A 56636-nucleotide genomic window follows, 5' to 3' on the forward strand; every position below is an offset into this window, starting at 1 on the left:
TGCTCTTGCTGCTCTCGGCGCTCCTGCTCGGCACCGGCATGCCGGCCGCGCAGGCGCAGCCACTGGTGGCCTCGGCCGCCAGCGCCGCCTCCGCCGCGCCGGCGATCTCCTACGCCGACGCGATCGCCTCGCTCAAGCAGTTGCAGGCCGAGCAGGACCGCATCAAGCAGCAGACCTCGACGGCCACCAGCAACACCCAGATCGACACCGCCGATACCGCCACCGAGGCGCTCAGCGGCGACGTCGACAAGCTGATCGACGCGCTCAAGCCGCAGCGCGCGCAGATCCAGGCCCAGCTCGACGTGCTCGGGCCGCCGCCGGCGGCCGGCGCGCCGCCCGAGACGCCGGCGGTGGCGCACCAGCGCAGCGATCTCGACGCGCGCCGCGACCAGTTCGACGCGGCGCTGAAACAGGCCGTGGCCCAGAAGGACGACCTCGCCAACCTGGACCAGCAGTACGCGAAACTGCGCCGCGGATTGTTGCGCAACCAGCTCGCGCTGCGCTCGGGCAGCCTGCTCGGCCCGAGCTTCTGGGCGCCGTTCCACTCGCCGCAGCAGGAGGATATCGACCGGCTGCACAAGTTCTTCGGCCAGATCGCCGCGCAGTTCTCGTTCGCCTGGGAGGATGGCCGGCGCCTGGGCACGGTGCTGCTGCTCGGCCTGGCGATCGCGGTCTGGAGCGGCGGGCGGCGCATGCTGGAACGCGGCTTCGCCTGGTTCTGCCTGAACCGCCTGCCGGCCACGCGGCTGCGCCGCAGCGCGCTGGCGCTGAGCACCGCGCTGGCCACCGTGATCTCGACCGGCATCGCGGTGCAACTGCTCTATCTCGCGGTGACGCGCGGCGAGGCGCTCACGCCCGCGCTCGACGATTTCGCCGCCAAGTTCAGCGAACTGGCGATGACCTGCGCGCTGATCGCGGGCCTCGGCCGCGCCCTGCTCTGCACCCGCCATCCGAGCTGGCGGCTGCCGGCGATCGCCGATCCGGTGGCGCTCGCGATGCGCCGCTTCCCCACCATCCTGGCCGCGCTGCTGCTGGTCTCGGGCACGCTCGAGCAACTGAACCGGATCGCCGACACCAGCCTGCAGGTGACCATCTTCGGACGCGGCCTCGTGGCCCTGGTGGTGGCGCTGACGATCGGCGCCACCCTGCTGCGCGCCAACCGCGCGCGTGCCGAGCTGGCCGCGGCCGGCGAGCAGCCCGAGGCGCGCTCGACCCTGGCCGGGCTGATCCACGCCGGCGTGTCGCTGGCGGTGATCGCCTCGCTGGCCGCGCTGCTGATCGGCTACATCACGGTGGCGCGCTTCATCACCTACGAGCTGGTCTGGTTCGAGATCGTGCTGTGCAGCTTCTACATGCTCACGCAGATCACGCGCGACGCCTTCGCCAGCCTGTTCTCGACGCAGTACCGCAGCGGCAACACCATCAAGCACCTGTTCGGGCTGGACGACAGCCATCTGGAGCAGGCCTCGACCCTGCTGTCGGGCGTCGGCGTCGCGGTGCTGGTGCTGCTGGCCGCGCTGTCGCTGCTGACCGGCGGTTTCGGCACCACCCCGAGCGACCTGTTCGACAGCCTGCTGACCATGCTCGGCGGCACCAAGCTGCGCAGCCTCAACATCGTGCCGGACCGCATCGTCAACGCGGTGCTGGCGCTGGCGGTGGGCTTCTGGCTGCTGCGTTCGGTGCGCCGCTGGCTCGACAACGAATTCCTGCCGACCCTGGGCATGGACCCCGGCATGCGCGCCTCGCTGGTCACGCTGTTCAGCAACCTCGGCTACGTGCTGCTGGTGCTGATGACGCTGTCCCTGCTCGGCGTGCAGTGGAGCAGCCTGGCCTGGATCGTCAGCGCGCTGTCGGTGGGGATCGGCTTCGGCCTGCAGGAGATCGTCAAGAACTTCGTGTCGGGCCTGATCCTGCTGACCGAGCGGCCGGTGAAGGTGGGCGACATGGTCAGCATCAGCGGCGTGGAGGGCGACATCCGCCGCATCAACGTGCGCGCCACCGAGATCCAGCTGAGTGACCGCTCGACCGTGATCGTGCCGAACTCGCAGCTGATCTCGCAGAACCTGCGCAACGTCACGATGGGCAACAGCACCCAGGGCGTGGCCACCCTGATGCTGACCTTCCCGCTCAACACCGACCCGGAACAGGTGCGCGACCTGCTGCTGAACGCCTACCAGGCGCATCCGGCGATCCTGGAGAAGCCCGCGCCCTCGGTCACCTTCAGCCAGCTCACGCCGGACGGCATCACGCTGAGCGTGACCGGCTACGTGAGCAGCCCGCGCATCACCGCCACGACCAAGAGCGACCTGCTGTTCGAGATCCTGAAACAACTGCGCGCGGCCTCGATCACGCTGGCCAGCCCGCAGATGCTGATGATCCAGAACGCGCCCGAGGCGGGCGCCGCGGCCCTGCCCGCCGTGACGGGGACGAAACCCGCCGGCTGAGGCGGCCGGCGCGGTATTTCGGGTTCGTCATCAACGGTTGCAATCCTTTACCGCATGTGACGATCGCTCCCCCTATGCTTCCCCTCATCACACCAACCGCTTGGGGGAAAGACATGAAGAACATCAAGACGATCGCCTTGCTGGCGCCGGCCCTGCTGGCCGGCTCGCTGCTCACGGGCTGCGTGGCCTACCCGGCCAATCCGGGCTACGGCGGTGGGTATGGTGGGGGATATGGCGGCGGCTACGCCGCGCAGCCGGCCTATGCGCAGCCGGGCGTGGCGGTCGACGTCAGCATCGGCTGGCACGGCGACCGCTACTGGGACGGCCGCCGCTACTGGGCACGCGACGACTGGAACCGCGCCCACCCGCCGGGCGATCGCCGCTACGACGATCGCGACCACCGCGGCGACGACCATCGCGACGACCACCGCTGGTAAGCCGGCTCGCGGCACACCGGCGAGCGATTGCCGGGGTGCCGAACGCGGCGCGGCATGAAGAAAGGGCGGCGCGGGTCATCAGGTCCGCGCCGCCCTTTCCGTTTCATCCGTCCTCAGGCGCGACTGACGCGCCGCCTCATTGCTGCTGAGCCGTCGAAGCGGCACTGCCCGGCAGCGCGCGGCGGATATCGTCGACCATCGAATGCGCGGCGCCGGTCACCAGCGCCGCGTCCACGCCATAGGTGCGCCACTGGTCCTGCCCGTCGCGCGAGAACACCAGCGAGGCGCGCGAGGAAGACGCATCCTCCGACTTGCCCGAATGCCAGGCGATCACCACGTCGCAGGTATAGGCATGCTCGGCCGTCTTGCGGCACGGGCCCTCCTCGCGGATCGAGGCGACATCGGCCGCCACCGGCAAGGGCTGGCCGAGGAAGCTGTTGAGCGCGCCGTGGTTCTCGTCGTCCAGCGCCTGCCGCACGGCGGCATCGATCTCGGCCGGCGCGGGGCCGTCGTGGAACCACCCGCAGGCGGCCAGCACCGGCGCGAGCGCGCCGGCAAGCAACAAGGTTCGAAACGTCATCCGGATTTCCTTCTCGCCCCGCCCGCGCGTCGCCCCTCGCGACGCGCCCGGGCAGGCGCGCGCGCAGTGTGCCGCGAAGCACGCGGCGCGACCGTATCGAATCGTAAGCATTTGTTCGCGCGGCCCGGGGCCGCGCCTATACTGGACCTTTCGCGCCGCGTCCGAGCCGGCGCCCGAGCCCGAACGGAGGAGACACGATGTACTACCTGCTGACCTACGACCTGGTCGACAACTACCTCGAGCGGCGCGGCCAGTATCGCGACGAACACCTGGCGCTGGCCCAGGCCGCCACCGAGCGCGGCGAGCTGCTGCTGGCCGGCGCGCTGGCCGATCCGGCCGACTGCGCGGTGCTGGTGTTCACCGGCGCCTCGCCGGCCGCGGCCGAGGCCTTCGCGAATGCCGATCCCTATGTGAAGAACAAGCTGGTGCGCCACTGGCAGGTGCGCCAGTGGAACGTCGCCGCCGGCCACTACGCGAAGACCTGACACGCGCCGCGCGCCGCCGCGCTCAGAGCCAGCCGGCGCGCTTGAAGCGCCACCAGAGCGCGAAATCCCCGATCGCCATCACGCCCAGGCAGACATAGAAGCCGAAGCGCCAGTGCAGCTCGGGGATGTTGTTGAAGTTCATGCCGTAGATCCCGGCGATCATGGTCGGGATCGCGAACAAGGCGGCGAAGGAGCCGAGCCGCTTGGTCACCTCGCTCTCGGCCAGCGAGATCATGCCGAGGTCGACCTGCACCGCGGTCACCACCATTTCGCGGCGCGCCTCCAGGGTCTTGGTGATGCGCAGCAGGTGGTCGTAGACATCGCGGAAGTAATGCTCCATGCCGCTGCAGACCTGCGGCGTGCGCCCGCCGACCAGCTTCGAGAGCGGTTCGAGCAGCGGCGCCGTGTGCTGGTAGACGATCATCAGCCGGCGCTTGAGCGAATAGAGATCCTGGATGATCGCGCGCGCGGTGGCCGGTGTCGATTTCTCGAAGATGCGGTCCTCGAGTGCCTCCAGCTCGGCGCCCAGCGCCTCCACGGTCGGGAAGTAGCGATCGACGATCTGGTCCATCAGCGCGTAGAACACGAAGGCCGCGCCTTCCTTGAGCAGGTGCGGCTCGCGCTCGCAGCGCACGCGCACGTCCTGGAAGCCGTGCGAGGTGTGGTTGCGGATCGACAGGATGTAGTTGGGGCCGACGAACACGTTCAGCTCGCCGATCTCGAACTCGTCGTCGGCATCGAGCTCGACCGTGTGCATCACCGCGAACAGCGAGTCGCCGTATTCCTCGATCTTCGGCCGCTGGTGGCCGTTGCGCGCATCCTCGAGCGCCAGCTCGTGCAGGCCGAACTCCTCGCCCATGCGCTCCAGCTCCGCGGGCTCGGGTTCCTTCAGCGCGACCCAGACGAAGCATTCGGGGCGGGCCACGTAGTCGCTGATGTCGTCGATGTCGATGTCGGCCAGCTTCTGGCCGTTCTGGTAGGCAACGCAGTTGATCAACATTGTGTCGGGGGGAAACGTCCGTTTCTGTCGATGAGTCGATCCGCTAGTGTAGCCGTTCCGCCCCGCTCCACGCAGCAGTTCGCCCGGCCTCGCCGGCCTTGCGCGGCCGGGGCTTCGCGGTCATCATCGTGCAGTCGCGCGCGGCCGACGATCGCCTTTCCGGCGGCCTTCCGCCGGCTTGCGACGGCTTCCCCGCCGCGCGCCCGGCATCGTCCCCTCACCCCGCCCCGGAGGCTCACGCCCGTGAAGTACCTGGTGTTTTTCTGCGGTCATGCCGGCACCGGCAAGACCACCCTCGCCAAGCAGTTGATCGGCCCGCTGATGCGCAGCACCGGCGAGGCCTTCTGCCTGCTCGACAAGGACACGCTCTACGGCCGCTACAGCGCCGCCGCGATGGGCGCGCTCACGCAGGACCCGAACGATCGCGACAGCCCGCTCTACCTGCAGCACCTGCGCGATCCGGAATACCAGGGCCTGCTCGACACCGCGCGCGAGAACCTGGAGCTGGGCATCAGCGTGCTGGTGGTCGGCCCGCTGTCGCGCGAGATCCGCGACGGGCGGCTGTTCAACCGGCAGTGGCTGGGCATCGGCCACGACGTGGAGTTGCGCGTGGTCTGGGTGCATACCTCGGAGGAGATGGCGCGCGAGCGCATCGTCGCGCGCGGCAATCCCAACGACGCCTACAAGCTCGCGCACTGGGACGAGTATCGCGCGCGCCGTTTCGTGCCGAGCGGCGAGGCCTGCGAAGGACTGCTGAGGTTCGACAACACCGCGCCGGGCGCGGCCGACGTGGAGGCGCTGCTGCACGCCATCGTGCCGCCCGCGCCGAGCGCGATGGTGCCGCCGCTGCCGGCCTGAGCCGCGGCGGGCGGCGCGCGAAGGCGCCTGAAATACAAACGGCCGACGCGGGTGGAAACCACCCGCGTCGGCCGTTTTTCCTATCCGGGCCTGCTGCCCGGCCCGCTCATGCCATGGCGTGCGAGGGCACCGTCATCGCGCCTTCGTAGAGCCGGCCGAAGCGGTTCTTCAGGAAGGCCTCGAGGGGCACCTGCTCCTGGCGCACGAAGCCGCGTTGCGGCAGCCGGCCTTCTCGGAACAGGTCGAGCACCGCGCACATCGCGCCGGCCGTGGTGATCTGGATCGCGCTCATCGGCATGCCGCCGATCTCGTTGGCGAAGATCTTGCGCGTGAACACGTCCTGCACCAGCTGGCCGTTCTTCACGCCCGTCACGGTCACGAACACCAGCACCACGTCCTGCTTGGTGGAGGGCACCGCGCGCCGCATCATCGCCTTGAGCGCGTCGCGGTCGCTGGCCAGGCGCATGTCTTCCAGCAGGAACTGCATCAGGTCGCGGTGGCCCGGGTAGCGCACCGACTTGTAGTCGAGCGTGCCGACCTTGTCGGCCAGCGTCTCGCACAGCGTGCCGAGGCCGCCCGAGGTGTTGAAGGCCTCGTATTCGATGCCGTCCAGCGAGAAGTGCTCGAGGCCTTCGAGCGGCTGCACCCATTGGCGCTGGCCGTCACGGATCGCCTCGCAGGGCTGGCAGTATTCGTTGATCAGGCCGTCCACGCTCCAGGTCAGGTTGTACTTCAGCGCGTTGGTCGGGTACTCGGGCAGCGCGCCGACCCGCATCTTGACGTCGCGGATCTCGCTGAAGCCCTCCACCAGCGAATGCGCGGCGATGCCGATGAAGCCCGGCGCGAGCCCGCATTGCGGCATGAAGGCATGCTCGGCGCCCTCGGCCAGGCTGCGGATCGCATGGGTGGCGCGCACGTCCTCGGTCAGGTCGAAGTAGTGGACGCCGGCCGCCTTGGCCGCCGCGGCCACGTTCACGGCCAGGTAGTACGGCAGCGCGTTGACCAGCGCGTCGAAGCCCTTGAGCGCGTCGCGAATCGCGTTGGCGTCGGCCGAATCGACTCGGCGCGTCTCGATGCCGGCCTCGGCGAGCTTGGCCAGCGCCTCGGCGTCACGGTCGAAGGCGACCACCTGGTAGTCGCCCGTTTCGCGCAGCAGGTGGGCAATGGTGTGGCCGATCAGGCCGGCGCCGACGATGGCGATCTTCATGATGACTCTCCTGACGTGTGTTTGTTGTGTTCGAAGGCGATTCGACTGCCTGCAGGAGAGTGTACGAACGAGCAAAAACAGTTGATAGACGGAAAGTGATGCGATCCGACACCGATTTTCGTCGATATGACGAAGCGTTTCGACTTTATGTCGGAATCGGCCCCGCAACGCGGCGCGGGATCCAGGGCAGCAGGCCCCGGCGGCACCGCGCGATCGCCGGCGTTTTCGCGGATCGATTTTCGCGCGGATCGAGTCGACGAGTCCAGGCGAGTCGGGCATGCTAGCGGCTGCGCCCCCACCCGTCTTTTCGGCCGAGACTCCGGGAGATACCGGGTTCGGCGGCGCCCCCCGTACTTCCGACAAGCCCGGTTCCGGAGCGACCCGTGAAATATCCGCTGATTGTGGCCTCGAGCATCGTCGCGGCCGATATCCTCGTGTGGCGCGCCCGGCTTCCCCCCTACGAACGCACTCGCCTGTTCATCCGGCTCGCGCTGTTCGCGGCCCTGAGCTGGCTGCTGTTCAGCGCGGACATGAGCCCGTTCGGCGAGCCGCCGTATCGCGACGCCGCGGGGCTGCACTGGCTCGCGCAGATCCTCGAAATCATCTGGTGGCTGATGGGCGCGCGCCTGCTGACGCTCTCGCTCGACCTGCTCCTGCTGCCGCGCAGCTGGCGCAAGCAGCGGCTGTTCTCGGACGTGTTCGGCGCCATCGTGTTTCTCGCCGCGGCGGTGGCGGCGCTGGCCTTCGTGCTGGAGCTGCCGGTGCGCGGCCTGGTCGCCACCTCGGGCGCGCTGGCCATCGTGCTCGGCCTGGCGATCCAGAGCACGCTCAGCGACGTGTTCGCGGGCATCGTGCTCAGCACCACCGAGCCCTATTCGGTGGGCGACTGGGTCGTCATCGACGACGTGGAGGGCATGGTCGTCGAGATGAACTGGCGCGCCACGCACCTGCTCACCGGCCAGGGCAATACCCTGGTCGTGCCGAACGCGCTGACCGCCAAGGCGAAGATCTCGAACAACAGCCGCCCGGCCAAGGTCCATGGTCTCTCGCTGGTGCTCGAGATCGACCCCGAGGCGCGCCCCAGGACCGTGCTGGACGCGCTGGAACGGGCGCTGACCGGCTGCCACGCGATACTGCGCTCGCCCGCCGCCTATGCGCGCGTGCAGCGCGCGACGCTCAACTCGATCCATTACGAGGTGGTGGGCTTCGTCGACGACATGGCGCTCAAGCGCGCCGCCTCCAACGAGCTGTTCGACCTGTGCTACCGGCACCTGGCCGCCGCCGGGGTGCCCTTGCGCGCGCTGGGCGTGCCGGCGCCGGCGGCCGAGGCCGGCGATGCCAGGCAAGCGCTGCTCAAGCGCGTGTCGTTGTTCGAAAGCCTCGACGCCGCCGAGGTGGCCCAGCTCGCGAAGCGTCTTTCGCGGCACGAATACCGGGCCAACCAGGAAATCCTCGCGCCGGACACGGTGCCGGACAGCCTGGCGATCGTCTATACCGGGGTGTTGTCGGTGGTGTTCCGCGAAGCCTCGGGAGAACGCGAGCTGGCCCGGGTCGGCCCGGGCGAGGCCTTCGGGGAGGCGGGCTTGCTGGCCGGCCTGCCGATGCGGGTGTCGATCACCACGCTAACGCCCGCGGTCCTGTTCCAGCTCGGCAAGGACGACATGAGCGCGTTCCTGAAGGCGCATCCGGAAGTGGCCGAGAAGCTGTGCCAGTTGCTGGCCTACCGGCAGGACAAGCTCGGCAAGCTGACCGCGGCGCTGCCCGCCGAGCAGGAACACGGCCATTCCCTGTTCGACTGGTTGTTCGGCAAGATGCGGCACGTGCACTCGCTGCACGATTGAGACGCCCGCCCGCGAAGCGGCTCGCGGGTCGTTGCGCGCGCAAGCTTCGTCGCGCCGCCGGGCCTCAGGAGGCCGCCGGCGGCTCCTCGCGCTGCACCGCCGCCCCGCAGCCGCTGCAGAACGGGAAGAAGGCGAAATTGCGCGTGCCGCAGGCGCAGGACTGGAACAGCTTCAGGCCGCAGTGGATGCAGAAGGTCGACTGCTCGCCGCCGAGACTCCAGGGCTTGTCGCAGGACGGGCACATCTTCTTCTGGAACGAGGCGATCGCCTTCTCGTAGCCGATCGACTGGGCCCGTTCGTCCTGGCTGCGCTGCATCTCCTCGCGCTTGCGCTCGACGTAGCGCTGGAAGGCCCGCAGCATGTATATGCCGGCGAAGATCGTCAGCGCGATGCCGACCGCCACCCGCACATAACCGCCGAAGTCGGGCAGGTAGGGCACCAGCTCGACGAAGAAGGCCGACAGCGCGAACAGTCCGAAGCCGTAGACGAAGGGCCAGTAGCGCGCGCGGCGGTAGCGCAGGAACAGCCACACGGCGAGCAGCAGCACCGGCAGCGTGAAGGCCAGGCGCCAGCCGAACACGGCCAGCGAATAGCGGCGCAGCGCGGCCTGGTAGCGCTGGTCCGCCTCGCCGCCGGCCTGCTCGGCGCGCGTCTCGAGCGCGCTGGAGCGCTGTTCCAGCGCGCTCGCCTGGTCGGCCAGCGTGTCCTGCTGCTTCTGCCAGCCCGCCAGCGCCGCCTGCAGCTTGTCGAGTTCCTGGGTGCGCGCGAGCAGCTCGGGGTTGCGGCTGCTGTCGCCGGTCGCGGTGCGCGTGGCCACCCAGTTGCGGAACGCCTCGCGGGCATTGTCGTAGTCGCGCCGGGCGCGCGTGGCGCCCGCGTTGGCGGCGTCCTGCCGCGTCGACAGGCTGGCGCGCTCGCCCTCCAGCGCGCGCCGCTCGTCGCGCAGGGCCGCGTCGCGCGCCGTGTCGGCGAACTGCGCGGCCTCGGGCGGGCCGCCGCGCGGCGCGAACATCAGGTCGCGGATCACCAGGCTGCCGAGCATGTTGAGGAACAGCGCGAACACGATCGCGAGCGCCCAGGAGGCGAGCCGCAACCAGCGTTCGGGACGGGAAAATGCCTGACTGGTCTTCATGGCCGCTGCGCTCCTGTGGTCGATATCCTTGTTTGTGCTTGTGCCGGGAGACTGCCTCGGCGCGCGGGATTCGCGCGCCGTGCCGCATTCAGACGCTGATGGTGCCGCGATCGATCTTGCGCGCGAGGATGATCGAGGTGGTGGTGCGCTCCACGCCGTCGAGCGCGCCGATCTCGTCGAGCAGGTCGTTGAGCCGGCCCGGCGAATCGGCGCGCAGCCAGGCCACGTAATCGTATTCGCCGCTCACCGCGCAGAGCAGTTGCAGCTCGGGCATGCGGTCGAGCCGCTTGAGCACGTCCTGGCCGAACTTGGGCGCGAGGATGATGCCGACATAGGCCACCAGGCTCGCGTCGAGCACGTCCTGGCCGAGCCGCGCGCCGTAGCCGGCGATCACCTGGGTGCGCTCCAGGCGTTCGATGCGCGCGATCACCGTGGTGCGCGCCACGCCGAGCTGACGCGCCAGTTCCGCGACGCTCGCGCGCGCGTTCGCCTGCAGCAGCGAGACGAGGTTGCGGTCGAGTTCGTCGAGCTGGTCGAGTCGAGGTGGGCGCATGACGGATTCCGTGACAAGGTGTCGCGATGATAGCGCCGAAGCGTCGCCGGCCCAAACGCGCAGCCCGCCGCAACGGGCTTTCCCACGCGATTCCGGCCGCGCCCAGGGCCCCCGCGGCGGCGATTTCGATTTCGTTTCGGTTGTAAGCAGATGTCGCCGCGCTGCACATTTGCCCTTGCGCATGCTACTAATAGCGCGCGTCTCCGGCTCGCGACTTGCTATACCCGACCTGACACCAGGCGGCGGCAGGCACCACCGGATACCGTTTGACGACCACACAGGAGTTCCAATGAAAAAGATCTCGCTGACTCTCGCCGCGCTGTTCGCGCTTACCGGCTCGCTCGCCGCCCACGCCCAGACGCCCGCTTCCGCTCCGGCGGCAGCCGCCTCGACGCCGGGCGCCACGCACGCCGCGCGTCACGAGGCCCGCGTCGAGGAACGGATCACCTACCTGCACAAGCAGTTGAAGATCACGCAGGCCCAGGAAGCCCAATGGCAACCGTTCGCCGACACGATGCGCGAGAACGGTGAAACCATGGGCCGCCTCTATGGCGAGCGCGCCGACGGCAAAACCTCGGCAACGGCCCTCGACGACGTGAAGCAGTACGCGGAAATCGCCCAGGCGAACGCCGACGGCGCCAAGAAGCTGGTCGACACCTTCGGCCCGCTGTACGAGGCACTCTCGCCGGAGCAGAAGGCGATTGCCGACAAGACCTTCCGCGAGCGCTGGAACCATCGCGGCCCGCAGGGTGGCAAGCATGCGCCGCACAAGGGCGCGGCCAAGAAGCCGGCCGCCCCGGCAGCCGACGCGGCCAGCGCCCCGGCCGCGCAGTAAGCCTTGGGCGGCGCCTTGGCGCCCCGCCCTCGCAGGCCATCGAACCGGCCCGCCGCTTCACAGCGGCGGGCCGGTTTTTTCATTGGCGGCGGGTGCCGATGTCGCGGGAGTGAACCGATTCGGGCGGGCCGGGTCTGAAGACTCCTTACAAAACACCGACATTCATGCCATGCGCGCTCGCCTGTTCCTGTCCCGCCTGCTCCCCTTGCTGCTGATCGCGCCGCCGCCCGTCTGGGCGCAACTGGCCGCACATCGAGGCGCCGCCGCGCCCGCGCCGGCCTCCGCCACCCGCTTCGCCTCGCCGCTCGCCCGCAATCTGCAGGGCGGCGCGACGGCCGCCACGCCCGCCTCGGCGCGCTGCCAGGAACTCGCCGGCATGGTCGGCCAGGCCATCGCCGAGCCGGATCGCCACAACGTGGTGGTGCGCCGCATGGGCCCGGATGGCCAGTTGCGCAACGAGCTCGGCGAATACGACCGGCGCGCCTCGCCGGAAGCCGAATACCGGCGCCTGGGTTGCCGGCCCTGAAGCGGTCCCGGGGCGGTTCTGACGGGGCCGTGACGTGACCTCGAGGCGGCCTCGAAGCAGCCCTGAAGCGGCTCGACCCGGCCCGGAGAAGCCTCGCCGCCAGCCCGCGCGAACCGGGCGAGCCGGACGGCGCACCAAGGCCGCCAGCCCCACGGCCGGCCGGTTTCAAGCTACAGTTCGGGCTTTTCTCAGCCAGGCACGCGAACCATGATCGAACTGAAGCAAATCGACCTGCGCACGGATCCCGCCGCGCAACGCGTCGTCAAGGACGAAACCGTGGAGGTGGCCTTCGCCGCCGAGGCGGGCGAACTAATGAGCCTGGAAGGGCCGAACCGCTACGCGGCCGGCGACGCGATCGTGACGGGCTCGACCGGCGATCGCTGGGTGGTGTCCCGCCAGCGTTTCGACGACAAGTACCTGCCGGCCGCCGAGGGGCTCGCGCACGGCGACGCCGGCCCGTACCGGAACCGGCCGGCGGTGGTGCTGGCGAAACGGATGGAGGCGGCGTTCTCGATCGCGCGTTCGGAAAACGGCGACGTGCTGCGCGGCGCGGCCGGCGACTGGGTCATGCAGTACGCGCCCGGCGACTACGGCGTGGTGCAGGCGCAGCGTTTCGCGCAGGTCTATCGCGTCACGCAGTAAGCGCGGCGATCCTTTGAAGGCACCGGCGGCGCAAGGCCGCCGGCGATTTACGCCGCCGCCCAGGAATCACCGCGGCCGCGGCGACAGCACCCGCTCAGGCGAATTCCTCGCCCAGCACCAGCTCGGTATCGCGCTCGATCGCCTGGCCTTCCGCGTGCCGCTCTTCCAGCGAGCCGATGAAGGCCTCGACATAGGCGCGCAGCACCGCGTGGCTGCGCGCGCGCTGCATCGGCCGCATCGCCAGGTAGCGCGCGAAGGCCGCCGGCTCGATGCGCAGCGCCAGCGTCATGCGCTTGGGCGCCGAGCCGAAACGCATCCCCAGCCATTGCACGTGCAGGAAGCGCCCGCCTTCGTCGCCGCGCTCGGCGAAACTCGTCTGTTCCGGGAACAGGTCGCAGATCACATGCGCGAGCGCGTCGAACTCGGCGCTGGCACAGTCGTAGTGGTAGTCGTCCATCGTGGTCGGGCTCAGGCGGTGCGCGTGGCCGGCCGGCACCAGCGGACCAGCGCGGCAATCAGGATCAGGGTCATCAGGCCGTAGGCCGTGACCATCGTCGACACGGGAATCGCGCCGGCATTGAAGGCCATCAGCGGCAGGTCGCCGATCGGGTGCAGCACGATCGCCAGCGGCAGGATCCAGCGCTTGCGCGCCTGCACCCCGCGCCACACCAGCACCGACATGGCGAGCTGGAAGGTGAAGGCGGCCAGGCATTCGAGCACGCGCACCACGATGGTCGAGGCCGACATGGTGATCAGCATCATCTGGATGCGCAGCGCGAGATCGGGCGGCATGGTCGAGAGCTGCTGGTTGAGCTGGCCGCGCTGCGCGAGCCACACCAGCCAGACCCACTGGCCCAGCACGATCACGCCGACGAACCAGGCCTGCGCGCCGCCGAAGCCGATCCCGTAGCCGAGCCCGCGCGCGTCGCCCGATGAGGCGCCGTAGCGACGCTCGACGAAACGCAGGCCGAGGTAGCGGCCGCCCTCCTCGATCACCGCGGCCACCGCGATGCCGAAGGCGACGAAGACCACCGGCTGCGAGAGCCATTGCACGGCGCCCGGCAGCATCGGCGCGAGCGCGTAGACGCCGCGCTCGATCAGGGTGGCGAACAGCATGAAGGCCGCGACGCCGACGATGGCGTCGCGACGATCCAGTTTCATCGGGGATTTCAGCAAGCGGAACGCAACGATCGGCAACAGCGCGACGATCAGCGTGCCGATGATCAGCGCCACCAGGGTGGCGGGGGCAACAGTCATGACGATCCTTGGTCGGTCAGGCGCACCGGAGCGGTGCGCGACCCCGCATGATACTCAGCTTGCGGTCGATGTGCGCACCACCAGCTCGCCGGGCAGCAGCGCCTCGCGCGCCGCGTCGGTGGCGCCGTCGATCCGGTCGTGCACGAATTCGACCGCGCGATAGCCGATTTCATAGGTGGGCTGACGGATCGTGGTGATGCCGAGCAGCTCGGCCCATTCGGGATCGTCGATCGACAGCAGCGCCACCCTGGCCTGCCAGCCGGCGCCGTGACGCGCGTGCAGGTGACGCGCGAGCGCCAGCGCCACCGGCGCGTTGGCGGCGAACAGCGCGACCCGGCGGCCAGCCGACGCGGCGGCGTCGAGCCGCGCGTCGAGCCCGGCCAGCGCGGCGGCCAGTGCCTCGCAATCGGCCAGGTCGGCGACGATCGTGGGCGCCGCCTCGCGGTCGCGGCCCAGCTCGGCCAGCGCCGCGCGGAACGCGGCCTCGCGCAGGCGCCGCGAACTCACCTGCTCGAACGGCTGCACCACGAAACAGACCTCGGCGAAACCCTGCGCGAACAGGTGCGCGAGCCCCGCGCGCACCGCGGCGCTATTGTCCAGGCCGACCAGGTCGGCGTCGAAACCCTCCACGCGCCGATCGACCAGCACGGTCGGGATTCCGCAGCCGCGCAGCGGCATCAGCGCATCCTCGCGCGCGCCCAGCGCGTTGACGATCATGCCCTCGACGCGATAGGTGGTCAGCAGTTGCAGGTAGCGGCGCTCCATGTCGGCCTCGTTGGCGGCATGGCAGATCAGCGGCATGTAGCCGAGCGCGTGGCAGGCCGCCTCGACGCCCTGCAGCACCTCGACCGTATAAGGATTGGTGAGGTCGGCCGCGAGCAGCCCGAGCAGGCGGTTGCGGCCGCGCTTGAGGCCGCGCGCCATCTGGTTCGGCCGGTAGTTCAGGCGCTGGATCGCGGCCTCGATGCGGGTGCGCAGGTCCGCCGACAGCACGTTGGTCTCGCCGTTCAGGTAGCGCGACACGCTGGTCTTGCCGGTGCCGGCCTCGCGCGCGACATCGCTGATGGTGGCCGGGCGCGCGCCGGCCGGGGAACGGGTTTCGCTCATCGCGGCGCCTGCTGGCGAACGCCGCGCGAGGCGCGCGGACGGGATCGGCGGGGGGATCCGAGGGCGGATCGGGATACGCAGTTCAACTGATCGTTTCTCCATGTGGCGACGCCGGCAGCGCGGGCTGCTGCGCCGACGGCCTCGAGCCGCGGCTCCCGGGGGCGGGCTGCCGGCCGATGGACACCGGGCTGGCCCGGCATATCCAGCCAGTTCACGAACGCGGCTGGCCCTCGAGTCCCTGACGGGCTTGCCAGGATCGGCCGGGCCCGGGGACGCGAGACCTCAGTCAGCGCGGGATCATAACGCAGCCGGACGTCAGGCGATACGAGGGTCCGTTCGGTTCGCCCGCGGCGGTCGACGCGCGGCTTGCGGCGAGCGCGCCGGTGCACGGTAACCAGGTGCCGCGCCGTCAGCCGGCGAGCCCCGGATATCGCGGCTCGCCGCGTTTCGCCGGGTTTCTGGTGCACTGCGCAACCTATCGCGGCGCAGCGCACCGATAGCGACTATCCGATACCGGCCATGCGGCGGCGATGATTTCAGGCAGGCAGCAGGCTCGCGCCACGGCATCGCTCCATGCCCTGCGCCTGCCTCGATTCCGGCGGTGGCACGCCGCCGGAACCCGGCACTCAGCGCGCGAGCAGCTCGCGGTTGACGAGGTTGCCGCGCAGCGTGCCGTCGAGCGCGCCGATCAGGTTCTCGGCGGCGTTGCGCGCCATGGCGTGACGCGTCTCGTGCGTGGCCGAGCCGATATGCGGCAGCGCCACCACGTTCTTCATCGTCAGCAGCGGCGAATCGGCCGCCAGCGGTTCCTGCTCGAACACGTCGAGCCCCGCGCCGCGGATCGTGCCGGCGCGCAGCGCCTCGATCAGCGCCGCCTCGTCGACCACCGGCCCGCGCGCGGCATTGATCAGGATCGCGCCCGGCTTCATCCTCGCCAGCTCGGCCGCGCCGATCAGGTGGCGCGTCGCCTCGCTCAGCGGCACCTGCAGGCAGACGAAATCGGAGGTGGCGAGCAGCTCGTCGAGCGGCACGCGGCGCGCGCCGAACTGCGTCTCGGCCTCGGCGTTCGCGCTGCGATTGGTGTACTGCACGCGCATCCGGAAACCGAGCGCGGCACGCCGCGCCACCGCCGCGCCGATCCGGCCCAGCCCGACGATGCCGAGCGTCTTGCCCTGCACATCGGTGCCGTAGAGCGGCTCGCCGATGCTCTTCTTCCACTGCCCGGCCTTGACGAACTCGGCCAGCTCGACCACCCGCCGCGCGCTCGACAGGATCAGCGCGAACACCGTGTCGGCGGTCGACTCGGTCAGCACGTCGGGGGTATGCGCGAGCAGGATGCCGCGGCGCGTGAGATCGGCCACGTCGAAGTTGTCGTAGCCGACCGAGATGGTCGACCAGGCGCGCAGCCGCGGCGCGCGATCGAGCATCGCGGCGGTCACCGGCACGCTCGCGCCGATCGCGCCGTCGGCATCGGCCAGCGCCTCGGCGAGCGCCTCGGCGCCCTCGGCCTGGATCACCTCGGCGTGCTCGCGCAGGTAGGCGAGCACGTCATCGGGCAGGGTCTTGTAGGCGACGATACGGTAGCTCATGCGATTCATTTTCCTGTGGTGGAGTGCGCGAGCGGCAAGGCCCCGTCGGGATGCGGCCTGACCACCAGCGTCAGCACGACCGAGGCGACCAGCGCCACGCTCATGAACGCATAGGACGCCGAGGGCGAGCCGGTCGCGCCGTTCAGATAACCGACGACATAGGAGCCAACGAAGGAGCCCAGCGCGCCCATGCTGTTGATCAGGGCCATCGCGCCGCCGGCGACGTTCTTCGGCAGCAGCTCGGGCACGATCGCGAAGAACGGCCCGTAGGGCGCGTACATAGCGGCGCCGGCGATCACCAGCATCGCGTAGGACAGCCAGAAGTGGGTCGAGCCGAGCGCGTAGGAGCCGGCAAAGGCGATCGCGCCGACCAGCAGGAACGGCCAGACGAAGGCCTTGCGCGTGTCGAGCTTGTCCGAGGCCCAGGACACGACCAGCATCGCGATGGTGGCGGCCAGGTAGGGCAGCGCCGACAGCCAGCCGGTCTCGACCATGCCGAACGAGGAGCCGTTCTTGACGATCGAGGGCAGCCACAGCACGAAGCCGTAGACGCCGATGCTCCAGCAGAAGTACTGGGCGCAGAGCAGCAGCACGGCCGGCTGGCGGAACGCCTCGCGATAGTTGCGCACCGGCTTGAGGGCGGCCTGCTCGCTGGCCAGCGCGCGCTCGATGTCGCGCTTCTCGTCGGCCGACAGCCACCTGGCCTCGGCCGGCTTGTCCTGCACCAGCACCCACCAGCAGATCGCCCAGATGACGGCCGGCACGCCCTCGGCGACGAACATGTGGCGCCAGCCGAATTCGTGCACCAGGTAGCCCGACACCACCGACATCCACAGCACCGTGACCGGGTTGCCGAGGATCAGGAAGGTGTTGGCGCGCGAGCGCTCGTGCTTGGTGAACCAGTTGCTGATGTAGATCAGCATGGCCGGCATGACGGCCGCCTCCACCACGCCCAGCGCGAAGCGGATCGCCATCAGCGAGGGGATGTTGCTGACCAGGCCGGTCAGCGCCGCGCAGCCGCCCCACAGCACCAGGCTCCAGAACACCAGGCGCTTGACGCTGCGCCGCTCGGCGTAGATCGCGCCGGGGATCTGGAAGAAGAAGTAGCCGAGGAAGAACAGCGCGCCGATCAGCGAGGCCAGCCCCTTGCCGATGCCGAGATCCTGGTTGATGCCGGCCGCCGAGGCGAAGCCGAAGTTCGCGCGATCGAGGTACGCGAGGCTGTACGTGATGAACACGATCGGCATGATCTTCCACCAGCGGCGGATCGGAAGCGTTGCGGACATGGGGCTTGTCTCCTTCGGCGTGCGGCGCCGTATCGGGTTCGTCGCGGCGCATCACGCGCCGCGCGGGCAATTATCGCGCGAGTGCCTCGGCGGCGGCGGCCGGTGCCGGCCGGGCGGCACGCGCATCGGCCGCTTCGAGGCGGTCGAGCTGTTCGCGGCTCGGCAGGCCCTCGGAATCGCCGATCACCTGGATCGCCAGCGCGCCGATGCGGTTGCCGCGCGCCACCGCCTCGGCCACCGTGCGGCCTTCGAGCAGGCCGCTGATCACGCCGACCGCGAAGCCGTCGCCGGCGCCCACCGTGTCCACCACACGCTCGACGCGCTCGCCGGCCACCGTCCCCTCGCGGCCGTCGACCGTCAGGTAGTAGGCGCCGGCCTCGCCGAGCTTGATCACCACGCCGGCGCGCGCGCCGTTGGCGAGGTAGAAGCGCGCGATCTCGGCCGGTGTGTCGAGGCCGGTCAACTGGCGGCCCTCGGCCAGGCCCGGCAGCACCCAGTCGGCATGCGAGGCCAGCTCGTTGAGCGTGCGCGCCATCGCCTCGGCCGAAGGCCACAGCGTCGGGCGCAGGTTCGGATCGAAGGAAATCGTCTTGCCGGCCGCGCGCATCTCGCGGGCCAGGTGGAAGGCCAGCTCGCAGGACGTCGACGAGATCGCCGGCGCCACGCCCGTCAGGTGCAGGTGGCGCGCGCCCAGCGCGTAGTCGGCGACATAGTCGTCCAGCGAGAGGTGGCTGGCGGCCGAGCCCTTGCGGAAGTATTCGATGTCCGGGTCGCTGCCGTCGTCGCTGCGCGCCTTCAACTGGAAGCCGGTGCGATAACGCTCGTCGATCGTCACGCAGGACGCATCGATGCCCTCGTGGGCCAGCGTGTCGAGCACGTGGCGGCCGAACGAATCCTTGCCGACGCGGCTCAGGTAGCCGACCCGGAAGCCGAGCCGGGCCAGGCCGATCGCGACGTTCAGGTCGGCGCCGGCGATCCGCCTGGTGAACTGCTCGGCCTGCGCGAGCGGACCCGGCGCATTGGCGACGAACAGCGTCATGGCTTCGCCGTAGGTGAGGATTTCGACGGGGGACTGCGACATGATGAAAACTCCTTCGGAATACGGGATCAGGCGGTCTCGAGCCAGGCGACGCGACGGCGCGCGTCGGCGGCGAGATCGGCCGGGTCGAACGGGAACTCGATGCCGCGCGGCACCTCGCGCGGCAGCGTCGCGAGCACCGGCAGGCAGAGCGGGTCGGCCGCCTGCGGGGCCACCGCGAAACGGCGCGCGCCCTCGCCCGTCACGGCCTTGCAATGGATGTACTCGACATGCGGCGCGAGGGCCCGGGCGGCCGCCAGCGGCAGCTCGCCGGGCCACAGCCAGTTGCCGATGTCGAAGGTCATGCCGAGCGTGCCGGCCGCGCCTTCCTCGACCAGCGCGGCGAACAGCGCGGTGAATTGCGCCAGCGTGCCGCCCATCGCGAGCTGGCCGTTCTCGACCAGGATCCGCGCGCGGCTGCCCTGCGCGGCGGCGGCGATCTCGGCCGCGTGCGTGGTGCCGGCGAACCCGCCGAGCTGGAATTTCAGGAAATGCGCGCCCAGCGCCTCGGCCTCGCGCAGCGACAGCGCGAGCGCCTCGCGATCGAGCGCGCCGTCCTCGCGGTAGAGCGTGGCCGGCGTCGAGTAGACAGCCCACATTCCCGCTGCCGCAATCGCCATGCCCAGCGCCGCGAGCGCGGCCGGCGCGCAGTCCTCGTCGGCGGCGAACAGTTCGCGGCGCACCTCGAAGCCGGCGGCGCCCGCCTCGGCCGCCCGCCCGACATAGGCCCGATGCCCGTCGCGGCGAATCGCCTCCGTCCCGTATGCGCTGGCGACGATCACGATATCTGCCATGTCTGCCCTTCTCTCCATGCTGGGCTCCGAATCTGCCGATTGGAACCGGTTCCATTCAATGGAGGAATGGTGCGCTTCGTGTCTGTCGCCGGCCATAGAGGAAATCCCTGAGAGACGGGTCGCATCGGGAAAACAGTGCCCGATCAGGTCGTGGCCGCCGGGATCGGAGCGCGAATCGAAAATATGCCGGGGATGGTTTACAGAATCAGACGAGTCAGCTTCACGCCCCCAACTCGTCTTGATAAATTTTCACTCGTTCGCGTCCGGCCACATGACATGCGAACGGCAGCTTCGGCATTTTCAGCAGCTTCGGCATTTTCAACAGCTTCGCAGCCATATCCACCACCCGCGACACCCGCAACGACACATCCCCGACTCTCGCCCGATCCCACCCGTTTCTCCCCAGCCCATGAATTCCCCACTCGACCACTCGGGAGGTCAACTCACGACATAGATCCCTCGCACACGCTAACCATTGCCTTTTCACGATTTCACGATCGACTTCCATGAACATGAAACATTTCCCGCTGCTCATCTCGGCCGCCGCGCTGACCCTCACCGCCATGCAGGCCGCCCATGCCTCGGACGGCACCATCAACTTCACCGGCTCGGTGGTCGCCTCGACCTGCAAGATCAACGGCGGCACCAACGACCTGACCGTGCCGCTGCCGACGGCCGCCGCCAGCCAGCTCGCCACGGTGGGCGCCACCGCCGGCCGGACCCCGTTCACCCTGTCGCTGTCGGGTTGCACGACCGACCGCAAGGAAGGCGGCAACAGCGTCCCGGCGCCGGTGCGCAAGGTGTCGGTGGCGTTCGAGCCGGGGCCGAACGTCAATCTCGCCACCGGCCGCCTGGTGCCGACCGGCGAGAACGCGGCCACCGGCGTCGAGATCGAGATCCTCAACGACAAGTACACGCCGATCAAGATCGGCGCGGAAAGCTCGACGCAGGGCGCCCAGGTCGTCGACATCGACGCCGCCGAAGGCGGCACGGGCACCGCGACGCTGCAATTCGCGGCCCAGTACGTGGCCACCGGCGACAAGGTGACGGGCGGTCCCGCCAACTCCTTCGTGACCTACTCGCTCGTCTATCCCTGAGCCTGCGCTGCGCCGGTTGACCGTGTCGCCGCCCTTCGGGTGATCGGCATGCGAATCATCGAGATCCGGCAACCGGCGCACTTAAATTTGCACTGCGAATCAAATCCATGTCGAGAACGAAATCGAGCCCGATCGTCCGTAGCTGGCTGGCACTCATCGCGCTGCTCTGCTGCGCCTGTGCCCAGGCCAGCGTGACCTTGTCCGGCACCCGCGTGGTATTCGACGCGAGCGAGCCGGAAGTGACGATCCAGCTCAGCAACCAGGGCAAGCAGCCGGCGCTGATCCAGGCCTGGCTCGACACCGGCGACGAGCGGGCCGAGCCGGAACGCATCGAGGTGCCCTTCATGGTCACGCCTACCCTGTTCCGCATCGAAGCGGGCAAGGGCCAGGCGCTGCGCATCATCCACACCGGCGAGCCCCTGCCGTCGAACCGCGAATCGCTGTTCTGGCTGAACGTGCTGGACGTGCCGCCCAAGGCCAGCGGCGGCGACGAGGTGAATCGCCTGCAGTTCGCGTTCCGCACCCGCATCAAGATGATGTACCGCCCCGCCGGCCTGCCCGGCAACCCGGACGACGCACCGGCCAGCCTGCGATGGACGCTCGCCACCGACGCATCGCAACGCCCGGTGTTGCAGGCCCGCAATCCGAGCGCCTACGTCGTCAACCTCGCCGGCGTCGAGCTGCAATCCGGCGGCAAGACCTACCCAGCGGGTTTCGGTCACGTGCTGCCCGGCGAAACCGCGTCGTTCCCCTTGGTCGGCGCGGATTCGACGGCGCTGCCGGACGCGACGGTCCTGTACAGCAGCGTCGACGACTGGGGTTCGACGCATGGCCATCGCGCGGCGGTCGGCCGATGAATCCGCCGCAGGCAACCAGGCACCCGCGCGCCTGCCGCGCGCGGCGATCCGCGCGGCCTCACGTGTCCACCTCGGGAAACGCTACAAGATGATGCGGGTATTGCAGGCGGAAACCGTTCCCCGGCTGAAACCGACATGCGCGCTGCTGCTCTCGATCTTCTCCGCCTGGGAAGCCGACGCGCGGGCGGCGGAGACCGCCGACATGGCCGACGGCGCCACCTTGCAGGTCGCCCAGGCGCAATTCGCCCGCGTCGAGTTCGAAGGCGGCTTCCTGAACCACGGCGGCGGCGCGATCGACGTGTCGCGCTATGCGCAGCGCAACGTGGTCCGGCCCGGCATGTATCGCCCTGACATCTACGTGAACGGCCAATGGGCCGGCCGCATCGAGGTGCCATTCCGCGCCGCGCCCGGCATGCTCGATGCACAGCCCTGCTTCGACCAGGCCTTGCTGGAGCGGCTCGGCATCGACCTGGCCAGCCTGCGGCCGAGCCGGCTCGCCTCGCTGGCGCATGACGGCGCCTGCCTGCGCATCGGTCAGGCAGTCGACGAGGCCTCGTTCAGCTTCGACTTCAATGATCTCCGGCTCGACCTCGGCATCCCGCAGATCTCGATGCGGCGCCAGGCACGCGGCTACGTGAATCCCAGGCAATGGAGCGCGGGCGTGCCGGTCGCCATGCTCGGCTACAACCTCAACGTCTACCATTCGCGCGCGCGCGACGCGCGCGCCGCCACCCAGGGCTATCTCGGCATCGACGGCGGCTTCAACCTCCAGCGCTGGCACTTCCGGCACGGCGGTTCGTTCAACTGGGACGATCGCGGCCACCGCCGCTACCAGAACATCGCGACCTACGTGCAGCGCGATCTCTCGGCCTGGTCCTCGCAGCTCGTGGTCGGTGACGCCTATACGCCCGGCGAACTGTTCGACACCAGCGCGTTCCGCGGCCTGCGCGTGGCCACCGACGACCGCATGCTGCCCGAATCGCAGCGCGGTTACGCGCCCGTGGTGCGCGGCGTGGCCAGCACCAACGCGAAGGTGACGATTTCCCAGAACGGCGTGAAGCTCTACGAGACCACCGTGGCGCCGGGCGGTTTCCAGATCGACGATCTCTACCCCACCGGCTACGGCGGCGACCTGAAGGTGCTCGTCACCGAAGCGGACGGCAGCGAGCACTCATTTTCGGTGCCCTACGCCGCCGTGCCGATGTCCTTGCGCCCCGGCCAGCACCGCTACAGCTTCACGGCGGGCGCGCTGCGCCACCTGCCGAACAGCAGGCCGCTGTTCACCCAGGCGACCTGGCAGCAGGGCCTGACCAATACGCTGACCGGCTATGGCGGCGCCACCCTGGCGCAGGGCTACCTGTCGGTGATGGCCGGCGCGGTGCTCACCACGGGCTGGGGCGCCTTCGGCCTCGATCTCACGCACGCCAGCACGCGCATTCCGGGCGAGCGCGGCCATGCCGGGCAGAGCTTGCGCCTGAGCTACGCGAAAACGGTGGCGGCCACCGGCACCAATATCGCGATCGCCGCCTACCGCTATTCGACCAGCGGCTTCTTCGGCCTGAACGATGCGATGGCCGCGCGCGACCAGGCCAAGCTCGAGATTCGCACCACCGCGCTCTACCGCCAGCGCAACCGCGCCTCGCTGACCCTGAGCCAGCAGCTCGGCCGGCGCGGCGGCAGCCTCAACCTCACGGCCTCGACGGCGACCTACTGGAACCGTCACGGCTCGGATCTCGATTTCACGATCGGCTACAGCAACAGCTTCCGCAACCTGGCCTACAACGTCTCCGCGAGCCGTCAGCGCGACGCCTGGGGCAAGGCCGGCACGCTGATCTACGCCGGGCTGTCGATTCCGCTCGGCCGCACGCAGCCGGCCACGCTGTCCACCAGCCTGAACCGCGACTCGCGGGGCTCCACCCAGGTGGCCACCAGCCTGAGCGGCGCGGCCGGCGTCGACGGCAACCTCTCCTACGGCCTCAACCTGGACCACGGCAGCGGGCGCGACGGCACGCGCACCAGCGGCGGCGCCAACCTCATGCATCGCGGCGCGCGGGGCGAACTGAGCGGCAGCATCGGCGCCAGCGCCGACTACCAGCAGCTCTCGCTCGGCGCGCGCGGCGCGGTCGTCGCGCATCGCGGCGGCATCTCGCTTTCGCAGCCGCTGTCGGAAACCTTCGCGATCGTCGAGGCGAAGCACGCCGAGGGCGCGCGCGTGACCAATGCCTCGGGCGTGCGCGTGGGCAGCAATGGTTACGCGGTGGTGCCGCACCTCACGCCATTCTCGATGAACGACGTCTCGCTCGATCCGAAGGGCCTGTCGACCGATGTCCAGTTGAAGGAGACCAGCCAGCGCGTCGCTCCGCTCGCGGGGGCCGTGCCGCTGCTGGTGTTCAAGACCGAATACGGCCGCTCGGCGGTGATCCGCGCGCGGCAGGCCGATGGCTCGCCGGTGCCGTTCGGCGCGATGGTCACCGATGCGGCCGGCAAGGAGGTCGGGGTGATCGGGCAAGGCGGCAAACTGTTGGCCCGAGGGCTGGCCGAACGCGGCCAGTTGACGGCGCGATGGGAAAACGACACGGACACCACGGCCTGCCGACTGTCGTATTCGCTGCCGATGCGCACGCGCGTCGCGGGATACCAGCCGCTGCAAAGCATCGAGGCGCCCTGCCTGGAAAGCGGCGCCCCCGATTTCGCACCGCGACGATCGAGGCGGGAATCGCCCGACATGTCGAGCAACAGCGTCAGTGGCGGCGGTAGCGCCGCCGAATCGCACCCCGCACAAGGAACGGTCCGATGAAAAAACAGCTTCTCCTTGCCTGCCTGCTGGCGGGCATGTCGAGCCCGGCGTGGGCGATACGCTGCACCTCGGATACCAACAGCGCGTTGAACTACTACATCGGTCACGTCAGCGGATTCACCCCTCCAGACTTCGATCCCGGCGCGGTCCCGATAGGCGGCGTCATCTATCGCTCCCAGGATCTCGGCCTGAACTTCATCAACAAGCGATATGCGTCGGCAAGCTTCCAGTGCACGGAGCCGCTCGCTTTCGTTTACAAGACGGGCATCGGTGTGCCGAACGACCGTATCTATCCCACGTCCATACCCAATATCGGCATGCGTCTTTCGACCTTCCCGGGTACCGGGGTCATCAACAGCACGCACAGCGCCTGGAACGAGAGTTTCCCGATCACGATCGAATTGATCAAGACCGGTGAAATCACCGCCGGCGGCTACCTGAGCGGCGCCTACGCGCAGTACCGGGCCAATACCGTCGATGGACAGCTCATGGTCGAATTCCGTTTCGCGTCGCCGGTCAAGGTCCAGCCGCGCATACCGACCTGCCGGGTCGCCACGCCTCAAGTCGCGGTGCCGATGGGCACCATGACCACGGCGATGTTCACGGGTATCGGCAGCACCACCTTCGCACGCCGCTTCGAAATCGCGCTGGCTTGCTCGGGCGGCAACCCAGGCACCGCCACCCATGCCTGGGTGACGCTGACCGACGCCAGCCAGCCCGGAAACACATCCACCACGCTGTCGCTCACAAGGAATTCGAGCGCATCGGGCATCGGCATCCAGATCCGCCACGACGACACCGTGCTCGGCTTCGGACCCGATTCGGCCGCGGTCGGCAATACCAACCAGTGGTTCCTGGGCAGGATCGCCCAGGGCATGGCCGAGATCCGGGTGCCGCTCACCGCGCGCTACGTGCAGACCGGCGCAAGGGTCGGCGCGGGCAGCGCCAATGCACGCGCGACCTTCACGCTCAGTTACCAGTAGCACGCGTGCGAGACGACGATCGAGCACCGGGTTGGGCCGGACCAAGCCGGCACCGGCCCGCAGCGCCTACCTCGCTGCTTCCGGCGGGCGGCTGCGCGGCTGCAGCCAGGCCCCGGCGTGAAGCACCATCCCAGAACGCATGAAATCGATGAAACGACTGCTTTTCCTCGGCGGGGCGCTGGCCTGCCTCGCGAACCCCGCCTGGTCGGCCAACTGCAGCTCCAATACCAGTGATGGATCGGACTATTTCGTCGCCCACATGGTGGGTTTCGATCCACCGGAATTCGCGCCCGGCGCGATTCCGGTCGGCAGTGTCATCTACAGCGCCAAGGGCCGCGGCCTGAGCTTCATCAACAAGAAAAGCGGCGAGTCGCCAAGCTACCGATGCAAGACGCCGATCGCCGTCTACACGACGGGCGTCGGCATGCCGAACGACACGATCTATCCGACGTCGATCCCCAACATCGGAATGCGCATCATCAGCACCAAGGGCGTGCTGCCGAATCTATCCCCCTGGCCGAGCACCGGCGCGGGCTGGAACGAACACTATTCGATGACGGTCGAGCTGATCAAGACCGGCGAGATCACCGCCGGCGGCTACCTGAGCGGTGCCTACGCGCGATACCGCGCGGACAACGACAACGGCGAGATCCTGGTCGAGTACCGCTTCGCCTCGCCGGTCCGGGTCCAGCCGCGGGTGCCGACCTGCCGGGTCGCCACGCCCGAGGTGACGGTGCCGATGGGCACCATGAGCACCTCGATGTTCACGGGCATCGGCAGCCGCACCTTCGCGCGGCACTTCGAGATCGCGCTGAACTGCTCCGGGGGCGATCCCGGCACCTCGACCAACGCCTGGGTCACGCTGACCGACGCCAGCCAGCCCGGCAACACCTCGAACGCCCTGTCGCTGACCCGCGAGTCGACCGCCTCGGGCATCGGCATCGAGATCCACCGCGACGACACCGTGCTCGGCTTCGGGCCCGATTCGGCCGCGGTCGGCAATACCAACCAGTGGTACATGGGCAATATCGCCCAGGGACAGGCAGGCCTGCGGGTACCGCTCACCGCGCGCTACGTGCAGACCGGCACGAAGGTCGGCGCGGGCAGCGCCAATGCGCGCGCCACCTTCACGCTCAGCTATCAATGAAATCCAGCACGCGCCGCCAGGCGCCCGGCTATCCCAGGCTCATCGCCAGGAAGCGCGCGGCCACGCGCGAGGGCGTGGCGGCATGCGGCACCAGGATCGAGAAGCGCCGCACCAGCGGTCGCGGCGCGATCGAGCGCTTCACCAGCGCCGCGTCGTCGCGCAACGACATGGCCGACACGAAACCCACCCCCATCCCGGCCCGCACCGCCTCCTTCACCGCTTCCACGCCGGCGATCTCGAGCGCCACGCGCACCGGCACGCCGGCTCGCGCGAAGGCGCGCTCGACCAGTTGGCGCACGCCCGAGCCAGCCTCGCGCAGCACCAGCGGCGAGCCGGCCAGCGCCTCCAGCGACACCGCCTCGCCGGGCGCGGCCGCCAGCGCATGGGTGGCCGGCACGATCGCGACGATCTCGTCCTCGCGCCAGGGGTGGACCGCGGTGCCCGAAGGCAGCGCGTCGCCGGGCGGCCCCTCGATCAGGGCCAGGTCGAGCGTGCCGAGCGCGGCCACCACGTCGGCGGTGTTGCCGGTCATGGTCTGGATCGCCACGCCCGGCGCGAGCGGCCGGAACTCGGCGATCAGGTAGGGCAGCAGGTAGCTGGCCGGCGTGGTGCTCGCGCCGATGCGCAGCGTGCCGCGCTCGACGCCGCGCACGGCATCGCGATAGGCACGCGCCTGCGCATAGGCGTCGCGCACCTGGGCGGCCAGCGGCGCCAGCGCCTCGCCGACCGGCGTGAGCCGCACGCCGCGCCCGTCGCGCAGGTAGAGCGGCTCGCCGAACTCGTCCTGCAGCTGGCGCAGTTGGCCCGACACGGCGGGCTGCGACAGGTGCAGCAGCTCGGCCGCGCGGCTGATGTTGCGCAGCTCGGCGACGGTGGCGAACGTTATCAGTTGATCCGGGGTCATGCCGAGAAAATATCAGATTTCCCGATAATCGATGTCACTAATCACAATTTTTCATATCGATATATCCAAATTAGGATTAACACCATCGAATCACACGTGGAAACCACCCCATGTCCACCGCCAACCCCGCCCTGCCGCATGCCGCCGCGCCCTCGGTGCGCGGCCAGCTCAACGGCGTGCTGTTCGTCGCGCTGTTCGCCGCCGCGGTCACCAGCCTGTCCTCGCTGCCGGCCATCGCCCGGTTCGGCCTCTCGCCGCTGATCGTCGGCATCATCGCCGGCACCGTCTACGGCAACGCGCTGCGCGACGGCATGCCGGCCAGCTGGGCGGCCGGCGTCAATTTCTCGGCGCGCAAGCTGCTGCGCATCGCGGTGGCCTTCTTCGGGCTGCGCGTGAGCCTGCAGGAAATCGCCCAGGTGGGCCTGCCGGGGCTGGCGGTCTCGGCGCTGATGGTGGTCAGCACCCTGCTGATCGGCACCTGGGTCGGCATGCGCCTGTTCAAGCTCGATCGCGACACGGCCCTGCTGACCGCGGCCGGCAGCGCCATCTGCGGCGCGGCCGCGGTGCTGGCCTTCGAATCGACCCTGCAATCCAAGCCGCACCAGAGCGCGATGGCGGTCGGCAGCGTGGTGCTGTTCGGCACGCTCTCGATGTTCGCCTACCCGCTCGCCTATCACGCCGGCTGGATTCCGCTCGACGCGCAGGGCCTGGGCCTGTTCTTCGGCGGCACCATCCACGAGGTCGCCCAGGTGGTCGGCGCGGCCAGCGACGTGAGCCCGCAGGTCACGCATACCGCGACCATCGTCAAGATGACCCGCGTGATGCTGCTGGTGCCGGTGCTGCTCGCGCTCGGCGCCTGGCTGGCCCACTCGGCGCGCCAGGCGCGCGCGGCCGGCCACGGCAAGCGCCGGCTGGCGGTGCCCTGGTTCGCGCTCGGCTTCCTCGGCTTCGTGATCGTCAACTCGCTCGGCGTGCTGCCGGACGCCACCCTCCACACGCTGAACACGCTCGACACCTTCGCCCTGACCATGGCCATGACGGCGCTGGGCATCGAGACGCGGCTCGCCCAGATCCGCGCCGCCGGCCCGCGCGCCCTGGGCGCCGGCCTGGTGCTCTATGCATGGCTGATCGCCGGCGGCTTCGGCATCACCTGGCTGGTCGAGCGCTGGCTTGGCTGAACGTCCCGCCTCCTCCCCTCGCCCGGCGAACCGCGCCGCGCCCGCCGGCCCCGTCCGGCCGGCGCGGCGCGGTGCTATGCTGGCGCTCGCCTTCCTACGCGCTCCCCTCGACCTCGTGCTGTCCTTCCTGCTCAAGCTGCGCACGCGCGCGCAAACGCTGTTCCGCCTGTCCGACGCGCACACCATGCTGATCTGGTCGGTGATCGCCGGGATCAGCGGCGCATTCGCCACGATCCTGTTCCGCGAAGGCATCGACACCATCCAGCGGCTGTTCTCCGGCGCCAGCGGCAGCTTCGTGGAGATGGCCAAGCGCCTGCCCTGGCACATGCGGATCTGGATGCCGGCCGCGGGCGGCTTCCTGGCCGGCTGCGTGCTGCTGGCCGCGCAGCGCGGCAGCGCGAAACAGGCGGGCGGCGCCGACTACATGGAAGCGGTGGCGCTCGGCGACGGCATCGTGCCGGTCAGGCAGAGCCTCTGGCGCAGCGCCTCCTCGCTGCTGACGATCGGCAGCGGCGGCTCGATCGGCCGCGAGGGCCCGATGGTGCAGCTCGCCGCGCTGGCCGCCTCGCTGGTCGGCCGCCTGGCGCGCTTCGATCCGCCCCGGCTGCGCCTGCTGGTGGCCTGCGGCGCCGCGGCCGGCATCACCTCGGCCTACAACGCGCCGATCGCCGGCGCCTTCTTCGTCGGCGAGATCGTGCTCGGCGCGATCTCGATGGAGAGCTTCGGGCCGATGCTGGTCGCCTCGGTGGTGGCCAACATCACGATGCGCGAGTTCGCCGGCTACAAGCCGCCTTACGAGATGCCGGTGTTCCCCGCCGTGACCGGTTTCGAGGTGCTGGCCTTCGTCGCGCTCGGGCTGTTGTGCGGCGCGGCCGCGCCGCAGTTCCTGCGCCTGCTGGCCGCCTCGAAATCGCGCTTTCGCCGCTTGCCGGTGCCCGTGCCGGTGCGGCTCGCGCTCGGCGGGCTGGCGGTCGGCATCATCTCGGTGTGGGTGCCCGACGTCTGGGGCAACGGCTACAGCGTGGTGAACTCGATCCTGCATTCGTCCTGGACCTGGCAGGCGCTGGTGATCGTGCTGCTCTGCAAGCTGCTGGCCACCGCGGCCACCTCGGGCTCGGGCGCGATCGGCGGGATCTTCACGCCGACCCTGTTCGTCGGCGCGGCCGGCGGCGCGCTGTTCGGCCTGGGCATGCAGGCGCTGCTGCCGGGCCACGTGTCGGCCGCCTACGCCTACGCGATCGTCGGCATGGGCGCCTTCCTGGCCGGTGCAACGCAGGCGCCGCTGATGGCGATCATCATGATCTTCGAGATGACGCTGAGCTACCAGGTGGTGCTGCCGCTGATGGTGTCCTGCGTGGTCGCCTACTTCGCGGCCCGCGCGCTGGGCCAGACCTCGATGTACGAGATCACGCTGCGCCGCCATCGCGAGGAGGAGGAGCGGCTGCGCCTGAAGGCGACCCAGATGCGCGCGCTGATCCAGCCCGCGCAGACCGTGGTGCGGCCCGAGGCCAGCGTCGCCGAGATGACGCGCGTGTTCCTCGAATATCCGGTGAAATATCTCTACGTGAGCGACGAGGCGGGGCATTTCCGCGGCGCGGTCGCGCTCAAGGACATCACCTCCGACCTGCTCGAGGGCCGCGACACGCAGCACAAGAGCGCGGCCGACTACGCGCATACGCCGTTTCCGCTGCTCACGCCCGACATGTCGCTGGGCACGGCGCTGGGCCATTTCATGTGCTTCCAGGGGGAGCGGCTGCCGGTGGTGGAATCGACGCAGGCGCCGGTGCTGGCCGGCGTGGTCTACAAGACCTCGCTGCTCGACGCCTATCACCGGCTCAACGGCAATCGCTGAGCGCGGTGCGCGATGGCCGCGCGCGGCACGGTCGGGAAGAGGGTCGGGAAATCGAAGGAATGAGAACGGGCGGGCTCAGTTGGCGCCGCGCCCCAGCACCACGCGCGCAAAGAAACCGCCCAGGGTCGCCTCGGTCATGTCGAGCGAGACGTAGTTCGGATCGGCGATGTGGATCGCCTGCACGCCGTCGCACAAACCCATCAGGCCCACCGCGAGCTGCTCTGGCGGCAGCAGCAGCGGCGTGCCGGCCTGCTCGGCGAACATGGCGATGGTATGGGCCATGTCCTCCAGCTTCTCGCGCATGAAGGCGGTGTAGCGGGCGCGGAACTTGGCGTCGCGCGCGGCCTGCAGCTTGGCCTCGCACCACAGCATGAAGGCCGGGTTCAGGCGGATGAAGCGGCTGTAGAAGTTCAGCGCGCGCGATTCCATCTCCTCGCGCGTGCCGCCCGCGTCGAAGATCTGCTGCAGCTCGGCGCGCATCGTCTCGTGATCGCGCCGCAGCAGTTCGAGCAGCAGTTCGGCCTTGCCACCGAAGTTCGAATAGAACGCGCCGCGCGTGTAGCCGGCCGCCGCCGCGATGTCCTCGACGCTCGCGGCGACATACCCCTTCTTCGTAAATATGGTGTTCGCGGAGTTGAGCAGGCGCTCGCGCGTCTGGTCCTTGCTCTGCTCGCGGGTCAAGCGCTTCGGTTTCATGGCGCGCAGTCTAGCACCAATCGGCGATCGATTCATCTTTGCATCCAGATACAACTGTGTATTAGAATCCATCGCTGTTTCAGAGATGGAAACGAAAGCTTTCGTCGCCGTTCCCCGGCTGAGCCAGCCAGGCTCCGTCGGCTCCGCCCGCCTTTCCTCATGAGGTTGCCGTGAATGCATCCGGACCCCGCGCAGTCGTCCTTCTGGGCGCCGCGCTGCTCGTCGCCGCGTGTCATCCCAAGGACAACGGGCCGCCGCCCGCCGCCCGCCCGGTGGTGGCCACGCCGATCGCCGCCGACGGCGCGACGGCGGCCGCCACCCTGCCCGGCGATATCGAGCCCCGCTACGCCACGCCGCTGTCGTTCCGGATCGCCGGCAAGATCATCGAGCGCAGCGTGCGGCTCGGCGATACCGTGAAGAAGGGCCAGGTGCTGGCCCATCTCGATCCTTCGGATCCCGAAAAGAACGCGGCCAGTGCCCAGGCCCAGCTCGACGCGGCCAGCCACGCGCTGACCTATGCCCAGCAGCAGGTCGAGCGCGACCGCGCGCAGGCGCGCGAGAAGCTGATCGCGCCGGCCCAGCTCGAACAGACCGAGAACGCCTATGCCTCGGCGCGCGCGCAGCGCGACCAGGCGGCGCAACAACTGGCGCTGGCGAAAAACCAGCTGCAATACACCAGCCTGGTGGCCGATCATGCCGGCTACATCACGGCCGAGCAGGCCGATACCGGCCAGAACGTCTCGGCCGGCCAGGCCGTCTACCAGCTCGCCTGGTCGGGCGACGTCGACGTGGTGACCGACGTGCCCGAGGCCACGCTCGCGCTGCTGCAGCCGGGCCACGAGGCGGGCGTCACGCTGCCGGCCCTGCCCGGGCGCAGCTTCCAGGCCCGCGTGCGCGAGATCGCGCCGGCCGCCGATCCGCAAAGCCGCACCTATCGCGTGCGTCTCACGCTGGCCGAGCCGGATCCGGCCGTGCGGCTCGGCATGACCGCCAACGTCGCGCTGGCCGGCACGGCCGCCGATGGCGCGCGCTACACGCTGCCCTCCACCGCCCTGTTCCACCAAGGCCCGAACCCGGCGGTCTGGGTGATCCGCCGCGACGACACGCTGGAGCTGCGCCGCGTCGGCATCGCGCGCTACGGCGAGAACACCATCACCGTGTCGCAGGGCCTGCAGGCCGGCGAGCGGGTGGTCCAGCAAGGCGTGCATGCCGTCAGCGCCGGCGAGAAGGTGCGCGCCGTGGCGCCGCTGCACGCGGAGGACGGCGCGTCATGAGCGAGCGCGAGGAAAGCCGTTTCAACCTGTCGGCCTGGGCGCTGCGCCATCAGGCGCTGGTCGTCTACCTGATCGTGCTGGCCACCGTGGCCGGCATCCTGGCCTACACGCGCCTGGCGCAATCGGAGGATCCGCCCTTCACCTTCCGCGTGATGGTGATCCGCACCTTCTGGCCCGGCGCGAGCGCGCGGCAGGTGCAGGAGCAGGTCACCGACCGGATCGGCCGCAAGCTGCAGGAAACCCCCGCCATCGACTTCCTGCGCAGCTATTCGCGCCCCGGCGAGTCGATGATCTTCTTCACCATGAAGGATTCGGCACCGGTCAAGGACGTGCCGGAAACCTGGTACCAGATCCGCAAGAAGGTCGGCGACATCGGCTCGACCCTGCCGCAAGGCGTGCAGGGCCCCTTCTTCAACGACGAGTTCGGCGACGTCTACACCAACATCTGGACCCTCGACGGCGACGGCTACTCGGCCGCCCAACTGCACGACTACGCGGACCAGTTGCGCACCGTGCTGCTGCGGGTGCCGGGCGTCGGCAAGGTCGACTACTTCGGCGACCCCGACCAGCGCATCTTCATCGAGGTCGACAACGCGCGGCTCACGCGCCTGGGCATCTCGCCGACCCAGCTCGGCCAGGCGATCAACGCGCAGAACGCGGTAGCCTCCTCGGGCGTGCTGACCACCTCGAACGATCGCGTCTACATCCGCCCGAGCGGCCAGTTCGACTCGGTCGAGCAGCTCGCCGACATGGTGGTGCGCATCAACGATCGCACCTTCCGGCTGGGCGACATCGCCACCGTCAAGCGCGGCTACGACGACCCGCCCGTCACGCAGATGCGCTCGAACGGCCGCGCCGTGCTCGGCATCGGCGTGACCATGCAGCCCGGCGGCGACGTGATCCGGCTCGGCAAGGCGCTGGAGGCCACCACCCGGCAGTTGCAGACGCAACTGCCGGCCGGCCTCAAGCTCGCCGAGGTATCGAGCATGCCGCAGGCGGTCTCGCATTCGGTGGACGACTTCCTGGAGGCGGTGGCCGAGGCGGTCGGCATCGTGCTGGTGGTGAGCCTGGTGTCGCTCGGGCTGCGCACCGGCATGGTGGTGGTGATCTCGATCCCGATCGTGCTGGCCATCACCGCGCTGTTCATGAACATGTTCGGCATCGGCCTGCACAAGGTCTCGCTGGGCACCCTGGTGCTGGCGCTGGGCCTGCTGGTGGACGACGCGATCATCGCCGTCGAGATGATGGCGGTGAAACTCGAGCAGGGCTTCAGCCGCACCCGCGCGGCGGCCTTCGCCTATACCAGCACGGCCTTCCCGATGCTGACCGGCACCCTGGTGACGGTCTCGGGCTTCCTGCCGATCGCGCTGGCGCAATCGAGCACCGGCGAATACACGCGCTCGATCTTCGAGGTCTCGGCGATCGCGCTGATCGCCTCCTGGTTCGCCGCGGTGGTGCTGATCCCGCTGCTCGGCTACCACCTGCTGCCCGAGCGCAAGCGCGACGGCCACGAGGGGCCGCTGAACGCGCATCACGACGATCACCACGAGGCGCACGACATCTACGACACGCGCTTCTACAAGCGGCTGCGCGGCTGGATCGGCTGGTGCATCGAGCGCCGCTTCGTGGTGCTGGTCATCACCGTCGCGCTGTTCGTGGTGGCGCTGGGCGGCTTCTCGATGATCCCGCAGCAGTTCTTCCCGAGCTCGGACCGCCCCGAGCTGCTGATCGACGTGCGGCTGCCCGAGGGCGCCTCGTTCCCCGCCACGCTGGAGCAGACCAAGCGCCTGGAGAAGGTGCTGGAGAACCGGCCCGAGATCGACCACACGGTCAGCTTCGTCGGCACCGGCGCGCCGCGCTTCTACCTGCCGCTGGACCAGCAACTGGCGCAGCCGAACTTCGCGCAGTTCGTGGTCACGGCCAAGTCGGTGGAGGCGCGCGAGAAGCTCGCCAGCTGGCTGGCGCCGACCCTGCGCGAGCAGTTCCCGGCGATCCGCTGGCGCCTGTCGCGGCTCGAGAACGGCCCGCCGGTCGGTTATCCGGTGCAGTTCCGCGTCAGCGGCGACAGCATCGCGACGGTGCGCTCGATCGCCGAGAAGGTGGCGGCCCAGGTGCGCCAGGACTCGCGCTCGGTGAACGTGCAGTTCGACTGGGACGAGCCGGCCGAGCGCTCGGTGCGCTTCGAGCTCGACCAGAAGAAGGCGCGCGAGCTGAACGTCACCTCGCAGGACGTCTCGAACTTCCTCGCCATGACCCTGCAGGGCACCACCGTCACGCAGTATCGCGAACGCGACAAGCTGATCGCGGTCGACCTGCGCGCGCCGAAGGCCGATCGCGTCGATCCGTCCCGACTCGCCACACTGGCGATGCCCACCCCGAGCGGCCCGGTGCCGCTGGGCACGCTCGGCCGCTTCGAGGACACGCTCGAATACGGCGTGATCTGGGAGCGCGACCGCCAGCCGACCATCACGGTGCAGGCCGACGTGCGGGGCGGCGCGCAGGGCATCGACGTCACGCACGCGATCGACAAGCAGCTCGACGGCCTGCGCGCGCAACTGCCGGTGGGCTACCGGATCGAGATCGGCGGCTCGGTCGAGGAAAGCGGCAAGGCCCAGGCCTCGATCAACGCGCAGATGCCGCTGCTGGCGATCGCCGTGCTGACCCTGCTGATGATCCAGCTGCAGAGCTTCTCGCGCGTGCTGATGGTGGTGCTGACCGCGCCGCTCGGCCTGATCGGGGTGGCCGCCACCCTGCTGCTGTTCGGCCAGCCGTTCGGCTTCGTGGCGATGCTGGGGGTGATCGCGATGTTCGGCATCATCATGCGCAACTCGGTGATCCTGGTCGACCAGATCGAGCAGGACATCGCCGCGGGCCACGGCCGCTTCGACGCGATCGTCGGCGCCACGGTACGGCGCTTCCGGCCCATCACGCTGACCGCGGCGGCGGCCGTGCTGGCCTTGATCCCGCTGCTGCGCTCGAACTTCTTCGGGCCGATGGCGACCGCGCTGATGGGCGGCATCACCAGCGCCACGGTGCTGACGCTGTTCTACCTGCCGGCGCTCTATACCACCTGGTTCCGCGTCAAGTCGGGCGAGCGCGACGACGCGCAGCAAGCGCCGACCGAACCCACGTCCCACGGAGCCTGACGATGAAACGCCTGACCTATCGTTGCCAGCCCGCGCTGCACGCGGCGCGCCCGCTGGCGGTGGCCGCGGCGCTGTCGGCCTCGCTCGCGCTGAGCGGCTGCTCGCTGTTCGCGCCGAACGACGCGGCGCCCGCCATGCCGTCGCCGGCCCATTACGGCGCCGCGCCGCTGCCCGAATCCACCGTGGCCGCACAGGGCGTGGCCCAGCACTTCGCGGTCGGCGCCCAGCCGGTGCCGGACTGGTGGAAGCAATACCGCTCGGACCGGCTCGACGCGCTGGTCGACGAGGGGCTGCGCGCCAGCCCCAACCTGGCCGCCGCCGAGCACTCGCTGCAGGCCGCGCGCGAGCAGTTGCGCGCGCAGATCGGCAGCTCGCTGCTGCCGACCGTCGACCTCGGCGGCCAGACGGCGCGCGAGCGCGGCCTGGGCGTGCCCTCGTTCGGCCCGCCGACCGCGCTCTACAACCTGTTCGTCGGCCAGCTCCAGGCCAACTACACGATCGACCTGTTCGGCGCCGCTCGCTTCGCCAACCGCGAGCTGCGCCAGCGCGTCGACGTCACGGCCTTCCAGCTCGAATCGACGCGGCGCGCGTTGGCCGCCAACATCGTCACGGCCGCCATCACCTCGGCCGCGCTCGGCGAACAACTGCGCACCACCGAGCGCCTGGTCGCGCTCGCCAGGGAGCAGGCCGCCGACACCGCGAGCCGCTACCGGCTCGGCTCGGCCTCGCGTTCGGACAGCTACGGCGCCGAGCAGAGCGCCGCCTCGCTCGAAGCCTCGCTGCCGGCCCTGCGCCAGCAGTGGCTGAGCGCGCGGCACGCGCTGGCGGTGCTGATCGGGCGCACGCCCGACCAGGCACCCGACGATCTCGCGCTGGCCGAGCTGCAGCTGCCCGAGAACGTGCCGGTGGTAGTGCCCTCGCGCCTGCTCGAGACGCGCCCCGACATCCGCGCCGCCGACGCGGCGCTGAAGGCCTCGGCGGCGGCCGTCGGCGCGGCGACCGCCCAGTTGTTCCCGCAGATCTCGCTGTCGGCCTCGCTCGGCCAGGCCGGCTTCAAGTGGCCGCTGGCGCTGTCGGGCGCGGGCGGCATCTGGAGCGTGGGCGCCTCGCTGACCCAGCCGCTGTTCCATGGCGGCGCCCTGCTGGCCCAGCGGCGCGCCGCGCAGGCCAGCTACGCGGCCGCGGTCGAGCAGTACAAGGCCACGGTCCTGTCGGCGTTCCAGAACGTGGCCGACTCGCTGGCCGCGCTCGACAACGATGCCCAGGCGCTCGATGCCTCCAGCCGCGCGGCCGAGGCCGCGCGCGGCGCCGCCGACTTCGCGGCGGCCGGCCGCTTGGCGGACGGTTTCGGTTTCGTCGCGGGATCGAGCGGCGCGGGGCGCGTCGGTTTGCGGCCGGCCAGGCTGCCTGAGCGGACCGGGGCGCGGGACGGCGATGCCGGGCGGGGATTCTTGATTGTCAGTTTGGTGCGCATAAACGCTGGATTTCACTCAGGCTGCGATCGCGCGCAGCAATTCAGTTTCGACCTGGATCTGCAAACGGTTGTCGGACAGGCCGGCGCCGTCGAGCAGGAACACGTCCTCGACGCGCTCGCCGAGCGTATTGATCCGCGCCGCATGGACGCCGACCCGGTGCTCGGCCAGCACGCGCGCGATCGAATAGAGAAGGCCCGGCCGGTCGTTGGCGGACACGGACAGGATGTAGTACTGACCACGCTCGTCGGCGCGCAGGTCGACGCGGGGCGTGATCGGGAAGGTGCGCGACAGGCGCGACAGGCGGCCCTTCGACGGTTCGGGCAGCGGCGCCGGGCTGGACAGCCGGTCGGCGAGCTGCTGTTCGACGAGGTTGGCGATATCGCGATACTGCACGTCGCGCTCGGAGCGCGTGACGATGAAATTGTCGAGCGCGTAGCCGTGGCGGGTGGTGCTGATGCGCGCATCGAGCACCGACAGGCCGTTGCGGTCGAAGTAGGCGCAGATGCCCGCGAACAGGTCCGAACGGTCCTTGACGTAGACCAGCACCTGCAGCGCGTCGCCCACCGGCGAGGGTCGCGCGCGCACGATCGCCGTCTCGGCATGCACGTGCCGGTACAGCACGCGCGTCTGCCAGGCGATGTCGGCGGCGTCGTGGCGCAGGAAGTAGCCGACGTCGAGCTGGTCCCACAGCGGCTGGTGCACGTCGTCGGGCACGGTCTCCAGCCGCAGCAGCGCGAGCGCCTCGTCGCGGCGCGTCTGCAGCTCGGAATGCGTGTCGGGCCGCGCGCCGCCGAGCACCGCGCTGGTGGCGCGGTACAGATCCTCCAGCAGCTTGCCCTTCCAGGTGTTCCAGACCTTCGGGCTGGTGCCGCGGATATCGGCCACGGTCAGCAGGTAGAGCGCGGTCAGCCAGCGCTCGTTGCCGACCAGGCCGGCGAAGCGCTTGACCACCTCGGGATCGCTGATGTCCTGCTTTTGCGCGACCTGGCTCATGGTCAGGTGATGCTCGACCAGCCAGACCACCAGCGCGGCATCGTCGCCGGTGATGCCGTGCTCGCGGCAGAAACGCCGCGCGTCGGCCATGCCGAGCTTGGAGTGGTCGCCGCCGCGGCCCTTGGCGATGTCGTGGAACAGCGCCGCCACGTAGAGCACCCAGGGCCGCTCGAAGTTCGCGATCAACTGGCTGCAGAACGGATATTCATGCGCGTGCTCGGCCACCGCGAAGCGGCGGATATTGCGCAGCACCATCAGGATGTGCTGGTCGACCGTGTACACGTGGTAGAGATCGTGCTGCATCTGCCCGACGATGCGGCGGAAGTTGAGCAGGTAGCGGCCCAGCACGCTGGTCTGGTTCAGCAGCCGGAACGCATGCGTGATGCCTTCGTTCTGCTGCAGGATCTTCATGAAGGTCTCGCGGTTGCGCGGATCGCGGCGCCAGGCGCCGTTCATCACGTCGCGCGAGTTGTAGAGCGCGCGCAGCGTGCGCGCCGACAGGCCCTTCACGCCGCGGGTGGTCTCGTAGAGCAGGAAGGCTTCGAGGATCGCGTCGGGATGCTGCTCGAACACATCGTCGGAGACGGTCTCGAGCATGCCCTGCTTCTCGACGAAGCGGCCCGGCGACAACACCCGCGTGATGCCGCTGGTGGCCGGGAACAACTGCGCCTCGATGTTCTGGATCAGGATCGTGGCGAGCTGGGTGACGGCCTTGGCGGCCCAGTAGTAGCGGCGCATCAGCTGCTCGCTGGCGCGCTTGGCCGGGGTCGGCACGTAGCCGAAGCTCTCGGCCGCCTGGGTCTGCAGGTCGAACACCAGGATGTCCTGGCGGCGCCCGGTGATCACGTGCAGGCGCGCGCGCAGCGCCTTCAGGAAGGCCTCGTTGCGGCGCAGCTCGCGCGCCTCGCGCGCGCTGATCAGCCCGCGCGTGTCGAGCTCGCGCCAACTGTTGCCGAAGCCGGCCGCGCGCGCGATCCAGAGGATCGTCTGCAGGTCGCGCAGGCCGCCCGGGCTTTCCTTCACGTTCGGCTCGAGGCTGTAGGGCGTGTCCTGGAACTTGGCGTGGCGCTGGCGCATCTCCAGCACCTTGGCCTGGAAGAAGGCGCGCGGGTCGAGCGCCTCGCGGTAGCGCGCCACCGCGCGCTTGAACAGCGTCAGGCTGCCGGTGATGCGGCGCGCCTCCAGCAGGGAGGTCTGCACCGTGACGTCCTGCGCGGCCTCGTCGATGCACTCGCCGACCGTGCGCACGCTGCTGCCGATCTCCAGCCCGAGATCCCAGGCCATGCCGATGAAGCGCTCGATGCGCGCGTCGAACTCGCCGCCGTGCGCATCGGGCAGCAGCACCAGGATGTCGACGTCGGAATGCGGCGAGAGCTCGCCGCGCCCGAAGCCGCCGACGGCGACCAGCGCCAGCGAGCCGGGCAGGTCGCAATCGGTCCAGAGCTGGCGCAGCGCTTCGTCGGTGGCCCGCGAGAGCGCGCGCATCAGCGCCTCGACCTGGGTCGCGGCGCGAAAGCGCGCGATCAGCTCGGCCTTGACGGCGCGGAATTCGGCCTTGTGCGACGGCGCTTCGGTGGCGGTGAGGGCAGGAACGCTCATGAGTGGCGGGGCGGGTGTGACAGGTGAAACCAAGGCGCGGTGGCGTGGGCCCGGCCAGTGGCGGGCGACTCGCGCCGGCGCGCGGGACGAATCGGGTCGGGCAAGCCGGGTCAGGCCAACAGCAAGGCGGGCGCGGCGAACCGCGCCCGGCAATCGATCCTCAGGCCGCCACCGCGTCGAGCGCGGGGCGGGCCGGCGTGCCGGCCGAGACGGTCAGCACCTCGTGGCCGGTCGGCGTGACCAGCACGGTATGTTCCCACTGCGCCGACAGGCTGCGGTCGCGCGTCTTCACGGTCCACTGGTCCGGCATGGTGCGGATGTCGCGCTTGCCGGCGTTGATCATCGGCTCGATCGTGAAGATCATGCCGGGCACCAGCTCGATGCCGGTGCCGGGGCGGCCGTAGTGCACCACCTGCGGATCCTCGTGGAACACCGTGCCGATGCCGTGCCCGCAGTATTCGCGCACCACGCTGTAGCCGCGCCCTTCGGCGTGCTTCTGGATGGCGTGGCCGATATCGCCCAGGTGCGCGCCCGGCTTGACCTGCTCGATGCCGAGCCACATGCATTCGTAGGTGGTCTGGATCAGGCGCTTGGCGAGGATCGAACCTTCGCCGACCAGGAACATCCGGCTGGTGTCGCCGAAATAGCCGTTCTTGATCACGGTGATGTCGATATTGAGCGCGTCGCCGTTCTTGAGCACCTTGTCGCCGGGAATGCCGTGGCAGATCACGTCGTTGACCGAGGTGCAGATCGCCTTCGGATAGGGCGGGTAGCCGGGCGGCTGGTAGTTCAGCGGTGCCGGCACGGTGCCCTGCACCTTGGTCATGTACTCGTGGCAGAGCCGGTCGATCTCGCCGGTGGTGGTGCCGGCGACCACGAACGGCGTGATGTAGTCGAGCACCTCGCTCGCCAGCCGGCAGGCGACGCGCATCTGCTCGATATCGTGGTCGGTCTTGATCGTGATGGCCATGGGTCTTGCCTGCGAGGAATGCGTGGAATTGCGGGATTATCGCACCTTCTGGAGGTGGTCGCAGCCCTTGTTGGGCTTGTCCGGCTTGGGTTTCACGGTGGTGCAGGGGATTCGCGGCGGCGCGCGGGCCCGGTGCGGCGGCGGCGGAATCGGTGCCCGAACGTGGTCGCGCGACGGCGAACGGGCTTGCCGGCGCGCAGGGTTTCCCCGAATGGCGAGCGGCGCGGCAAAGGATTCGGCAAAGACATGGGTGACTTGAGAGCGGTCATTCCGGCGTGCTATACTCTTTGGCTAAGTCTGGCTCTACTTTCAATTCATGCTCGATTCATGTGATCCGGCATGGGGAAAGCAGGTCCGGGCTGACCGGCACGCGCGGTGTTCGCGCGTGCCGAATCGCAAGCCGGCGCACCCTGGGTGTCGCGTGCCATTCGCCGCGATACGGCAGCCGGCTTAAGACCCAACCCTAGCGGAGAATTACTCTCATGGCAGTCACGATGCGCCAAATGCTGGAAGCCGGTGTCCACTTCGGTCACCAAACGCGCTTCTGGAACCCGAAGATGGCCCCGTTCATTTTCGGTCATCGCAACAAGATTCACATCATCAACCTCGAAAAGACGCTGCCGATGTTCACGGACGCACAGAAGTACGTGCGCCAGCTGTCGGCAAATCGGGGCACGATCCTGTTCGTCGGCACCAAGCGTCAGTCGCGCGACACGATCGCTCAGGAAGCGCAGCGCGCCGGCATGCCGTTCGTCAACGCGCGCTGGCTCGGCGGCATGCTGACCAACTTCAAGACGCTGAAGGTATCGATCAAGCGCCTGAAGGACATGGAAGCGGCCGTCGAATCGGGTGAAACCGAGAAGATGAGCAAGAAGGAAGCGCTGCTGTTCGAACGCGAAATCGCCAAGCTGCAGAAGTCGATCGGCGGCGTGAAGGACATGGGCGGCATTCCGGACGCGATCTTCGTAGTCGACGTCGGCTACCACAAGATTGCCATCACCGAAGCGAACAAGCTGGGCGTGCCGGTCATCGCCGTGGTCGATACGAACCACTCGCCGGAAGGCGTGGACTACGTGATCCCGGGTAACGACGACTCGAGCAAGGCTGTCGCGCTGTACGCCGAAGGCGTGGCCGACGCGATCCTCGAAGGCCGTGCCAACGCGGTCAACGAAGTGGTCCAGGCGGTGCGCGGCGACGACGAGTACGTCGAAGAGAACGCGTAACCGGTCCCGAGCCGGCGCAAAAAGGGGGCTCTCAACAGGCCCCCTTTTTTTAAGTCGCGTTGCCGGGGCGAGCATCGAATGCCGCGGCATCCGATGCGAATCGCCGGAAACGAATCCCCGCCGCCCATGTCGAAGGGCGGCGTCGTGAATACAGACCCAAGGAGCGAATGATGGCGGCAATTACCGCAAGCATGGTGGCAGAACTGCGCGCGAAGACCGACGCGCCGATGATGGAATGCAAGAAGGCGCTGACGGAAGCCGACGGCGACCTGGGCAAGGCCGAGGAACTGCTGCGCGTGAAGCTCGGCAACAAGGCCAGCAAGGCAGCATCGCGCGTGACGGCCGAAGGCGTGGTCTCGTCCTTCGTCGGCAATGGCGCCGGCGCCCTGGTCGAGCTGAACTGCGAAACCGACTTCGTCGCCAAGAACGACGACTTCCTGGCCTTCGCCAAGACCGTCGCGGAACTCGTCGCGGCCCAGAACCCGGCTGACGTGGCTGCCCTGTCGGCCCTGCCGCTGGACGGCAAGACGGTCGACGAAGTGCGCCTGGCCCTGGTCGGCAAGATCGGCGAAAACATCTCGATCCGCCGCTTCGTGCGCTTCGAGACCGCCAACCAGATCGCCACCTACCTGCACGGCAGCCGCATCGGCGTGATCGTCGAGTACACCGGCGCGGACGAGCAGGTCGGCAAGGACGTCGCGATGCACGTCGCGGCCATGAAGCCGGTTTCGCTGTCGGCCGACGAAGTGCCGGCCGAACTGATCGAGAAGGAACGCCGCGTGGCCGAGCAGAAGGCCGCCGAATCGGGCAAGCCGGCCGAGATCGTCGCCAAGATGGTCGACGGCAGCGTCCAGAAGTACCTGAAGGAAGTCTCGCTGCTGAACCAGCCGTTCGTGAAGAACGACAAGCAGACGATCGAACAGATGCTCAAGGCGGCCAATGCTGCAGTGCAGAAGTTCTCGCTGTTCGTGGTCGGCGAAGGCATCGAGAAGCGCCAGGACGACTTCGCGGCCGAAGTGGCGGCGCAAGTCGCGGCAGCCAAGCAGCAGTAAGCCGTATCGCAGCATCGTTGGACCCGCGGCGGGCGCCCGCTCCGCCGCGCTTCGGCAGCGCCGCGGATTGGCGCCCGGTTTCCGGGCGGCAATTTGGCGGCGCTTGCCCGAATCAGTATTTCGCCCCTACAGTTCGTGCTTGTCATCCTCTCGTCGCTTGGAAGCCCCTATGCCCAATGCCTATAAACGCGTCCTCCTCAAACTTTCCGGCGAAGCGCTGATGGGCGACGATGCCTTCGGCATCAATCGCGCGACGATCGAGCGGATGGTGGCGGACGTCGCCGAGGTGGTGCGCCTCGGCACGCAGCTGGCCGTCGTGATCGGCGGCGGCAACATCTTCCGCGGCGTGGCGGGCGGCGCGGCCGGCATGGACCGCGCCACGGCCGACTACATGGGGATGCTGGCGACGATGATGAACGCGCTGGCGCTGCAGGACGCGATGCGCCATGCCGGTATCGAGGCGCGCGTGCAGTCGGCGCTGCGCATGGACCAGGTGGTGGAGCCGTACATCCGGCCCCGCGCGATCCGCCAGCTCGAGGAAGGCCGCGTGGTGATCTTCGCGGCCGGTACCGGCAACCCGTTCTTCACGACCGACACGGCCGCCGCGCTGCGCGGCTCGGAAGTGGGCGCGGAAGTGGTGCTGAAGGCCACCAAGGTGGACGGCGTCTACACCGCCGATCCGAAGAAGGATCCGTCGGCCACGCGCTATACCTCGATCAGCTTCGACGAGGCGATCGGCCGCAATCTGCAGGTGATGGACGCCACCGCCTTCGCGCTGTGCCGCGACCAGAAGCTGCCGATCCGGGTGTTCTCGATCAACAAGCCCGGTGCGCTCAAGCGTATCGTGCAGGGCGAGGACGAGGGTACGCTCGTCCACGTGTAAACTCACGCCGATACAGGCCTGGCATGACGCCGCCGGCGGGATGCCGGCCTGTGTCGTTTTGAAGGTTCGAAGGTTCGAAGGTTCGGAGGTTGAAATGAGTCACGCTGAAGTGAAGAAGGGCGTCGAGCAGAAGATGCAACGCTCGATCGAAGCGTTCAAGAACGATCTGGCAAAGATCCGTACCGGCCGCGCGCATACCGGCCTGCTCGATCACGTGCAGGTCGACTACTACGGCTCGATGGTGCCGATCTCGCAGGTCGCCAACCTGACGCTCGCCGATGCGCGCACGATCAGCGTGCAGCCTTGGGAAAAGCCGATGGTGGCGAAGGTCGAGAAGGCCATCCGCGAATCGGACCTGGGCCTGAACCCGGCAACCTCGGGCGATGCCATCCGCGTGCCGATGCCGGCGCTGACGGAAGAGCGCCGCCGCGAGCTGGCCAAGGTGGTCAAGAGCGAGGCCGAGACGGCCAAGGTGGCGGTACGCAACCTGCGTCGCGATGCCAACGAGCAGCTCAAGAAGCTGGTCAAGGACAAGGAAATCTCGGAAGACGACGAGCGCCGCGCCAGCGACGACGTCCAGAAGCTGACGGACAAGCACGTCGCCGAGATCGACAAGCTCGCGCAGACCAAAGAAGCCGAGATCATGACGGTCTGACGCGCGATGCGCGCGTCGCACTTTTTCCCTCGGTTACTGTCTCAGCGGCCATGACTTATACCAGCTCTACCGTTCGCGTGCCCGACGTCGCCGCCGTGCCACGTCATATCGCGATCATCATGGACGGCAACGGCCGTTGGGCCACCGAGCGCCGGCTGCCGCGCGTCGCGGGGCATACCCGCGGCGTCGACGCGGTGCGCTCGGTGGTGGAAGGGTGCGCGCGCGCCGGCGTCGAATACCTGACGCTGTTCGCCTTCAGCTCCGAGAACTGGCGCAGGCCGAACGACGAGGTGTCGTTCCTGATGCGCCTGTTCATCACTGCGCTCGAGCGCGAGGTCGGCAAGCTGCATGCGAACGGCATCCGCCTGCGCGTGGTCGGCGAGCTCGATCGCTTCGAACCCCGCATCCGCGAGCTGATCCGCCGCGCGGAAACCAAGACCGCGCGCAATACGCGCCTGACGCTGACCATCGCCGCGAACTACGGCGGCCGCTGGGACATCCTGCAGGCCACCAAGAAGCTGATCGCCGAGGCGGTGCGCGAGGGTCGCGAGCTCGAGGTCGACGAAACCGCCTTCGCGCAGCACCTGGCGATGGCCTACGCGCCCGAGCCGGACCTGTTCATCCGCACCGGCGGCGAGCAGCGCGTCAGCAATTTCCTGCTCTGGCAGCTCGCCTACACCGAATTCTATTTCACGGGCAAGTTCTGGCCCGATTTCGACGCCGCCGCGCTCGCCGATGCGCTGGCGTCGTACACCGATCGCGAACGCCGGTTCGGCCGGACGAGCGCGCAGCTCGAACCCCAGTCCCAGGACGTCGACTCCCTTTCATGCTGAAGACCCGTGTCATCACGGCGGTCGTGCTGCTGGCCATCCTGCTGCCAGTGACGCTGTTCGCGCCGCTCGCGGCATTCGGCGCGCTGATCGCCCTCGTGCTGGTATTCGCCGCCTGGGAATGGGCGCGCCTGCTCAAGCTCGGCGCGGCCGGCTCGGTGGTCTACGCGCTGGTGGCCGCGCTGGCGCTGGCCGCCAGCATGGGCCTGGGCGTCGGTTTCGCCCCCTCGCGCCCCCTGGTCGAGGCGGCCGGCGTGTTCTGGCTGCTGGCCGGCCCGTTCGCGCTGTGGCGCAAGCCCACGCTGGCCGCCGGCGCCTGGAAACCCTTCCTGCTGGCGGCGGGCCTGCTGGTCTTCGCGGCCTGCTGGCACGCCGTGGTGGCCGCGCGCGCGGCCGGCATCCCCTTCGTGCTGTCGATGCTGCTGGTCGTCTGGCTGGCCGATATAGGCGCATACTTCGCGGGCAAGGCTTTCGGCAGGCACAAGCTGGCCCCGTCGGTGAGCCCGGGCAAGACCTGGGAGGGCGCGGCAGGCGGCTGGCTGGCGGTGATGATCGTCGCGGGCCTGGCGATCGGCCTGCACGCGTTCGAGCCGACCCTGTTTTCAGCGCTCGCGCAGCGCTTCGGCGCGCCGGGCGCGTTCGCGGCACTGAGCCTGCTGGTCGCCTACAGCGTGATCGGCGACCTGTTCGAGTCCCTGCTCAAGCGGCAGGCCGGCGTGAAGGATTCGAGCGGACTGCTGCCGGGCCACGGCGGCGTGCTCGACCGGGTCGACGCGCTGCTGCCGGTGCTGCCGCTCGCGGTGCTGCTGCTCGGTTAATCACTAGATCTTCATCATGCAAAAACGCCTGACTATCCTGGGCTCGACGGGCTCGATCGGAGACAGCACGCTCGACGTCGTCGCGCGTCACCCGGACCGCTTCTCGGTCTATGCGCTGAGCGCGCACCGCAACGGCGACAAGCTCGTCGAGCAGTGCCTGAAGTTCCGGCCCGAAGTGGCCGTGGTCGGCTCGGCGGAAACCGCCGCTGCGGTCGAGGCCAAGCTGCGCGCGGCCGGTTGCCGTACCCAGGTCGCCCATGGCCCGGACGCGCTGGTCGAGATCGCCCGGGCCGACGGCTGCGATACGGTGGTCGCCGCGATCGTCGGCGCCGCCGGCCTGGCCTCGAGCCTGGCCGCCGCGCGCGCCGGCAAGCGCATCCTGCTGGCCAACAAGGAATCGCTGGTGATGTCGGGCTCGATTTTCATGGACGCGGTGCGCGACCATGGCGCGATCCTGCTGCCGGTCGACAGCGAGCACAACGCGATCTTCCAGTGCATGCCGCGCGACATCGCCGAGCACGGCGGCATCGCCAAGATCATCGTGACTGCCTCGGGCGGCCCGTTCCGCACCCGCGAGCCGGCCACCCTGGTCGACGTCACGCCGGACGAGGCCTGCAAGCACCCGAACTGGTCGATGGGCCGCAAGATCTCGGTGGATTCGGCCACCATGATGAACAAGGGCCTGGAGGTGATCGAGGCGCACTGGATCTTCGGCCTGCCGAGCCAGCGCATCGAGGTGCTGATCCATCCGCAGAGCGTGATCCATTCGCTGGTCTCGTACAAGGACGGCTCGGTGCTCGCGCAGCTGGGCAACCCCGACATGCGCACGCCGATCGCGCATGCGCTGGCCTTCCCGGAGCGCGTGGACGCCGGCGTCGCCCAGCTCGACCTGGCCCAGGTCGCCACCCTGAACTTCGAGAAGCCGGACTTCCAGCGCTTCCCCTGCCTGGCCCTGGCGATCCAGGCGCTCGACGCGGGCGGGGTGGCCAGCACGGTGCTCAACGCCGCCAACGAGCTGGCGGTGGAGGCCTTCCTGGAGCGCCGGATCGGCTTCATGGATATCGCGAGCACGGTCGATACGGTGCTCAATCATCTGACGAATCGCGAGCCGGACGGTCTCGACGACGTGCTGGCGGCCGATGCCGAGGCGCGCCGCGAGGCCGCCGCGGTGATCGCGAAACTGCCTGTTCCGCGCGCGGAGCGCGTAGCCTGAGCGAGAGGGGCGCATGAACGTGCTGATCGAGCTGGTAGCGTTTGCAGTGGCGATCGGCGTGCTGGTCGTCGTCCACGAATACGGTCATTACAGCATCGCGCGCCTCTGCGGCGTGAAGGTGCTGCGTTTCTCGATCGGCTTCGGCACGGTGCTGGTGCGGCACACCAGTCGTCGCACCGGCACCGAATGGACGCTGTCGGCGCTGCCGCTGGGCGGCTACGTGAAGATGCTCGACGAGCGCGATCCGGGCCCCGAGGGCATCGCGCCGGCCGACCTGCCCCAGGCCTTCAACCGCCAGTCGGTGTGGAAGCGCATCGCGATCGTCGCGGCCGGGCCGATCGCCAACTTCCTGCTCGCGATCCTGCTGTTCTCCACGGTGTTCGCCACCGGCGTGACCGAGCCGGCGGCGGTGGTCGCGGCGCCGGCCGCCGACACGGTGGCCGCGCGCGCCGGCTTCGACGGCGGCGAAACCATCGTCTCGATCCGCGACGCGCAAGGCGGCGCGGCCGAGCCGGTGCGCTCCTGGTCGGACCTGCGCTGGAAGCTGCTCGGCGCGACCATCGACCATCGCCAGGTGATCCTGGGCGGCCGCACCGGCGGGGCGACCTACGATTTCCACGTCGACCTGGGCGGCTTCGACCAGCGCTCGGCCGACGACGACTACATGTCGAAGCTCGGCTTCGAGCCCGGCGGCGGGGCGCTGTCGATCTCGGCGGTCACGCCGGGCAGCGCGGCCGAGCAGGCCGGGCTGCAGCCGGGCGACCGCATCGTCGCGCTCGACGGCAAGCCGGTGATCGGCTCGGGTCGCTTCATCGACACCATCAAGTCGCATGCGGGCCGTCCGCTCGCGCTGCGGATCTCGCGCGGCGGCGTCGAGCGCACGCTGAGCATCGTGCCGCATGCGGAGCGCGATGCCACGCCCGGCGCGAACGGCGCGCAGGTCGGCCGGATCGGCGCGGCGCTGGCGATGCACACGCCCACCGTGGACGTGCGCTACGGCCTGCTCGAGAGCGCCGAGCTGGGCGTGCGCCGCACCTGGGGCATTTCGGTGTACTCGCTGAAGATGTTCGGGCGGATGCTGACCGGGGAGGCGTCGCTGAAGAACCTGTCGGGACCGGTGACCATCGCGGACTACGCGGGCAAGAGCGCGCGGCTCGGATTATCAGCCTTCCTGTCCTTTCTGGCGCTGGTCAGCATCAGTCTCGGCGTGCTGAACTTGCTGCCGATTCCGGTTTTGGACGGGGGGCATCTGTTATATTATCTGGTTGAAGCCGCGACCGGGAAGGCCGTTTCCGAGCGCTGGCAACTGATTCTGCAAAGAGCGGGGTTGATCTGCATCGTCGCGCTGTCGGCGATCGCGCTGTTCAACGATCTGTCTCGTTTAATCCATTCTTGAAGCGTCGGGCGAGGGCTGCGAGGGCCGTCGCCGGATCTGATGCAAGCTTAAATACTGGGGATGCACGTTGTTCAAACCTCATCGCTTCGTACCCAAGACTGTAGCCGCCGCGGCGCTCGCCGTGCACGGACTCGCAGCCCACGCGACGTCGCCGTTCGTCGTGCAGGATATCAAGATCGAGGGCTTGCAGCGTGTCGAAGCCGGTTCCGTGTTCGCCTACCTGCCGATCAAGCAGGGCGACACCTTCACGGACGACAAGGCATCCGAAGCAATCCGCGCGCTCTACGCGACGGGCTTCTTCAATGACGTGAAGATCGCCACCGAAGGCAGCGTGGTGATCGTGCAGGTGCAGGAGCGCCCGGCGATCTCGTCGATCGACTTCACCGGCATCAAGGAATTCGACAAGGACAACCTGACCAAGGCGCTGCGCGCGGTCGGCCTGTCGCAAGGCCGCTACTACGACAAGTCGCTGGTCGACAAGGCCGAGCAGGAACTGAAGCGCCAGTACCTCACGCGCGGCTACTACGCCGCCGAGGTCACCACCACCATCACGCCGGTCGACGCCAACCGCGTCTCGATCCTGTTCTCGGTGGCCGAGGGCCCGAGCGCCAAGATCCGCCAGATCAACTTCATCGGCAACAAGACCTTCAGCACCAGCACGCTGCGCAACGAGATGCAGCTGTCGACGCCGAACTGGTTCTCCTGGTACACCAAGAACGACCTGTACTCGAAGGAAAAGCTCACCGGCGACCTGGAAAACGTCCGCTCGTACTACCTGAATCGCGGCTACCTCGAATTCAACATCGATTCGACCCAGGTCTCGATCTCGCCCGACAAGAAGGACATGTACCTGACGCTCTCGCTGCACGAGGGCGAGCCGTACACGATCTCGAGCATCCAGCTCTCGGGCAACCTGCTGGATCGCCAGGCCGAGCTGCAGAAGCTGGTCAAGATCAAGGCCGGCGAGCGTTTCTCGGCCGAGAAGCTGCAGGCCACCACCAAGGCGATCGTCGACAAGCTCGGTGAATACGGTTACGCCTTCGCGACCGTCAACGCCCAGCCGAACATCGACCAGGCCTCGCACAAGGTGGCCCTGACGCTGGTGGTCGACCCGAGCCGCCGCGTCTACGTGCGCCGCATCAACGTGGTCGGCAACACCCGCACGCGCGACGAGGTGGTGCGCCGTGAAATGCGCCAGCTCGAGAGCTCGTGGTTCGATTCGAGCCGCCTTGCGCTGTCCAAGGATCGCGTCAACCGCCTGGGCTACTTCACCGACGTGGACGTCACCACGGTGCCGGTGGAAGGCACCAGCGACCAGGTCGACGTGAACGTGAAGGTCACCGAGAAGCCGACCGGCGCGATCACGCTGGGCGCGGGTTTCTCCTCGACCGACAAGGTGGTGCTGTCGGCCGGTATCTCGCAGGACAACGTGTTCGGCTCCGGCACCAGCCTGTCGGTGAACGTCAACACGGCGCGCAGCTACCGCACGCTGACGGTCACGCAGGTCGACCCGTACTTCACGGTGGACGGCATCAAGCGGATCACCGACGTGTTCTACCGCACCTACCAGCCGCTGTACTACTCGACCAATTCGAGCTTCCGGATCATCACGGCCGGTGGCGACATGAAGTTCGGCATTCCGTTCTCGGAAGTCGACACGGTGTTCTTCGGCGTGGGCTTCGAGCAGAACCGCCTCGATGTCGACGCGGATACGCCGCAGAGCTACCAGGATTACGTGCAGCAGTTCGGCCGCGTGTCGAACTCGGTGCCGCTGACCATCGGCTGGTCGCGCGACGCGCGTGACAGCGCGCTGATCCCGAGCCGCGGCTACTTCACCCAGGCCAATGCCGAATACGGCGCGCCGGTGGACAAGATCCAGTACTACAAGATGGACGTGCAGGCGCAGTACTACTACTCGTTCGCGCGCGGCTTCATCCTGGGCCTGAACTTCCAGGGCGGCTACGGCAACGGTATCGGCAACGCCTACCCGATCTTCAAGAACTACTACGCGGGCGGTATCGGCTCGGTGCGTGGCTACGAACCGAGCTCGCTCGGCCCGCGCGACTCGAAGACCAACGACCCGATCGGCGGTTCGAAGATGGTGGTCGGCAACATCGAGCTGACCTTCCCGCTGCCGGGCACCGGCTACGACCGCACGCTGCGCGTGTTCACCTTCTTCGACGGCGGTAACGTCTGGGGCAACGCGCCTGGCGGCACCAGCACCGGCGCGAACGGCCTGCGCTACGGCTACGGCGTGGGTCTGGCCTGGATCTCGCCGATCGGCCCGCTCAAGCTGAGCCTCGGTTTCCCGCTGCAGAAGCACGAAGGCGACCAGTACCAGAAATTCCAGTTCCAGATCGGGACCGCATTCTGATCGGAACCGCAACACCAAACGCATCGAGAGGGTAATTTTGCTAACCGGTAAGTTTTCGAAACGAGTGATGTGCGCGCTGGCGCTGTCCGCCGCGCTCGGCGCGACGGCCGCCCAGGCGCAGGACGTCGCTCGGATCGCGGCGGTCAATTCCGACCGGATCCTCCGCGAGTCCGCGCCGGCCAAGGCCGCGCAGACCAAACTCGAAGCCGAGTTCGCGAAGCGCGACAAGGACCTGCAGGACATGGCCGCGCGTCTCAAGTCGATGTCGGATTCGCTCGACAAGAACGGCCAGTCGCTGTCGGCCGCCGATCGTGCGCAAAAGCAGCGCGACCTGGCCCAGCTCGACACCGACTTCCAGCGCAAGCAGCGCGAGTTCCGCGAGGACCTCAACCAGCGCCGCAACGAGGAACTCGCCGCGGTGCTGGACAAGGCCAACAAGGTGATCAAGCAGATCGCCGAGCAGCAGAACTACGACCTGATCGTGCAGGAAGCGGTGTATGTCAGCCCGCGCATCGATATCACCGACAAGGTGCTGAAGGCGCTGGCCTCGCCCACCGGTTCGCTGAACTGAGGGAGCGCGCATGGCATTGACGCTAGACGAACTCGCCAAACGATTCGGCGGGGATATCGCCGGGGATCCGCAGTGCCAGGTCGGCGGCCTCGCGCCGCTGGACCAGGCCGGCCCGAACCAGCTCGCCTTCCTCGCCAATCCCAAGTACCTGTCCCAGGTCGAGACCACCCGCGCCGGCGCCGTGCTGATCGCGCCGCGCGACCTGGAGAAGCTCGGCGCGGCCGCCGAGGGCCGCAACTTCATCCTCACCCCGAATCCCTACGCCTATTTCGCGCGCGTCGCGCAGATGTTCATCGACCTGGCCGCGCCCAAGCGGCCTTCGGGCGTGCATTCGAGCGCGAACGTCGATCCCTCGGCGCAGGTCGCGGCCAGCGCCGTGATCGGCCCGAACGTGACGGTCGAGGCCGGCGCGGTGATCGGCGAGGGCGTGCGCCTGGACGCCAACGTGTTCGTGGGCGCCGGCACGAAGATCGGCGAAGGCTCCCGCCTGTACCCGAACGTGGTCGTCTATCACGGCTGCGATATCGGCGTGCGTGCGATCGTGCATTCGGGCGCCGTGATCGGCTCCGACGGCTTCGGCTTCGCGCCCGACTTCGTCGGCGAGGGCGAGGCGCGTACCGGCACCTGGGTCAAGATTCCGCAGGTCGGCGGCGTGAAGATCGGCCCCGACGTCGAGATCGGCGCGAACACCACGATCGATCGCGGCGCGATGGCCGACACGGTCATCGAGGAGTGCGTGAAGATCGACAACCTGGTGCAGATCGCCCACAACTGCCGGATCGGCGCCTATACCGTGATCGCCGGTTGCGCCGGCATCGCGGGCAGCACCAATATCGGCCGCCATTGCATGATCGGCGGCGCGGTCGGCATCGCCGGCCACGTCACGCTCGGCGACTACGTGATCGTCACGGCGCAGTCGGGCGTGTCGAAGTCGCTGCCGAAGGCCGGCATGTACACGAGCGCGTTCCCGGCCGTCGAGCACGGCGACTGGAACCGCAGCGCGGCGCTCGTCCGCAATCTCGACAAGCTGCGCGACCGCATCCGTTCGCTCGAGACCGCGCTGGCCGCGCGCAACGACGGACCCGCGCAGGACTGAAGGTCGAATCGGGCGCGACGGGCGGCTGAGACCAGCGGCCCGCGCGCGAGTCAGAGAGGGCCGCGCCGCCTGGGGCGGCCCCTATCAGCATTTGCAGTCACCACCGCGCAGCATTGCGTGAGACGAACCATCATGAGCATCGAACAAATCAATTTCGACATCCACAAGATCCTCACGCTGCTGCCGCATCGTTATCCGATTCTGCTCGTCGACCGCGTGCTCGAACTCACCCCGCACGAAAGCATCAAAGCCCTGAAGAACGTGACCATCAACGAGCCGTTCTTCCAGGGGCATTTCCCGCAGCGCCCGGTGATGCCGGGCGTGCTGATCATCGAGGCGCTGGCGCAGGCCGCGGCGCTGTTGACCTTCAGCGAGGAACAGCCGAAGGATCCGGGCAAGTCGCTGTACTACTTCGTCGGCATCGACGGCGCGCGCTTCAAGCGCGTGGTCGAGCCGGGCGACCAGCTGATCCTGAACGTGAAGTTCGAGCGCTACATCCGCGGCATCTGGAAGTTCAAGGCGACCGCCGAAGTCGACGGCAAGGTGGCCGCCGAGGCCGAACTGATGTGCACGGTGAAGTCGGCCGACGCCGCGCCCTGAGCGCCGCGCGCCATCACCACCGAGGCAGGACTGACCAAGAGAGGCAACCGCGCATGAGCAGGATCCATTCCACGGCCGTGATCGAGCCGGGCGCGCAGATCGACGAGAGCGTCGAGATCGGCCCGTACGCGATCGTCGGCCCGCACGTCACGATCGGCGCGCGCACCACCATCGGTTCGCACAGCGTGATCGAGGGGCACACCACGATCGGCGAGGACAACCGCATCGGCCATTACGCGTCGGTCGGCGGCCGTCCGCAGGACATGAAGTACAAGGACGAGCCTACCCGGCTCGTGATCGGCGATCGCAACACGATCCGCGAATTCACCACGATCCACACCGGCACCGTGCAGGACGCCGGCGTGACCACGCTAGGCGACGACAACTGGATCATGGCCTATGTCCACATCGGCCACGACTGCCGGGTCGGCAACCACGTGATCCTGTCGAGCAACGCGCAGATGGCGGGGCACGTCGAGATCGGCGACTGGGCCATCGTCGGCGGCATGTCGGGCGTGCACCAGTTCGTGAGGATCGGCGCGCACTCGATGCTGGGCGGCGCTTCGGCGCTGGTCCAGGACGTGCCGCCGTTCGTGATCTCGGCCGGCAACAAGGCCGTGCCGCATGGCATCAATGTCGAGGGCCTGCGTCGCCGCGGCTTCTCGGCCGAGGCGATCAGCGTGCTGCGCAGCGCCTACCGCGTGGTCTACAAGAGCGGCAAGACGCTCGACGAGGCCAAGGCGGAGCTGCGCGATATGGTCGAGGCGGGCGCGCAAGACGGGAAGGGCGGTGACGGCGTGACCGAGCTCAAGCAGTTCCTCGCCTTCATCGACGCCTCGCAACGCGGCATCATCCGCTGACACGATGGCGCTGACCTCGACTCCGCTGCGGCTCGCGTTGGTTGCCGGCGAGCCGTCGGGCGATCTGCTCGGCGCCTCGCTGCTGGGCGGGCTGCATGCGCGCCTGCCCGGTTCGGCGCATTACTACGGCATCGGCGGGCCGCGCATGATCGCCGCCGGCTTCGACTCGCACTGGCCGATGGACCGGCTGACCGTGCGCGGCTACGTCGAGGCGCTCAAGGAAATCCCCGGCATCCTGCGCATCCGCGGCGAGCTGAAACGCCAATTGCTGGCCGAGCGGCCCGACGTGTTCGTCGGCATCGACGCACCCGACTTCAATTTCGGCGTCGAGCACTCGCTGCGCGAAGCCGGCATCCCGACCGTGCATTTCGTCTGCCCCTCGATCTGGGCCTGGCGCGGCGGCCGGATCAAGAAGATCGTCAAGTCGGTCGACCACATGCTGTGCCTGTTCCCGTTCGAACCGGCCCTGCTCGAGAAATCGGGCCTGGCCTCGACCTACGTGGGACATCCGCTGGCCGACGACATCCCGCTCGAACCCGATACGCGCGGCGCGCGCATCGCCCTCGGCCTGCCCGAGAGCGGGCCCGTGATCGCGGTGCTGCCGGGCAGCCGGCGTTCCGAGATCGGGCTGATCGGGCCCACCTTCTTCGCGGCGATGGCGCTGATGCACAAGCGCGAGCCCGGCGTGCGCTTCGTGATGCCGGCTGCCACGCCGGCGCTGCGCGAGCTGCTGCAGCCGCTGGTGGATGCGCATCCGCAGTTGCCGCTGACGCTGACCGAAGGCCGCTCGCAGGTGGCCATGACGGCCGCCGACGCGATCCTCGTCAAGAGCGGCACCGTCACGCTGGAGGCGGCGCTGCTGAAGAAGCCGATGGTGATCTCGTACAAGGTGCCCTGGCTGACCGGGCAGGTAATGCGTCGCCAGGGTTATCTGCCCTATGTCGGCCTGCCGAACATCCTGGCCGGGCGTTTCGTGGTGCCCGAGCTGCTGCAGCATTTCGCGACGCCCGAGGCGCTGGCCGACGCGACGCTCACGCAGCTGCGCGACGAAGCGAACCGCCGCACGCTGACCGAGATCTTCACCGAGATGCACCTGTCGCTGCGGCAGAACACGGCGACGCGCGCCGCCGAGGCCATCGAGCGCGTGGTGGCGAGCCGGAAGCCGCGCGCATGAAGGCCGCCCGCACTCCGCGCGGCGCGGCGGCAGCCGTGATCGCGATCGACCAGTCGGGCTTCGACTTCGACGCGCCGGGCGAGATCGTCTGCGGCGTCGACGAAGCCGGGCGCGGGCCGCTGGCCGGCCCGGTGGTGGCGGCCGCGGTGATCCTCGATCCGGCGCGACCGATCCTCGGTCTCGACGATTCCAAGGCGCTCAGCGCGAAGAAGCGCGAGCTTCTCTATCACGAGATCGTCGCGCATTCGCGCGCCTGGTGCGTCGCCTCGGCCAGCGTCGAGGAAATCGACACGCTCAACATCCTCCACGCAACCATGCTGGCGATGCGGCGCGCCGTGGAAGGCCTGTCGCTGCTGCCGACGCTGGCCAGGATCGACGGCAACCGCTGCCCGACGCTGAGCATCCGCAGCGAGGCGATCGTCGGCGGCGACGCGCTGGTGCCGAGCATCTCGGCCGCCTCGATCATCGCCAAGGTCACGCGCGACCGCCTGCTGGTGGACCTGCACGCGACCTTCCCGCATTACGGCTTCGACGTCCACGCCGGCTACGGCACGCCGAAGCACCTGGCCGCGCTGCGCGAGCACGGCCCCTGCGAGCATCACCGGCGCTCCTTCGCGCCGGTGCGCGAAGCGCTCCGAATCGAACGATGAAACTGATTACCTCGCGCGACAACCCGCTCTACAAACGCCTCAAGGCGCTGGCGGGCTCGACGCAGCAGCAACGCCGCGGCGCCCAGGCGCTGCTCGAAGGTCTCCATCTCGCCTCGGCCTATCTCGATGCGCGCGGCCAGCCCGAACTCTGCGTGGTCACCGACGGCGCGCTCTCGCATGACGAGACGCAGGCGATCGTGGCGCGCGTCGAGCCGCAGCGCGTGGTCTCGCTGCCCGATGCGCTGTTCGGCCAGTTGTCGAGCGTGGTCAACGGCATCGGCATGCTGCTGCTGGTCGAGCGGCCGGTCGCCGAACTGCCCGAGCGCGTCACGCGCACGTCCGTGGTGCTCGACGGCGTGCAGGATGCCGGCAATGTCGGCTCGATCCTGCGCAGCGCGGCCGCGGCCGGCGTGAGCCAGGTGTTCTGCATGCGCGGCACCGCCTATGCCTGGTCCTCGAAGGTGCTGCGCTCGGGCATGGGCGCGCATTTCCTGCTCGATATCCATGAAGACGTCGAGGCCGAGGCGCTGATCCCGCGCCTGGCGGTGCCGGTCGCGCTAACCGACTCGCACGGGGCGCAGGCGATCGACGACTGCGACCTGAAGGGACCGGTGGCCTGGGT

At 68.9% G+C, this 56636-nt stretch carries 49 protein-coding genes and 2 pseudogenes (1 of these 51 running past the window's edge); 34 read left to right on the forward strand and 17 right to left on the reverse strand.

Annotation, left to right across the window (positions count from 1 at the left end; all coding sequences use genetic code 11):
* Positions 1–5: 5 nt before the first annotated feature.
* Both F3J10_RS00005 and F3J10_RS00010 read left to right on the forward strand, forming a co-directional pair.
* The gene (locus F3J10_RS00005; RefSeq protein ID WP_240155297.1) at positions 6–2444 is read left to right on the forward strand and encodes a DUF3772 domain-containing protein; all 2439 of its coding nucleotides are present in this window, start codon (positions 6–8) and stop codon (positions 2442–2444) included.
* 113 nt (positions 2445–2557) lie between these two features.
* Positions 2558–2881, forward strand: a complete 324-nt coding sequence (locus F3J10_RS00010) for a hypothetical protein (RefSeq protein ID WP_166915862.1) — start codon at positions 2558–2560, stop codon at positions 2879–2881.
* Between the two features lie 136 nt (positions 2882–3017).
* Here F3J10_RS00010 and F3J10_RS00015 read toward each other — a convergent pair whose 3' ends face one another.
* Positions 3018–3461, reverse strand: a complete 444-nt coding sequence (locus F3J10_RS00015; protein WP_167240464.1) for a hypothetical protein — start codon at positions 3459–3461, stop codon at positions 3018–3020.
* Between the two features lie 197 nt (positions 3462–3658).
* Here F3J10_RS00015 and F3J10_RS00020 point away from each other — a divergent pair, with 197 nt between their 5' ends.
* A complete protein-coding gene (locus F3J10_RS00020) occupies positions 3659–3946 on the forward strand; it encodes a YciI-like protein (RefSeq protein ID WP_025100457.1) in 288 nt (95 codons plus the stop codon).
* A gap of 22 nt (positions 3947–3968) precedes the next feature.
* On the opposite strand, the gene corA is transcribed toward F3J10_RS00020, so the two are convergent.
* Positions 3969–4946: a magnesium/cobalt transporter CorA gene (gene corA / locus F3J10_RS00025; RefSeq protein ID WP_025100458.1), complete on the reverse strand. Its 978-nt coding sequence runs from the start codon at positions 4944–4946 to the stop codon at positions 3969–3971.
* 243 nt (positions 4947–5189) lie between these two features.
* On the opposite strand from corA, the gene F3J10_RS00030 reads away from it, so the two are divergent.
* Complete coding sequence (locus tag F3J10_RS00030) at positions 5190–5804, forward strand: ATP-binding protein (RefSeq protein ID WP_017921435.1); 615 nt, start codon at positions 5190–5192, stop codon at positions 5802–5804.
* Between the two features lie 106 nt (positions 5805–5910).
* Here F3J10_RS00030 and F3J10_RS00035 read toward each other — a convergent pair whose 3' ends face one another.
* A complete protein-coding gene (locus F3J10_RS00035) occupies positions 5911–7011 on the reverse strand; it encodes a saccharopine dehydrogenase C-terminal domain-containing protein (RefSeq protein ID WP_013698170.1) in 1101 nt (366 codons plus the stop codon).
* A 383-nt stretch (positions 7012–7394) separates the two neighbouring features.
* Between F3J10_RS00035 and F3J10_RS00040 the strand changes: the two genes are divergently transcribed.
* The gene (locus tag F3J10_RS00040; protein WP_167232226.1) at positions 7395–8852 is read left to right on the forward strand and encodes a mechanosensitive ion channel family protein; all 1458 of its coding nucleotides are present in this window, start codon (positions 7395–7397) and stop codon (positions 8850–8852) included.
* Between the two features lie 64 nt (positions 8853–8916).
* Here the strand turns inward: F3J10_RS00040 and F3J10_RS00045 are convergent, their stop codons facing one another.
* On the reverse strand, positions 8917–9984 hold the full coding sequence (locus F3J10_RS00045; protein ID WP_167232228.1) for a zinc ribbon domain-containing protein: 1068 nt from the start codon (positions 9982–9984) through the stop codon (positions 8917–8919).
* 88 nt (positions 9985–10072) lie between these two features.
* On the reverse strand, positions 10073–10537 hold the full coding sequence (locus tag F3J10_RS00050; protein ID WP_013698172.1) for an Lrp/AsnC family transcriptional regulator: 465 nt from the start codon (positions 10535–10537) through the stop codon (positions 10073–10075).
* A gap of 289 nt (positions 10538–10826) precedes the next feature.
* Here F3J10_RS00050 and F3J10_RS00055 point away from each other — a divergent pair, with 289 nt between their 5' ends.
* The 3 genes from F3J10_RS00055 to F3J10_RS00065 all read left to right on the forward strand — a co-directional run bounded on the left by F3J10_RS00055 (position 10827) and on the right by F3J10_RS00065 (position 12540).
* Positions 10827–11372 carry a Spy/CpxP family protein refolding chaperone gene (locus F3J10_RS00055; RefSeq protein WP_025100461.1) on the forward strand — a complete coding sequence of 182 codons (546 nt, stop codon included), beginning with the start codon at positions 10827–10829 and terminating at the stop codon, positions 11370–11372.
* 169 nt (positions 11373–11541) lie between these two features.
* Positions 11542–11898 (forward strand): hypothetical protein, encoded by a 357-nt coding sequence (locus F3J10_RS00060; RefSeq protein WP_167240466.1) that lies wholly within the window; start codon positions 11542–11544, stop codon positions 11896–11898.
* Between the two features lie 207 nt (positions 11899–12105).
* Positions 12106–12540, forward strand: a complete 435-nt coding sequence (locus tag F3J10_RS00065) for a PGDYG domain-containing protein (RefSeq protein ID WP_025100463.1) — start codon at positions 12106–12108, stop codon at positions 12538–12540.
* Between the two features lie 94 nt (positions 12541–12634).
* Here the strand turns inward: F3J10_RS00065 and F3J10_RS00070 are convergent, their stop codons facing one another.
* From F3J10_RS00070 to F3J10_RS00105, 8 genes are all read right to left on the reverse strand, one after another.
* A complete protein-coding gene (locus F3J10_RS00070; RefSeq protein ID WP_025100464.1) occupies positions 12635–12997 on the reverse strand; it encodes a DUF3022 domain-containing protein in 363 nt (120 codons plus the stop codon).
* A gap of 11 nt (positions 12998–13008) precedes the next feature.
* A complete protein-coding gene (locus tag F3J10_RS00075) occupies positions 13009–13797 on the reverse strand; it encodes a YhfC family glutamic-type intramembrane protease (protein WP_166915852.1) in 789 nt (262 codons plus the stop codon).
* 54 nt (positions 13798–13851) lie between these two features.
* Positions 13852–14904, reverse strand: coding sequence for a LacI family DNA-binding transcriptional regulator (locus F3J10_RS00080; RefSeq protein ID WP_025100466.1), 1053 nt, complete (start codon positions 14902–14904; stop codon positions 13852–13854).
* Between the two features lie 626 nt (positions 14905–15530).
* On the reverse strand, positions 15531–16493 hold the full coding sequence (locus tag F3J10_RS00085) for a D-glycerate dehydrogenase (RefSeq protein ID WP_025101541.1): 963 nt from the start codon (positions 16491–16493) through the stop codon (positions 15531–15533).
* Between the two features lie 5 nt (positions 16494–16498).
* A complete protein-coding gene (locus F3J10_RS00090) occupies positions 16499–17779 on the reverse strand; it encodes an MFS transporter (protein ID WP_126242425.1) in 1281 nt (426 codons plus the stop codon).
* Positions 17780–17849: 70 nt separating this feature from the next.
* Entirely contained in the window at positions 17850–18860 is a 1011-nt protein-coding gene (locus F3J10_RS00095; RefSeq protein WP_105852348.1) for a sugar kinase, read from the reverse strand.
* 26 nt (positions 18861–18886) lie between these two features.
* Entirely contained in the window at positions 18887–19651 is a 765-nt protein-coding gene (locus tag F3J10_RS00100; protein ID WP_025101538.1) for a TIM barrel protein, read from the reverse strand.
* 220 nt (positions 19652–19871) lie between these two features.
* Positions 19872–20165, reverse strand: coding sequence for a hypothetical protein (locus F3J10_RS00105; RefSeq protein ID WP_167240468.1), 294 nt, complete (start codon positions 20163–20165; stop codon positions 19872–19874).
* Here F3J10_RS00105 and F3J10_RS00110 point away from each other — a divergent pair.
* The 5 genes from F3J10_RS00110 (at position 20164) to F3J10_RS00130 (ending at position 26532) form a co-directional block, all read left to right on the forward strand.
* A complete protein-coding gene (locus F3J10_RS00110) occupies positions 20164–20748 on the forward strand; it encodes a fimbrial protein (RefSeq protein WP_167240573.1) in 585 nt (194 codons plus the stop codon). The genes F3J10_RS00105 and F3J10_RS00110 overlap by 2 nt on opposite strands.
* Before the next feature lie 107 nt (positions 20749–20855).
* Entirely contained in the window at positions 20856–21605 is a 750-nt protein-coding gene (locus tag F3J10_RS00115) for a fimbria/pilus periplasmic chaperone (RefSeq protein WP_167240470.1), read from the forward strand.
* A gap of 88 nt (positions 21606–21693) precedes the next feature.
* Positions 21694–24402, forward strand: coding sequence for a fimbria/pilus outer membrane usher protein (locus F3J10_RS00120; RefSeq protein WP_240155284.1), 2709 nt, complete (start codon positions 21694–21696; stop codon positions 24400–24402).
* Positions 24399–25385 (forward strand): fimbrial protein, encoded by a 987-nt coding sequence (locus F3J10_RS00125; protein ID WP_167233741.1) that lies wholly within the window; start codon positions 24399–24401, stop codon positions 25383–25385. The genes F3J10_RS00120 and F3J10_RS00125 overlap by 4 nt, the downstream gene beginning before the upstream one ends.
* A gap of 148 nt (positions 25386–25533) precedes the next feature.
* Positions 25534–26532, forward strand: coding sequence for a fimbrial protein (locus tag F3J10_RS00130; RefSeq protein WP_166914986.1), 999 nt, complete (start codon positions 25534–25536; stop codon positions 26530–26532).
* A gap of 28 nt (positions 26533–26560) precedes the next feature.
* Here F3J10_RS00130 and F3J10_RS00135 read toward each other — a convergent pair whose 3' ends face one another.
* Positions 26561–27436 (reverse strand): LysR family transcriptional regulator, encoded by an 876-nt coding sequence (locus tag F3J10_RS00135; RefSeq protein ID WP_025101532.1) that lies wholly within the window; start codon positions 27434–27436, stop codon positions 26561–26563.
* Positions 27437–27546: 110 nt separating this feature from the next.
* Here F3J10_RS00135 and F3J10_RS00140 point away from each other — a divergent pair, with 110 nt between their 5' ends.
* The gene (locus F3J10_RS00140) at positions 27547–28614 is read left to right on the forward strand and encodes a YeiH family protein (protein WP_167240472.1); all 1068 of its coding nucleotides are present in this window, start codon (positions 27547–27549) and stop codon (positions 28612–28614) included.
* 115 nt (positions 28615–28729) lie between these two features.
* Entirely contained in the window at positions 28730–30466 is a 1737-nt protein-coding gene (locus F3J10_RS00145) for a ClcB-like voltage-gated chloride channel protein (RefSeq protein ID WP_167240574.1), read from the forward strand.
* A gap of 75 nt (positions 30467–30541) precedes the next feature.
* Here the strand turns inward: F3J10_RS00145 and F3J10_RS00150 are convergent, their stop codons facing one another.
* Positions 30542–31162: a TetR/AcrR family transcriptional regulator gene (locus F3J10_RS00150; protein ID WP_036051358.1), complete on the reverse strand. Its 621-nt coding sequence runs from the start codon at positions 31160–31162 to the stop codon at positions 30542–30544.
* Between the two features lie 170 nt (positions 31163–31332).
* Between F3J10_RS00150 and F3J10_RS00155 the strand changes: the two genes are divergently transcribed.
* From F3J10_RS00155 to F3J10_RS00165, 3 genes and pseudogenes are all read left to right on the forward strand, one after another.
* Positions 31333–32436, forward strand: coding sequence for an efflux RND transporter periplasmic adaptor subunit (locus F3J10_RS00155; protein WP_167234158.1), 1104 nt, complete (start codon positions 31333–31335; stop codon positions 32434–32436).
* Positions 32433–35582 (forward strand): efflux RND transporter permease subunit, encoded by a 3150-nt coding sequence (locus F3J10_RS00160; protein ID WP_167240474.1) that lies wholly within the window; start codon positions 32433–32435, stop codon positions 35580–35582. The genes F3J10_RS00155 and F3J10_RS00160 overlap by 4 nt, the downstream gene beginning before the upstream one ends.
* A 2-nt stretch (positions 35583–35584) precedes the next feature.
* Positions 35585–36910 (forward strand): annotated as a pseudogene (locus F3J10_RS00165) (efflux transporter outer membrane subunit); the annotation flags it as partial.
* A 162-nt stretch (positions 36911–37072) separates the two neighbouring features.
* Here the strand turns inward: F3J10_RS00165 and F3J10_RS00170 are convergent.
* Positions 37073–39649, reverse strand: a complete 2577-nt coding sequence (locus F3J10_RS00170) for a [protein-PII] uridylyltransferase (RefSeq protein ID WP_166911214.1) — start codon at positions 39647–39649, stop codon at positions 37073–37075.
* Positions 39650–39809: 160 nt separating this feature from the next.
* Positions 39810–40652 (reverse strand): annotated as a pseudogene (map, locus tag F3J10_RS00175) (type I methionyl aminopeptidase); the annotation flags it as partial.
* 449 nt (positions 40653–41101) lie between these two features.
* Here map and rpsB point away from each other — a divergent pair.
* The 16 genes from rpsB to F3J10_RS00255 all read left to right on the forward strand — a co-directional run.
* The gene (rpsB, locus tag F3J10_RS00180) at positions 41102–41842 is read left to right on the forward strand and encodes a 30S ribosomal protein S2 (protein ID WP_013698515.1); all 741 of its coding nucleotides are present in this window, start codon (positions 41102–41104) and stop codon (positions 41840–41842) included.
* Positions 41843–42012: 170 nt separating this feature from the next.
* Positions 42013–42894, forward strand: a complete 882-nt coding sequence (gene tsf, locus F3J10_RS00185; RefSeq protein ID WP_025096628.1) for a translation elongation factor Ts — start codon at positions 42013–42015, stop codon at positions 42892–42894.
* Positions 42895–43063: 169 nt separating this feature from the next.
* A complete protein-coding gene (gene pyrH / locus F3J10_RS00190) occupies positions 43064–43777 on the forward strand; it encodes a UMP kinase (RefSeq protein ID WP_025096629.1) in 714 nt (237 codons plus the stop codon).
* A gap of 94 nt (positions 43778–43871) precedes the next feature.
* The gene (gene frr, locus F3J10_RS00195) at positions 43872–44432 is read left to right on the forward strand and encodes a ribosome recycling factor (protein ID WP_025096630.1); all 561 of its coding nucleotides are present in this window, start codon (positions 43872–43874) and stop codon (positions 44430–44432) included.
* Positions 44433–44482: 50 nt separating this feature from the next.
* The gene (gene uppS / locus F3J10_RS00200) at positions 44483–45265 is read left to right on the forward strand and encodes a polyprenyl diphosphate synthase (RefSeq protein WP_025096631.1); all 783 of its coding nucleotides are present in this window, start codon (positions 44483–44485) and stop codon (positions 45263–45265) included.
* Positions 45259–46080 carry a phosphatidate cytidylyltransferase gene (locus F3J10_RS00205; protein WP_166911212.1) on the forward strand — a complete coding sequence of 274 codons (822 nt, stop codon included), beginning with the start codon at positions 45259–45261 and terminating at the stop codon, positions 46078–46080. The genes uppS and F3J10_RS00205 overlap by 7 nt, the downstream gene beginning before the upstream one ends.
* Before the next feature lie 16 nt (positions 46081–46096).
* A complete protein-coding gene (locus F3J10_RS00210; protein ID WP_167240476.1) occupies positions 46097–47293 on the forward strand; it encodes a 1-deoxy-D-xylulose-5-phosphate reductoisomerase in 1197 nt (398 codons plus the stop codon).
* A gap of 13 nt (positions 47294–47306) precedes the next feature.
* Entirely contained in the window at positions 47307–48689 is a 1383-nt protein-coding gene (rseP, locus tag F3J10_RS00215; protein WP_166911208.1) for an RIP metalloprotease RseP, read from the forward strand.
* Between the two features lie 67 nt (positions 48690–48756).
* Entirely contained in the window at positions 48757–51063 is a 2307-nt protein-coding gene (gene bamA / locus F3J10_RS00220; protein WP_025096635.1) for an outer membrane protein assembly factor BamA, read from the forward strand.
* A gap of 67 nt (positions 51064–51130) precedes the next feature.
* The gene (locus F3J10_RS00225; RefSeq protein ID WP_029949180.1) at positions 51131–51634 is read left to right on the forward strand and encodes an OmpH family outer membrane protein; all 504 of its coding nucleotides are present in this window, start codon (positions 51131–51133) and stop codon (positions 51632–51634) included.
* A gap of 10 nt (positions 51635–51644) precedes the next feature.
* Positions 51645–52730: a UDP-3-O-(3-hydroxymyristoyl)glucosamine N-acyltransferase gene (gene lpxD / locus F3J10_RS00230; protein ID WP_167240478.1), complete on the forward strand. Its 1086-nt coding sequence runs from the start codon at positions 51645–51647 to the stop codon at positions 52728–52730.
* A gap of 132 nt (positions 52731–52862) precedes the next feature.
* Entirely contained in the window at positions 52863–53330 is a 468-nt protein-coding gene (gene fabZ / locus F3J10_RS00235; RefSeq protein ID WP_013698504.1) for a 3-hydroxyacyl-ACP dehydratase FabZ, read from the forward strand.
* 53 nt (positions 53331–53383) lie between these two features.
* A complete protein-coding gene (lpxA, locus tag F3J10_RS00240) occupies positions 53384–54190 on the forward strand; it encodes an acyl-ACP--UDP-N-acetylglucosamine O-acyltransferase (protein WP_166911204.1) in 807 nt (268 codons plus the stop codon).
* A gap of 4 nt (positions 54191–54194) precedes the next feature.
* Positions 54195–55364 (forward strand): lipid-A-disaccharide synthase, encoded by a 1170-nt coding sequence (gene lpxB / locus F3J10_RS00245; protein ID WP_167240480.1) that lies wholly within the window; start codon positions 54195–54197, stop codon positions 55362–55364.
* A complete protein-coding gene (rnhB, locus tag F3J10_RS00250; RefSeq protein ID WP_025096639.1) occupies positions 55361–56014 on the forward strand; it encodes a ribonuclease HII in 654 nt (217 codons plus the stop codon). The genes lpxB and rnhB overlap by 4 nt, the downstream gene beginning before the upstream one ends.
* A protein-coding gene (locus tag F3J10_RS00255; protein ID WP_166911200.1) for an RNA methyltransferase crosses the window boundary here: on the forward strand, positions 56011–56636 show its 5' portion. Its footprint extends 157 nt past the window's final position; the window shows 626 of its 783 coding nt (coding positions 1–626); it begins with the start codon at positions 56011–56013; its stop codon lies off the right edge, out of view. Before rnhB ends, F3J10_RS00255 begins: the two co-directional genes overlap by 4 nt.

This window comes from Burkholderia sp. Cy-637 (genome assembly GCF_011753175.1).
Classification (GTDB): Bacteria; Pseudomonadota; Gammaproteobacteria; order Burkholderiales; family Burkholderiaceae; genus Burkholderia; species Burkholderia gladioli.

Bases quoted from the DNA above. Each gene is read 5' to 3' on its own strand.
- F3J10_RS00140 (WP_167240472.1), top strand. From the start codon at position 27,547: ATGTCCACCGCCAACCCCGCCCTGCCGCATGCCGCCGCGCCCTCGGTG.
- F3J10_RS00085 (WP_025101541.1), bottom strand. From the start codon at position 16,493: ATGAGCTACCGTATCGTCGCCTACAAGACCCTGCCCGATGACGTGCTC.
- F3J10_RS00135 (WP_025101532.1), bottom strand. From the start codon at position 27,436: ATGACCCCGGATCAACTGATAACGTTCGCCACCGTCGCCGAGCTGCGC.
- F3J10_RS00055 (WP_025100461.1), top strand. From the start codon at position 10,827: ATGAAAAAGATCTCGCTGACTCTCGCCGCGCTGTTCGCGCTTACCGGC.
- F3J10_RS00150 (WP_036051358.1), bottom strand. From the start codon at position 31,162: ATGAAACCGAAGCGCTTGACCCGCGAGCAGAGCAAGGACCAGACGCGC.
- F3J10_RS00075 (WP_166915852.1), bottom strand. From the start codon at position 13,797: ATGACTGTTGCCCCCGCCACCCTGGTGGCGCTGATCATCGGCACGCTG.
- F3J10_RS00050 (WP_013698172.1), bottom strand. From the start codon at position 10,537: ATGCGCCCACCTCGACTCGACCAGCTCGACGAACTCGACCGCAACCTC.
- F3J10_RS00170 (WP_166911214.1), bottom strand. From the start codon at position 39,649: ATGAGCGTTCCTGCCCTCACCGCCACCGAAGCGCCGTCGCACAAGGCC.
- rpsB (WP_013698515.1), top strand. From the start codon at position 41,102: ATGGCAGTCACGATGCGCCAAATGCTGGAAGCCGGTGTCCACTTCGGT.
- lpxB (WP_167240480.1), top strand. From the start codon at position 54,195: ATGGCGCTGACCTCGACTCCGCTGCGGCTCGCGTTGGTTGCCGGCGAG.
- F3J10_RS00125 (WP_167233741.1), top strand. From the start codon at position 24,399: ATGAAAAAACAGCTTCTCCTTGCCTGCCTGCTGGCGGGCATGTCGAGC.
- F3J10_RS00095 (WP_105852348.1), bottom strand. From the start codon at position 18,860: ATGTCGCAGTCCCCCGTCGAAATCCTCACCTACGGCGAAGCCATGACG.
- F3J10_RS00035 (WP_013698170.1), bottom strand. From the start codon at position 7,011: ATGAAGATCGCCATCGTCGGCGCCGGCCTGATCGGCCACACCATTGCC.
- F3J10_RS00110 (WP_167240573.1), top strand. From the start codon at position 20,164: ATGAAACATTTCCCGCTGCTCATCTCGGCCGCCGCGCTGACCCTCACC.
- fabZ (WP_013698504.1), top strand. From the start codon at position 52,863: ATGAGCATCGAACAAATCAATTTCGACATCCACAAGATCCTCACGCTG.
- rseP (WP_166911208.1), top strand. From the start codon at position 47,307: ATGAACGTGCTGATCGAGCTGGTAGCGTTTGCAGTGGCGATCGGCGTG.
- F3J10_RS00070 (WP_025100464.1), bottom strand. From the start codon at position 12,997: ATGGACGACTACCACTACGACTGTGCCAGCGCCGAGTTCGACGCGCTC.
- F3J10_RS00225 (WP_029949180.1), top strand. From the start codon at position 51,131: ATGTGCGCGCTGGCGCTGTCCGCCGCGCTCGGCGCGACGGCCGCCCAG.
- pyrH (WP_025096629.1), top strand. From the start codon at position 43,064: ATGCCCAATGCCTATAAACGCGTCCTCCTCAAACTTTCCGGCGAAGCG.
- F3J10_RS00090 (WP_126242425.1), bottom strand. From the start codon at position 17,779: ATGTCCGCAACGCTTCCGATCCGCCGCTGGTGGAAGATCATGCCGATC.
- F3J10_RS00105 (WP_167240468.1), bottom strand. From the start codon at position 20,165: ATGTTCATGGAAGTCGATCGTGAAATCGTGAAAAGGCAATGGTTAGCG.
- F3J10_RS00205 (WP_166911212.1), top strand. From the start codon at position 45,259: ATGCTGAAGACCCGTGTCATCACGGCGGTCGTGCTGCTGGCCATCCTG.
- F3J10_RS00160 (WP_167240474.1), top strand. From the start codon at position 32,433: ATGAGCGAGCGCGAGGAAAGCCGTTTCAACCTGTCGGCCTGGGCGCTG.
- frr (WP_025096630.1), top strand. From the start codon at position 43,872: ATGAGTCACGCTGAAGTGAAGAAGGGCGTCGAGCAGAAGATGCAACGC.
- F3J10_RS00020 (WP_025100457.1), top strand. From the start codon at position 3,659: ATGTACTACCTGCTGACCTACGACCTGGTCGACAACTACCTCGAGCGG.
- F3J10_RS00100 (WP_025101538.1), bottom strand. From the start codon at position 19,651: ATGGCAGATATCGTGATCGTCGCCAGCGCATACGGGACGGAGGCGATT.
- lpxD (WP_167240478.1), top strand. From the start codon at position 51,645: ATGGCATTGACGCTAGACGAACTCGCCAAACGATTCGGCGGGGATATC.
- F3J10_RS00045 (WP_167232228.1), bottom strand. From the start codon at position 9,984: ATGAAGACCAGTCAGGCATTTTCCCGTCCCGAACGCTGGTTGCGGCTC.
- lpxA (WP_166911204.1), top strand. From the start codon at position 53,384: ATGAGCAGGATCCATTCCACGGCCGTGATCGAGCCGGGCGCGCAGATC.
- uppS (WP_025096631.1), top strand. From the start codon at position 44,483: ATGACTTATACCAGCTCTACCGTTCGCGTGCCCGACGTCGCCGCCGTG.
- F3J10_RS00120 (WP_240155284.1), top strand. From the start codon at position 21,694: ATGATGCGGGTATTGCAGGCGGAAACCGTTCCCCGGCTGAAACCGACA.
- F3J10_RS00015 (WP_167240464.1), bottom strand. From the start codon at position 3,461: ATGACGTTTCGAACCTTGTTGCTTGCCGGCGCGCTCGCGCCGGTGCTG.
- F3J10_RS00060 (WP_167240466.1), top strand. From the start codon at position 11,542: ATGCGCGCTCGCCTGTTCCTGTCCCGCCTGCTCCCCTTGCTGCTGATC.
- F3J10_RS00130 (WP_166914986.1), top strand. From the start codon at position 25,534: ATGAAACGACTGCTTTTCCTCGGCGGGGCGCTGGCCTGCCTCGCGAAC.
- rnhB (WP_025096639.1), top strand. From the start codon at position 55,361: ATGAAGGCCGCCCGCACTCCGCGCGGCGCGGCGGCAGCCGTGATCGCG.
- F3J10_RS00010 (WP_166915862.1), top strand. From the start codon at position 2,558: ATGAAGAACATCAAGACGATCGCCTTGCTGGCGCCGGCCCTGCTGGCC.
- F3J10_RS00065 (WP_025100463.1), top strand. From the start codon at position 12,106: ATGATCGAACTGAAGCAAATCGACCTGCGCACGGATCCCGCCGCGCAA.
- tsf (WP_025096628.1), top strand. From the start codon at position 42,013: ATGGCGGCAATTACCGCAAGCATGGTGGCAGAACTGCGCGCGAAGACC.
- F3J10_RS00210 (WP_167240476.1), top strand. From the start codon at position 46,097: ATGCAAAAACGCCTGACTATCCTGGGCTCGACGGGCTCGATCGGAGAC.
- corA (WP_025100458.1), bottom strand. From the start codon at position 4,946: ATGTTGATCAACTGCGTTGCCTACCAGAACGGCCAGAAGCTGGCCGAC.
- F3J10_RS00080 (WP_025100466.1), bottom strand. From the start codon at position 14,904: ATGAGCGAAACCCGTTCCCCGGCCGGCGCGCGCCCGGCCACCATCAGC.
- F3J10_RS00115 (WP_167240470.1), top strand. From the start codon at position 20,856: ATGTCGAGAACGAAATCGAGCCCGATCGTCCGTAGCTGGCTGGCACTC.